We start from the raw sequence: 40965 nt of genomic DNA, 5'->3' as shown, positions 1-40965 counted from the left end.
CGCATCCAGCTCCGCATACGACACCTCGACGCCCCCGGCCACGACCGCCACCGCATCCGGCGTCCGCACCACCTGCGCCTCGAACAACCCCGGCAACGTCCCCGGCACAACCTCAACCGCCGTGTCGTTCCACTCCACCAACACCCGACGCCGCTCACCCACACCGAAGACATCCACAGAACCGACGGGGGAGGTCGGTGCCGCGACGAGGTCGTCGAGGAAGGCGACGAAGCGGTCCTGGTGGGCGGCGAGTTCCTGCTCGGCGTAGAGTGCCGGGTTGCCGTCGAACTCGAGCAGGACGCCGTCGTCGGAGGTGGCGGGGTCGCCGTAGGAGGCCACGTAGAGGTCGTGGACGGGGCCGGTGGACAGCGGGTGGACGGTGGTGTCGTGGTCGCCGAAGCGGATCTTCTGTCCGAAGGACATGGCGTTGACGGTGACCGAGTACACACCTCCGGTGGCGCCGGAGAGGTTCATGTGGTGGCGCAGGTCCTCGCCGCGGTACCGCTGGTGTCCGAGGGAGCCGGCGATCTGGTCGGTGGCCTGCCGCACGAGGTCGGCCAGCGTGGTGTGGCCCGTCACGGAGAAGCGCAGCGGCAGCTCGTTGGCGAGCATCGCGGGCGTGGACAGGGCGAGGGCGGTGGTGCGGGCCGTCAGTGGCAGGCCCACGACGACATCGCCGGAGCCGGTGAGGCGGTGGACGTACGCCGCGATGGCCGCGACGAGCACGGCGGGCCAGCGGCCGGCCTTCGTCAGGCGGGATCCGTGCTCTGCGGGCAGCCGGACGGTGCGGCGCAGGAGGGCGGGCGCTGGGTCGGCGGCACGGCCGGTGAGGGGGGTGGGCTCGGGATGGTCCGCGAAGGCGTCGTGCCAGTAGGCCCGGTCCTGGTCGTGCCGTGGGGAGGTGCGGTACGCCCGGTCCTCGTCGAGGAGTTCGGCGAGCGGGCGGAAGCGGGTCGCCCGTGGTATCCGGCCCGCGGCCAGGGCGGTGTAGATCTGGGCGAGTCGGCCGCAGTACACGGACTGCGCGTACCCGTCGAGGGCGATGTGGTGGTGGCGGAAGTACAGCAGGGACCGCTCTTCACCGGTCCGGAAGAGGGCATGGGTGTAGAGCGGGCCGGAGCGCAGGTCCATCGGGGTGGCGAGGTCGTCGGCCATCCAGGAACGGGCGGCCGCTTCCGGGTCCTGTGCGGCGGAGACGTCCAGGACGGGCACGGGGACGTCGCCGGGCGGCTCGACGGTCTGCCAGACGCCGTCGGCGTCCTCGGTGATGCGGACGCGTATCGCCTCCGTCTCCGCGACCGTGCGGCGTACCGCCTCGGTGAGCAGCGCGGCGTCGACTCGTCCGGAGATCTCGAAGTAGGTCCCGCAGTTGTACAGCGGGCTGTCAGGGACGAGTTGCTGGCCCACCCAGACGCCCGTCTGCGCGGCCGAAAGAGGCAAGCGGACCGACCCGTGCTCAGACATGGAATACCTACCTAGGTTCTCTTCGAACGGACTGTCTTCGTGCTGGCGGACCGTGCCTCCGCGGCCGGTCGATCCACTGCGGAACCGACGGTCAGCCCCGGGCCCGCATTTCCTCGGAGATGGCGGTGACGAGCGCGTCGAGCGTGGGGTTGTCCCACATGGTGGTGGGTTCCAGCGCGATGCCCAGGCGGTCCTCGATCTCGGCGATGACGGCGAAGGCGTAGACGGAGTCGAGGCCGTAGCTGACGAGCGGGGTGTCCGTCCGGATGTCCTGGGGCGGCATTTCCACGTGCTCGGCGACGCGTTCGGTAAGCCATGTGGTCAGTTCCTCGTGAGAGGGCGTGCGTCCGGCGTCGTCGAGGGTGGTGTCCGACATGTTCAGTTCTCCCTGGGGTCGCGGTCGGCGAGCCTTCGTCTCACCAGGCCGAGGCTTGTCGCCGATGCGTGGCGCTCCATCAGCTCGTCGAAGAAGTGCTGTTCGAGGGGGTCGGGCAGCCGGGCAGGGGGACGACCGGGGTGCAGGGGGATCCTTGAGAGGACGCCGGCGAGCCAGGCCGGATCCGTGAGGAAGCGGTCGGCGTGATCCTGGTTGCCGCGCCACAGCCCGACGCAGGCGGCGGCCACCAGCACGTTCACATAGCGGTGGGTCAGGTCGTAGGTGGCGGAGCCCGCGGCGACGCTGAGTTCGCCGGCCGGCAGGCACTCGCAGATGTCGGCGAGTCGTCGTAACTCGTCGGTGAGGTGGCGGCCGATCCGCTGGATGCCGGGGTGGCCGTCGGCGGGTCCGGGGGCCGCCGCGAGGGCGCTCTCCAACGAGGGACTGAGCCGTTCTCTGCCGCCGGCGCTCACCTTCAGCCGGTCGAAGGGGACGCACGGCAGTTCCGCGTCGAGCCGGAAGAGGTCGGCCGGGGGCGCCTCGGTGCCCCGCCAGGAGCGTCGCGCCAGCAGGGGAAGCTGCGGCAGCAGGGACATCTGGCAGGCCGCGCGGGCGGCGTGGCCGAAGCCCGCGAGCTGGCTGTCGCGCAGCAGCTTCTGGAAGATCGCGTGGTCGCCCTCGCGGATGTAGAAGTGAGACCCGAGAAGGGCGGAGAGCCGGTTCATGGCGTCCATCAGGACTTTGGAGACGAAGTACTTGACGGCCGAGGAGTGAATGGCGGTCTCCGTCGGGGCGAGGTGCAGGGCCCGGGTGGCGACCGTGGCGAAGGCGTCGCACAGCAGCAGGTCGGCGTGGGTCGTGGCCAGGGCTGAGCGGACCTCGGGCAGTTCGGTCGCCGGGCGGCCGTACAGCCTGCGCGAGCTGAGGTGACGTACGCAGGTGCGCAGAGCGGTGTCGAGGATGCCGGTGAACATCGCCACCAGCGTGGTGCGTGTGACCTGGAAGGACTTCAGTGCCGTCTCCAGGCCGTGGCCCAGCGGTCCGACCAGGGCGTCGGCGGGCAGCGGGCAGTCGTGGAACTCCATGCCGCCGAGCTGGACGCCGCGCATGCCGACGGTGGCGAACCGGGGCAGGTAGCCCATGCGGTCGGAGGGGATGCGCGTCTTGTCGAGCAGGATCTGGGAGTGACTGCGGCTGCCCGGTCTGCGGTCGGTGCGCGCGAACATGACGACGGCGTCGGCACGTCGGAGGTTGGTGACCACCTCCTTGCGGCCGTTGAGCAGGAAGCCCCCGCCGGGCTGCGGGAGGGCCTCGAACTCCGTACCGACCATGTCGTTGCCGTGGGCCAGCTCGTGGTAGGCGACGGCCACCTTGCGGCCGCTCAGCAGCAGGTCGGCCACCTGCCGGCACTGTTCCTCGCTGCCGGCGGTCCAGATGTTGACCGAGGCGATGAAGGAGCTGACTCCGTGGCCGAGGCCCAGGCACGGGTCGCGGCGGTAGACGGAGCGCATGACCTCGACGAGTTCGTCCAGGCGGGTCAGGCGTCCGCCGTAGCGGGCCGGGACGAACTCGGCCCCCAGACCGTAGCCGTCCAGTGCGCGCTCGCCGTCCGCGAACATCTCGGCGCGTTCGTCCGCGGCCAGGATGTGCGCAAACCCCAGGGGATTGGCGGGGTCACGAGGGTCGCCGAGCCGCTGTTCGAGGGCGTCGGCGCGGTGCGGGAGCACGATGGCCTGTTCGGTCATGGGGTGCTCCTGGCCGGTTCGCCGTGGGGGGTGGACAGGAGGGTCGGCAGTCCGCCGTCCGGGGTGTGTTCGACGAGGCGGTCGTAGATCTCACCGTCCTCGGGGTCGAGGGGCAGGCCGAGGCGGGTGGCGATGGTGCGCAGGCAGGCGTGGAGCCACAGCCCGTTCTGCCACACCGTGGGCTGCGTGCCGTGTGCTCCCCGGGGGGCGGCCAGCCAGAGCCGGAGGCAGGCCGCGGCTGCGTAGCACAGCTCGTACCGTTCGGCGCGGGCGAAGGCGGAGGCGGGGACGCTCCGTGCGGACCGCTGCCGGACGGCGAGTTCCCCGTGCAGGGTGTCGGTCTCCCGCTCGATGCTGTCGGCCAGCGCGGCGATCTGTGGGGGCAGCAGTCCCTCGCCCGCCTGGGCGTGGATGCGGTCGACGGCGTCGGGAAGGCTCTGGACCAGGCTGCATCCGCCCGAGGACAGCAGAGCGAGCCGGTCCGGAGTGAACGGCGGCGGTGGTACGCCGAGGCCGGCGGCGCGGTGGACGCCCTCCTCGTCGTACCGTCCTCGCCGGTAGCCGGCGGCGAGCAGGGGAAACTGGTCGATCAGGGCGTTTCTGTTGACGGCGGTGTTGCCGTCGAAGATGGACACGACGCGGTGGTCACGGTCGAGCTTGGCGAAGACGCCGTCTGCGAACTCCTCCGTGAGATAGCCGCGCAGGCCGAGCAGTTCGGCCACCCGGTCGACGACCCCTTGCACCAGCTCGGGCACGAGCGCCTTGGCGATCGCCGAGGTCACACTCATCTCGCCGGTCAGGGTGTGAGTGCTGCGCACCGCCATGATGCCGGTCGCCTCGGCCACGAGCCGAGTGGCGTGCATCTCGCCCAGGATGCGGCGGATGCGGGGCAGTTCACCGAGCCTGCGACCGTAGAGCGTACGGGTGCGCGCGTAGTCCAGCGCGATCCGCAGCGCGGTGTCCGCTGCGCCGAGGGACAGGGCGACGCAGAGGGTGCGGGTGAGTTGCAGCGCCTTGAGGACGGTTTCGATGCCGTCACCGGGCGCGCCCACGAGGGCCGTGTCGGGGATGAGCGCGCCGTCGAAGCCGATGCCGCTGATGTCGGCGCCCCGGATGCCGTGGGTGGGCACCTTGGGCAGCGATGTCCACGATCCGTCCGCGAGGTGCCGCTTGTCCACCAGGAACAGACCGAAGCCGCGCGGGCCGCCGGCCGGGTCGGTCCGGGCGAGGACGCAGACGGCCCGGCCCCGGGTGGCGTTGTTGATCAGCCACTTCTCGCCGTCGAGGCGCCAGTGTCCCGTGACGGGTGTCGCCGTGAGCTGTCCCGCGAGCAGGTCGCTGCCGTGCCCGCGCTCGGTGAGGCCCCAGGAGACCACCGCTCCGTCGGCGATCAGCCGCCCCAGCCGTTCGGCCTGTTCCGGGTTCCCGGCCACCCATACGGAGGCCGCGCCGAGGAACGTCTTTCCGTGTGCCACGGCCACGGTGAGGTCCCTGCGCGCCACCGTGCGCAGCAACTGGGCGAGTTCGGTGTAGTCGCGCAGCCGTCCACCCCACTCGGGGGGCACGTAGTAGCGGTTCAGGCCGAAATCGTCCAGGAATTTGCATGCCGCGGACGGAAACTCCTCGCGCTGGTCGAGTTCGGCCAGATATGCCGGTCGAAATGATGTGTGCTCGTTTCCGGGGGCACCGAGCTCGAATTCCAGCGCATCGGCTGCGGTCGCATACACGTGACGGTTCTCTTTCCGCCTGACGGCTGATCCTCGCACGGTCGGCATTGGATACGAGCTTTAGGGGTTATTCTCCGGGACGCAACCGGAATTCTCTCTATGCGATCACGGAACATAGTCTGTGCTCAGCGAGGTTTCAACAGGTCAGCGCAGGACGGGCGGTACGGCCGTGCGTGGCGCCACCAGGCGTGTTCAACTGCGTCGTGGCGGCAGTTGAACAGGCGAGGGGTGCACGGGAGAACCTTGACGGTGGCTGAAACGCCATGCCACCGTGAAAACCGCCCAGAGAATCCTGTGAGGCATTGCATGCACAGTGAGCCGACCGAGCCGGTGCCGCATATCAACCTGGTGGATCCCGGACTGTATTCACACGGTGACCCGTTTGTGCAATGGCGTTGGCTGCGCGCCAACGAGCCGGTCCACTGGCACCCGCCGACCGAGCTTCCCGGTTTCTGGTCGCTGACCAGGTACGAGGATGTGCGGGCCGCGTACCGCGACTCGGACACGTTCAGCTCTGCCCAGGGGATCCTGCTGCGGCCGGCCGACCACGGGGCCGACCCCGGAGGCGGGCGCACCCTCGCCCTGACGGATCCGCCCCGGCACCGTCAGTTGCGGGGCCTGGTGGACGAGTGGTTCGCGGTGCGCTCGGTCCGCGCTCTGGAGGCGGAGATGCGGGACATCGCCCAAGGGGTCGTCGACCGGGCCCTGGAGATGGGGAGTTGCGACTTCGTCGCCGACATAGCCGCACGGATCCCGCTGTACGTGATCTGCAGGATGATGGGCGTCCCGGAATCCGAATGGCCGTACCTGTACGACCTGACCAGCAAGGCGTTCGCGGCGGGAGACGCGCTGACCCGGCGGTTCGCGCACCTGGACATCCTCGGCTATTTCGAGAAGCTGCAGGAGGAGAAGGCTGCCGAGCCGGGTGACGATCTGGTGAGCGTGCTCGCCACCGCGTGCATCGACGGAGAGCGGCTCAGCCCGGAGGACGTCATCCTCAACTGCGACAACCTGCTGGTCGGAGGCACCGAGAACACCCGCATCGCGGCCGCCGGGGGGATGCTGGCCCTGCTTCGTCATCCCGACCAGTGGCGGCTGCTGCGGGAGGACCCGGAACTCTTGCCGAGCGCCGTCGAAGAGGTGCTGCGCTGGACGTCCACCGCCACGCACATCATGCGTACTGCGGTACGGCCGACCGAGATCCGCGGCAAGCGGATAGCCGTGGGCGACCGGGTCGTGTTCTGGCTGCCGTCGGCCAATCGCGACGAGACCGTCTTCGACGATCCCGACCGATTCGATGTGCGCCGCCGCCCGAACCGGCATCTGGCCCTCGGCTTCGGGGAGCACTTCTGCCTCGGCAGCATGCTCGCACGGGTCGAACTGCGGCTGCTCTACGGCGAACTGCTCGGCAGATCCGTCGGTATCGAGCTCGACGGGGAGCCCACGCTGCTCGATTCGATCGTCGTCAACGGCCCGGAACGACTGCGGGTGCGGCTCACGCCGCAGGCCGCGCGGTGAGGGGCCGGCCCATGCACACACCAGAGACGACCGCCCCCGCGCGCCGTGACGCCCCGGCCGCGGTGGTCGCCGGTCTCGGGACCTGTCTGCCCGTCACGGAGTGGGACAACGCGGCGCTGACGGCGGCCCTGGACACGAGTGACCGATGGATCCGTACCCGCACCGGCATCGCCGCCCGGCGCCGAGTCGCTGCCGAGCAGTCCATGCGGGACCTCGCCCAGGAGGCCGCCGCCAACGCCATGCGGTCGGCGGGTGTCGAGAGGGTCGGCGGGCTGGTCCTCGCCACCACGACCCCCGACCGTCCCTGCCCGGCGGTCGCCCCGGAGCTCGCGGAACGCCTCGGGCTGGGACATGTGCCGGCCTTCGACATCTCAGCCGTCTGCAGCGGCTTCGTCTACGCCACGGCCACGGCGGCGGCCCTGGTCACCAGCGGCATCGTGGACAGCGTGCTGGTCGTGGCTGCGGAGACCTACTCCCGGATCGTCGACCCGGCGGACCGGGCCACGGCCGTCCTCTTCGGCGACGGGGCAGGGGCCGTGGTGCTGCGCCGGGGCTCAGCTCACGAGGAGGGGGCGCTGCTGGCGTTCGACCTCGGCAGCGACGGCGGCGGCAAGGACCTGATCCACGTGCCCGGTGAGCGTGAACAGCCCACCGGGCGACGGTGGTTCACCATGGCGGGCCGGAAGACGTATCTGCGGGCCATCGAGGAGATGTCGGCCTCGGCGCTGCGGGTGCTGAAGGACTGTGCCTGGCCGCCCGAGTCCGTGGGGGCGTTCGTCCCGCACCAGGCCAACGCCCGCATCATCGAGGCGGTTACCGACCGGCTCGGTGTGGAGCCGGGGACGGCCGTGTGCGAGCTGGCGCACGTCGGCAACACGGCTGCCGCCTCCATTCCGCTCGCGCTGGCCGACGCGCTGGACCGGGGCCGGCTGCGGCCCGGTGCCCGGACCGTCCTCACCGCTTTCGGTGGCGGGCTGACCTGGGGCTCGGCCGCACTGACCTGGCCGCATCTGTCTGCTGTGCGTACGGAGATCTGAAAGAGAACCGAGTCCGAGACCTACCAGGGAAGGGAACCCCGCTGATGTTCGTCGATTACCTCTCCACCATTCTCACCACGGTGCACAAAGTCCCCGGGCCCGTCGATCCGGAGAAGTCGTTCCAGGAACTCGACGTGGACTCGCTGTCCCTGGCCGAGCTCGGCGCCCAGTTGGAGGACGAGTTCGAGGTGACGATCGACGAGGAGGAACTGACCCCCTCGACCACGGTCGCCGAACTCGCCGTGCTGCTGGAGTCCGGAGGGGCGGTGCTCCCAGCATGAACGGACACAGACCCGGGCGCGGCCTGCCGGACGTCGTGATCACTGGTATCGGCATGGTGACACCCGCGGGCGCGGACACCGGCACTTCTTGGAAGACCCTGTGTGCCGGCCGGTCCGCGGGGGCGCCGGATCCGCGCCTGGCGGACCTGCAGGTGGGCTTCAGTTGCGCCGTACCGGGGTTCGATGCGGAGCTGCTGCTGGGGACCGACTCCCGCCGAATGGATCCCTTCACCCAGTTCGCGATCGTGGCGGCCCGGGCCGCCGTCGCCGACGCGGGGCTCGGGGAAGGGTCCTGGGACGTGTCCAGGGTCGGTGTCGTCCTGGGCACCGGCATCGGCGGACAAGGGACGTGGGAGGAGCAGGGCGGACGGCTGCGGGACCGAGGGCCGCGCGCCGTCAACCCGCTGACCGTCCCCCGGGCCATCGGCAATATCGCCGCGGGTTCCGTGGCAATCGACCTGGGCCTGCACGGGCCGTCCCTCACCCTCTCCACCGCCTGCGCCGCGGGCACCACGGCGCTGGGCTTCGCCCTGGACCTGCTGCGGGCGGATCGCTGCGATGTGGTCCTGGCCGGCGGTACCGAAGCCGCCGTGACGCCGTTGGTCGTCACCGCCTTCGACCGGCTGAAGGCGCTGTCGCGGCGGAGCGACGATCCGGTCTCGGCGTCACGGCCGTTCGACGAGCACCGCGACGGCTTCGTCCTGGGCGAGGGGTCCGCCGTCCTCGTCCTGGAGCGAGCGCGGGACGCCGCGGCGCGCGGCAGGCGTGCCTACGCACGGCTGCTGGGCTACGGGGCGGCCTCGGACGCCCATCATCTGACGGCTCCCGACCCCGACGGGCGATGGGCCGAGGTCGCCCTGCGGGCGGCGCTGGAGGACGCCGGAACCTCTCCGGCGGACATCGCGCTCGTCAACGCCCACGCGACGAGCACCCCGCAGGGAGACGCCGTCGAGGCCCGTCTCATCGAGCGGGTCCTCGGTCAGGACACGGCGGTCACCTCCACCAAGGGCGTGACCGGACACATGCTGGGGGCGGCGGGGGCGGTCGAGGCGGCGTGCACGGCGCTGTCGATCGCCGACGGGGTGATTCCGCCGACCGCCAACTTCGAGGCGCCGGGGCCCGACACCGGTGGCATCGACATCGTCCACGGCACGGCCCGGCATGTTCCGGTGCCCGTCGCGGTCAGCAACTCCTTCGGCTTCGGGGGACACAACGCGGCGGTCGTCCTGGGGGGCGTCTGAGTCCGCGCAACGGCACCGCCCGAGGGGGCTCGTCACAGGTCCGGCACCCGCTCGGCGGCTGCGGCGGGGGGCCGCGCGGGCAGTACCGCGGTCACCTCGTAGCCGCCGTCGGCCGTGGCGGCACAGGTCAGGGTCCCGCCCAGTATCGCGGCGCGCTCGCGCATCCCGAGCAGCCCGTGCCCGGTTCCCGGTGACCTGGGCACGGGCCTGGTCGGTGCCGTGTTGGTGATCCGGACGGTGACGTCGGACGGGTTGTACGCGATGTCCACACGAACGCCCGCGCCCGGCGCGTGCCGCATCGCGTTGCTCAGGGCCTCCTGGATGATGCGGAACGCCGACAGTTCCACGCCCTGCGGCAGCGGGCCCCGTTCGCCGGTGGCACGCAGGGTGACCGCGAATCCGGCGGCCCGGACGTTGGCGACCAGTTCGTCCAGCCGGTCCAGGGAGGGCTGCGGGGCGTGCGGGTCGGCTTCGGGCTCGGTGTGCTCCGAGCGCAGCACGCCGAGCACCTGCCGCAGTTCGCTGAGGGCGTCCTTCGCGTTCTGGCGGATGCTCTCCAGGTTCTCGGTGAGCTCCGCCGAGGGGTTCTCGGCCAGGTGCGGGGCGGCCTGGGCCTGAATGCTGATCACCGACATGTGGTGGGCAACCACATCGTGCAGTTCGCGGGCGATCCGGGTGCGCTCCTCCAGGAGCGCCCGCCGCGCCTGCTCCTCGGCGGTGAGTTCCTTCTGCGCGACCAGTTCCTCGCGCGCCACGTTGCGGCTGCGCAGCGCGGAACCGACCAATGTGGCGATCACGAGGATCACGACGGTGAGGACGGCGTAGTTCTCGTAGCCCCACACCAGGACGAAGAGCAGGCCCGTGACGACGTTGATCGCCAGTGCCTCCATGGCGACCCGGGGCCGGGAGCTCAGCGCGACCAGGAACAACACCCATGACTGCAGGACGAGTTCGCTGCTCGACCAGCCCGCGGTCAGGTCGCTGCTGACGGTGCGGGGGGTGAACCAGGACGCCACGAGCGCCGTCTGCAGCAGGGTCGCCATCCACCAGCCCGGGACGGGGCGGTGGAGTGCCAGCAGGGGCACCACGGACTGGCCCACGACGATGAGGATGCCGAGCGCGCCCAGTTGGTGGCCGTAGAAGTACCGGTTCCAGTTGAAGACGAGCAGGGCCACCCCGAACAGCACCGGCACGATGCCTTCGAGCACCGACAGCCAGCGCGGCCGGGGCGCCCGAGGCTGGGCATCGGCCGTCCAGAGGTCCTTGCGCAGGTTGCGCGGCACGCTCCGCAGCACCGCCGCGAGCCTCTCCCCCGTGTCGGGCTCTCTCATGAGCCTTACCTTAGACACGCGGGGCCGGCGTCGACGGCTCGGGACGCCCCTGGTGCACCACTCGGCCCGCGCCGCCGCGGTCCTGCCGGCGTCCGTGCTCGTAGGTGTGGAACGCGGCCCAGCACAGCAGCAGCGCGAGGGCGAACACGGGCAGCCACGCCAGCCTGGCCCAGACCCAGCCGACGCTGTCGGGCACGGTGTGCAGGCCGGGGAGGGGATCGCCGGCGAGCAGTCCGAGGGCCGTGACGGTCATCATCGCCGTCTGGTGCCACAGGAAGATGGTCATCGCGGAGAGGTTCGCCAGCGCCACCACCGCCCAGACGGCGGGCCGCGCGAGCATCCGGCGTATCGGGCCGAGCAGCAGCAGGGCGGCACCGCACTGGGCGAGCCCGAAGGCGACCGCCGCGAGGGTGGGCGGGTCCAGGTTGGAGACCCGCTGGCCGGGCACGCCGACCATCGACGCCGGGTAGCCGCCCCACAGGATCAGCCCAGCCGTGGCGGCGGTGCCGCCGAGCAGCAGGGCCCAGCCCGTCGCACGGCTCTTGAGCCGGCCCCGGGCCCAGGCGGCGCCGAGGCAGTACGGGACCGTCCAGCCGGCGGCGACGCTGGCCGCGTTGATCCAGCCGGGGCCGTGCAGGGCGAACCGGTTCACATCGACGGCCAGTACCATCGCGAGCGGCCACACCGGGTGCACCTTCGCGACCAGCGGAGTCGCGGCTGTCAGGCCCGCGAACACGAGCAGGAACCACAGGGGGGACAGCACCCGCTTGCACAGGGTGTACACGGTCACCCCGTCCACGCCGAAGGCGAGCATCACCAACACCGCCAGCGTCCACACGGCCAGCAGCACGGCGACCGGCCGGAACAGCCGCATCATGCGGACGCCGAGCCACTGCCCGTACGTCGTGCCCCTGGCCCGGGCGGCGGTGTAGCCCTGTGCGCCCACCTGACCGCCCACCAGGAAGAACACGGCGAGCGTCTGGAACACCCAGGAGACTGGCGTGAACTCGGGCATGTGGTGGAGCGGGCTGTCACCGCGCACCACGCCGCTGTCCACGACCAGCGCGGTCACCATCCAGTGGCCGAGGACCACCCCCAGGATGGCCATGGCCCGTAACGCGTCGACGGCCCGGTCCCGGTCCGCAGGTGTGGCGGAATCGATCCGTCTGATCAGTTCACGCATGACGTGTCCCCCGTCGGCTGTGTGCACAGGTCGTCGCCCGCGACGATGCCGGCGATGTTCCTCAGCGAGAGCGACCCCCGCTTCAGGTAGTCGCTGTGGCCCCCGTCGCCGGCCGGAAACACCTTGGCGCCGAACTCCGGCGAGACCGGGTCGGTGCCGAACCCCACGGTGGCGAAGGGCAGTTCGAGCTGGGTGTGCGGTACGTCCGCCACCCAGTCGCCACTGCTGCGGCCGGCCCAGATCGTGGCCTCGGTGTGCAGCATGGCGGCGTTGTCGTAGCCGGTGCCCGGGCTGCCGTACAACACGATGTCCGCCACCTTCAGTCCGGAGGCGGCCCGGGCGCAGATGACGGAGCCGTAGGAGTGGCAGAGGAGGGAGGTGCGGGAGGCGGGCTTCAGCCTGGTCAGCTCGCGCACGAAGGAGCGCAGTCCGGGCACGGCGCCCTCGGCCCGCTTCGGCGTGGTCGCCGCGAGGCTCACGGTGGCCGGGGTCCGGTAGCCCAGCCAGGCCAAGACGGCGGTCCGGCCGCCCAGTTGGTGTTGCAGCGCCAACGCTCCGCTGCGCAGCCGCCAGTAGTTGTCGACGCTGGTGCCTGAGCCGGGGACCAGTACGGCCAGTCGCTCGGCGCGGGCGAGGTCGCCCACGACCTCGACCGTGCGGCCGCCGTCCCGCCCGTCGAAGGAGAGGAACCGGCGGTTCGGGGCGGCCAGGTCCCGCAGTGCCTTGGCCCGTTTCCGGTCACCGTGGTCACCTGCCACCCGCGCGGCGGCCTCCATGTCGGCCCGGGTCGCCGCATACCGCTCGGCCAGCACCGCAGGGGCCGCGGCGTGCGGCAGTCCCCGCACTGTCGGGGCCGGCGCCGGCACATCCGCCGGACGGGCAGCGCCCGAGACCGGGACGGCGACCGAGGCGCTTATGAGCACCGCGAGCAGGGCGCGGCGCAGACGACTCGGACGGGGGCGGGACGCCATGACAGAGTGGGTTCCTTCCATGCCGGAGGCCTGTGGTGCTTCCGGCATGGAAGCTATGAATCACACGCCATCGTCGGCATCCCTCCGCAGAGCGAGCCGTCCGTGTAGCTCTTAAGTACTACGAGTACGGGGCGGGTTGCCAGCATGTGGTTGCCAACTTCCCTTGCACACCGAGGTGTTCGGATCCGACTGGTCTTTCGCATGACAGGCGGGCCGTCTAGGGTCCGATGGTCCGGGCAGCCCAACGGGAGGGAGCCTGCCGTCGTGCGCTCCGTACTGGTGATCGGCACGGGACTGATGGGCACCTCCGCCGCACTGGCTCTCCGGGCACGCGGCGTGAGCGTGCACCTGCGGGACACCGACTCCGCAGCAGTGCGGACCGCGGAGGCGCTCGGGGCTGGCACCGTCGAGGAGCCGTCGGAGGTCGCGGACCTGGCCATTGTGGCCGTGCCGCCGCCGCTGGTCGGCCGAGTTCTCGCGGACGCGCAGGCGGAGGGCGTAGCCCGGCATTTCACCGATGTCGCGAGTGTGAAGGGGGAGCCCCAGCACGACGCCATCGCCCTGGGCTGCGACACCTCGCACTACATCGGAGGTCACCCGATGGCGGGCGCCGCCCGCAGCGGCCCGCTGACCGCCCGCGCCGACCTGTTCGAGGGGCGTGTCTGGGCACTGACGCCCACGGCGGACACGGACACGGAGACCCTCAACACAGCCCTGGAGCTGGTGGCGCTGTGCGGTGCGGTGCCGGTCGTGATGCAGGCCGCCGCCCACGACCAGGCCGTGGCTCTGGTGTCCCACGCGCCGCACGTCGTGGCGAGTCTGGTCGCCATGAGGCTGCAGGGGGCCGGGGAGCGGGCGGTGAGCCTGGCGGGTCCGGGGCTGCGCGACCTCACCCGGATCGCGGAGGCGGACCCGCGCCTGTGGCTGGACATCCTGAGCGCCAACGCGGGAGCGGTGGCCGACCTGCTCGAGGAGGTGGGGGCCGACCTGGAGCGGATGGTCGCGGGGCTGCGGTCCATCGCAACGACGGACGATGCCAAGCGCCGCAGCGGTGCGGAGACCGTGGAGAGCATGCTCCGGGCCGGGCAGCAGGGCCGCAGGCGGATCTCCGGCAAGCACGGGGTCCAACCCGAGCAGTTCGAGACGGTGACCGTCGTGGTGGGGGACCAGCCGGGAGAGCTGGCACGGCTGTTCAGGGACGCCGACCGGGCCGGCGTCAACATCGAGGACCTGCGCATCGAGCACGCAGCGGGTATGCCCTCGGGTCTTCTCCACATCAGCGTGGCCACCGGGACGGCCGCAACTCTCGGTGAGGCCCTACGGGCACAGGGCTGGCGTCAGCGTTGACCGGGCCGCCGGTCCCGATGATGACGGCACCCACGGGAGTTCAGATCTTGGTAAGGGTAGACTTACCTCACCCTAGGTAGGGTGCGCGGACGGAACAACGGACGCGCACACCCCGGGAGCGCGCCTTGCCGCACACGACCGACACCGTCGCCGCGCGCGAGGAGGGCTGGGTCGAGCCGGGATCGCCCGCCGAGTTGCGTGAACTGCTGGGCGAGCCCTGGCCCGTGGTGATCGAGAAGGTGCACGACCGGCTCACCGACCAGGACCGGGGCATCATCGCCCGCTCCCCGTTCTGCCTGCCCGACCGGCCGGGGAACCGGGTCGGGCTCTGCGCCCCCGCCCTGGTGCGTCCGCTCGCCCGCCGGTTCCGGGGCTTCGTGCGCGCCCGGGCGGCGCTGCCCGTGGCCGGGCTCACGGGTGCCGCGCTGATGCTCGGGTCGGACGTGCTGCTGCGGGCCCTCGTCCCGGCGGACCGGGCGGTCGCCGTGCCCACCGGCATCGTCACCAGCCTGGTCGGTGCCGTGTTCCTGGTGGTGACGGCCCTGCGGCTGCGGGACACCGCCGGGGCCGACGCGCCGGACCGGCTGCGCATCCCGAGCCGGACGGCGTTCCTGGTCACGGCGGGCGTCCTGGCCGCCGTGGTCGTGGGTGTCACGCTGGCCGGTGTCTTGCTCGGCGACAGCAAGCTCCTGCTCGGCGATGTCGCGAACTGGGCGCAGGGGCGGGCCGGTCAGGCCGTCTCCTTCGTGCTGGACACCCGGGTGCCGCGGGTGCTCGCGGCCCTGTGCGCGGGCGCGTCACTCGCCCTGGCCGGCACGCTCGTGCAGGCCGTGACCCGCAGCCCGCTGGCGGAGCCCGGGGTGCTGGGTGTCTCCGGCGGCGCCGCGCTGGGCGCCGTCCTGCTGGTGACGACCGTGCCCGCCGTCGGCTCCTGGGGCCTCGCGGGTGCCGCGTTCGGGGGCGCCGCGCTGGCCTCCGCGATCGTCTTCGGGCTCGCGGCCCGGGGCGGCTACCGGCAGAACCGGCTGGTCCTCGTCGGGATCGGCATGGCCGCGGGCTCCACGACCCTGATCAGCCTGCTCATCGTGCTCACCGACCCGTTCAACGCCACGAAGGCGCTGACCTGGCTGTCCGGTTCGACGTACGGGCGGACCATGCCGGACGTCGTGCCCCTGGCGCTCGTGCTGGCGCTGGGCGTGGTCGTCGCGGTCGCGCGGCGCACCGAGCTGGATCTCGTCTCCCTGGACGAGGACACCCCGCGGCTGCTCGGCCTCGGACTGCCCCGGGCCAGGCTCGGCTTCCTGGTGGTGAGCGTCCTGCTCGCCGGGACCGCCGTCGCCTCGGCCGGGACCATCGGCTTCGTGGGTCTCGTGGCGCCGCACGCGGCGCGTGCCCTCGTGGGCCGACGGCATGTGCGGGTGGTGCCGGTCGCCGTCCTGCTCGAGGCCGCGCTCGTCTGTACGGCGGATCTGCTGGGCCGGACCGAACATCGCCCCGGCCCAGTTGGGCGCCGGACTGATGACGGCGGTGATCGGCACGCCGTACTTCCTGCGTCTGCTGGTACGGAACCGAAAGGCGACATAAGCCATCTAAAAGGCCATCAATAGCTAAAATGCCTCACACCTGCCTGTTGTATGGATCCACGCACAACGGGAGTGAGGGAGCATGGCCAAGGACATCACGGACGCGGGCCCGCCACCGTCCGCGAGCCTGAAGCCCAATGCGATCGGGTTCCTCGACGCGCTGGTCATCGGGCTCAACGCGACCTCACCGGCGTACTCGGTGGCGGCGGTCATCGGCCCGGTCGTGGCCCTGGTGGGCATCTACGCCCCCGGGGTGATGATCGCGTCGTTCGTGCCGATGCTGCTGATCGCGTCGGCGTTCTACTACCTCAACAAGGTCGACCAGGACTGCGGCACGACCTTCTCCTGGGTCACCCGGGCCATGGGGCCCTGGGCGGGCTGGCTGGGCGGCTGGGCCATCACGATGACGGGTGTCCTGGTCGTCGGGTCGCTGGCGGATGTCGCCGTGACCTTCTTCCTGCTCGCCGTCGGCCTGGACAGCTGGGCGGACAACGACGTCGTACGCCAGGTGCTGACGGTGCTGCTCATCGTGGTGATGACGGCCCTGTGCGTGATCGGCACCGAGGTGTCGGCCAGGATCCAGAACGTCCTCATCCTGGCGCAGGTCGCCTGTCTGCTGGTCTTCGCCGTAGTGGCGCTCTACCGCGTCTACGCCGGCACCGGCACCCTCGACGCCATCGAACCGAAGTTCAACTGGCTCGACCCCTTCGGAGCAGGCGGGGCGTCCCTGACCGCCGCCCTGCTGCTGGGCGTGTTCATCTACTGGGGGTGGGAGTCGGCGGTCAACCTCACCGAGGAGACCGAGGACTCCGCCACCGCCCCCGGCAAGGCCGCCGTGTGGTCGACGGTGCTGCTGCTGGTGACGTACCTCGCGGTCGCCTTCGCGGTCGTGGGCTACGCCGGAACGGCCTACCTGGCCGAGAACGCGGCGGAGGAGGAGTTCATCTTCGCGCTGCTCGCCGAGGAGGCGATGGGCGGCTGGGACTGGGTCGTGCTGCTGGCGGTCTCGACGTCCGCGCTCGCGTCCACGCAGACGACGATCATCCCGGCGTCGCGCACAGGCCTGTCGATGGCCCGCCGGCACGCGCTGCCCGCGCACTTCGGCCGCATCAACCCGCGGTTCCGCACCCCCGACGTGAGCACCTGGTGGGTCGCCGGCATCGCCATCGTCTGGTATCTCGTCCTCTACCACCTCAGCGAGAACGCCCTGTTCGACTCGCTGACGGCGCTGTCCCTGCTGATCGCGTTCTACTACGCGCTGACGGGTGTCGCCTGTGCGGTCTACTACCGCCGCCAGCTGACCCGCAGTGCCCGCGACTTCTTCCTGATCGGGCTCGGCCCCCTGATCGGTGCCGGGTTGCTGGCCTGGCTGCTGGTGGAATCCGTGGCGGACATGTCCGACCCCGCCAACTCCTACAGCGGCGTCTCGTGGTTGGGGCTCGGTCCCCCGCTGGTCATCGGGATCGGCATCATCGTCACGGGCGTGATCCTCATGGTCGTGTGGCGGCTGATGGCCCCCGTCTTCTGGTCGGAACACCCCAGCGTGGTCGACCCCGACCTCGTCCCCGGCCGGCACGGCAAGGAGTCCTGAGATGTCTGTGGTCCTCGGCTACGACGAATCCCCGGGCGCCCGGCGCGCGCTGCGGGTCGCGATCGAGGTGGCGGCCGCGTACGGCGAACCGCTGGTGATCGTCTACGGCGCCGCCGCTCCGGGCGTCACGGGCGACGAGTACGCGGCCCACCACGCGGCAGTGCGCGAGGCCGGGAACACCGCGCTCGCCCACGCGGTCCATGCCGCCGACGAGGCGGGCGTGCCCAGCGCCGTCGAGGTCATCGACCAGCGGCCCGCGCAGGCGCTGATCGACGCGGCGGCACGCCATGACGGCCGGGTGATCGTGGTGGGCACCTGGGGCGAGAGCCCGGTGCGCGGGGCCCTGCTGGGCTCGACCCCGCACAAACTGCTGCACCTGTCGAACGTCCCCGTTCTGTGCGTGCCGGCCGAGGAGTCCTGAACCCCGGCCCTGGTCAGGAACTGCCCGCGCGCCGTTTCGCGAGCGGGCTGAAGGCGTACAGATCGAGGATGTCGGGCAGGGGGGCGACGCCGGGTCCGCCCTCGCGGACCCAGGAGACGATGTCCTCGGTCGCGGCCGGGTCGTTGACCAGCCCGAGCCACACCGGCCGGGCCCCGGCGGCCCGGCCCGCGGCGGACGGCTGTACGACGATGACGTTGGCCTGGTCGCAGACGTCGAGGCACTCGGAGACCCGCACGGGCGCCGCCTCGCGCAGCCGCTCGGTCTGGGCCGCGTGGTCGACGCCGGGCACCTTGCCGGTGCCGCAGCAGCAGTCCCGGCACACGACGACGCGGCACGGAACCCCTCCGGCCGGGATTGCGGACATGCCGCACCCTTCCTCTCTCCGGGGAGATCCGCCCCGGTGGTTCGTCGAGGAGGCGACCGCGTGAGTCTCCTGGCTCCCGGGCCGATGCCGGTCACAGTGGCGGGACCGCGCCGGATTCACACCGGCTTCCTCGTTCCGCCGTCGCCATGTCGCCGGCCATCATTCCATGCGGCCGGTACGCGGGTTCAGTCCGTCTCGTGGGCGTGCGGCTCGCGTCGACGGCGCCGACGCCTGGTCCCTGCCCGCACGGTTCCTGACCCGCACGGTCGCGGCGGTAGTGCAGGGGTACATCCGCGCACGGGCGCTCCCCAGGTCACGTTCCTTCCCTGAGCGGGTTGGGCAGCGGCAGATAGCGGGCGTCGGCGCCGTCCGCGCCCGTCCAGCGCAGCAGGAGGTTCGTCTTGGCGGGGAGGGTGGGCGAGGTGAGCAGGGCGGGGATCTCGGGCAGGTCGTGGCGGGCGAGTTCACGGCGGGCGGCGGGCCAGGGGTCGAGGCCGGGGTGGCGTTCGGCGAGGGCCCCGGCGATCTCGGTGAGGTGGTTGACGACCAGGCAGTACACCAGCCGCTCCCAGCCGGTCTCGCGGGAGACGTCCGGCAGCAGCTTCACGCCCTCGGCGTCCCGGTACAGCGCCTGCACGGGCATGCCGTCGGCGTCGACGGCGATCAGGGTGTTCTGCAGATGAGCCTCGATGACGACGCCGTGCCGGGCGAAGGCCTCCAGGGCCGGGGGCACCACCTGCGCCAGATAGGCCGCCCACCACGCCCCGGGGTCGGCGGCGCGGTCGAGCGGGCTGCCGTCGAAGCCCTCGGCGAGTCCGGCGGCGAGCAGCGGGGTCGCGCCGGGCACCAGATGTCCGTCGAAGCCGTCGCGGACGAGGACGGCCAGGGCCTCGAAGGCGAAGTCGGCGGTGCGGTAGCCGCGGTCGCCGAGCCAGGCCGGGGGGCCGTCGAGCGCGGAGAAGTCGTCGAAGGCGGCGCACACGGCCGCGTCGGTCCGGCGCAGGGCGAGCAGGTCGTGGCGCCACAGCCGGCGGATGTCGTTGGTGATGCGCACGTCCAGGCTGAACTTCAGGAACAGGTCCTGCTCGGGTGCGTAGAGCGTGCGGATCGCGGCCGTGGGCCAGGTGTCGAAGGCGGTCATGCCGAGCCGGACCAGCCTCCCGTCCGCGAAGGCGGCGTCGAGTTCCGCACTCGCCAGGTCGAGCTGCCAGGGGTGGGCCGGGAGCAGCCGGTAGCCGGGCGGGGCGGTGCCCAGGGCATCGAGGGCCGAGGTGTCGCCCTCCTCGACGACGCAGTCCTCGCGAAGCCCCAGCAGGGCCGGCGGGAAACGGGCGTACGCCTCGGGCGCGTACGGCAGCCAGCCCGCGGCCGGGCCGCCGCCGCGCGCCTTGGGGGCCGGGTGGTGGGTGTGGCCGGTGAGCAGGCACTGCTCGGAGCGCAGGTAGGGGTCGTCGGGCGGGGTCGCGCGGTCGCGGGCCTCCAGCAGGGCGGCCACGGCGTCCCGGCTGTCGATCATCTCGGCGGGCAGTTCGTGGTTGGACAGCCCGGTGTGCCGGCGCAGTTCCTCGGCGACGAGTTTCACCAGCTCGGTGTGGTCGACGCGCTGCCAGCCGTCCGGCCCCTGGACCTCGGGCTCGGCGGGCCGCCGCGTCCCGCGCACCCGCAGCAGACGGTCCCCGCCGGGCAGGCGGTGGATCCGGTGCTCGCCCTCCCGGCCGACCGGCCGGGCCACCTCGCGCAGCAGGCAGTTCAGCAGCGGTACGGCGGCGTACGCGTCGGCGGACGGGGGCATGAGGTCCACGCGATCCACTCGTTTCCCTACGTTCCTTGTGTTCTCTACGTTCCCCACAGCCCTTCCGGGACTTCCGGACTTCCTGGCGGAGATGATCATTATGTCGGTCGTCGTCATCGCGCCGTGACGCCCTATTCGTACCCGAGGAGCCCGCCCGTGCACCGTTCCCCCACCGCCGAGGCCGAGGTCGCCGACGAACTGGCCGTCGTGCGGCCCGGCCTGCTGCCGCGGTACGAGGCCGAACTGCCCGGCGCCCGGGCGGCCGTGCTGTCCCGTCTGTGGCGAGGTCTGACCCATGATCCACTGCCTTGGGTGGCCCGCCGGGAGCGGGGCCGGGACGGGCTGACCCTGTCCCTGTCCGACGGGCGCCGACTGCACGGCCCGCGGCCGGATCCGTACGCGACCGGCGGCTACGTCACCGTCGTGGGGCTCGACGGGGTGGAGTACGACGATCCGGCGCGGCTGGTGACGGACCTCGCCGTCCCGCACTCCGCCTCCTTCGCCGCCGAACTCGGGCACAGCGTCGCCTCGCTGGCGCTGTCGAGAGCGGGGCAGGAGGGGCAAGCGGGGGACGCGTGGCCGGGGAACGACTGGGAGTGGGAGCAGCGGATCGTCGACGGGCATCCCTTCCACCCCACCTGCCGGTCCCGGCCCGGTTTCTCGGTCGCCGAGCAGCTCGCCTACGGGCCCGAGCACCGGCCGGTCGTGGAGCTGGGGCTGGTGCCGGTGCGGGCGGAGGAGTGCATGGTGTCGGGCGCCTGGCCGGGGGATCTACGGGACGGGCCGCGGGTGGTGCTGCCGGTGCACCCCTGGCAGGCGGCACATGTGCTGAAGCGGGCCTGCGAGGAGCGGCGGGCCGGGCATCCGCTGATGTCCCTGCGGACGCTCGCCCTGCCCGGCGGGCCGCACGTCAAGACCTCGCTCAGCGCCCGGCTGACGTCGTCGGTGCGGGACATCTCGCTGCCCTCGGTGGCCGCGTCCGCGCTGCTGTCGGACTTCGCCGAGACGCCCGCCGCCCGCACGGACGGCCTGCTGCACGTGACCCGCACCCTGGGCGCCGCCGCGGCCGGTTCGCCCGACTTCGCGGCCGTGCTGCGGGAGTCGCCGCAGACGTACGCCGGGAGCGGTGAACGGGTCCTGCCGGTGGCGGCGCTCGCCGCCAGCGCGCTCCCCCGCTCCCCCGCCTGGCTGGCCGGCTTCGCGCGCCTGGCCCTCACCGTCGGGCTGCGGCTGCTGGAGCTGGGCGTGGCCCTGGAGGCCCACGGCCAGAACCTCCTCGTGGTCCTCTCGCCGGAGGGCGACCCGCTGCGGCTCGTCTACCGCGACCTGGCCGACATCCGCGTCAGCCCGGCCCGCCTGGCCCGGCACGGCATCACGGTGCCCGACCTGCCCGCCCGGATGGTCACGGACGACGAACGCACGCTCCGCCGCAAGCTGTTCGGCTCGCTGGTGGCGGGCGCGCTGGCCGGGGCGGCGGGGTCGGGGGCGGCGCTCACGGCGGCGTTGGAGACAGCCGTGGAGGACCTCCCGCGCACCCCGGACCTGACGGCACTGCTTACGGAGCCCCTGCCGACCAAGGCGCTGACGCTGATGCGGCTCTCGCCGCAGACGCCCGGGGACCAGTGGGCGGAACTGCCCAATCCCCTTTCATGAAGCTCGTTTTGGAGCACGGCCCCGCCGGTCAATAGGATCCGCCGATGATCACAAGAAAACGGCTGGCGGCGGGCGTGGGTGCCCTGCTCGCCGCATTGACGGCCGGGATCGTCTTCCCGGCCGGAGCGGCAGCCGGCGAACCCACGGGCCAGGCCGCCCCCAAGGTCGACCTCGTCCTCGACGTGAGCGGCTCGATGCGGGCGCGGGACATCGACGGACAGTCGCGGATGGCCGCGGCGAAGCAGGCGTTCAACGAGGTGCTCGACGCGACGCCCGAGGAGGTCGAACTCGGCATCCGCACCCTCGGCGCCGACTACCCCGGCGACGACCGGAAGACGGGCTGCAAGGACACCGCGCAGCTCTACCCGGTCGGCCCGCTGGACCGCACCGAGGCCAAGACGGCCGTCGCCACGCTCACCCCGACGGGCTGGACGCCGATCGGCCCGGCCCTGCTGAAGGCGGCCGACGACCTGGAGGGCGGCGACGGCTCCAAGCGCATCGTGCTGATCAGCGACGGCGAGGACACCTGCGCCCCGCTCGACCCGTGCGAGGTGGCCCGCGAGATAGCGGCGAAGGGCATCGGCCTGACCATCGACACGCTGGGCCTGGTGCCGACCGCCAAGCTGAGCAGGCAGCTGAGCTGCATCGCCGAGGCCACCGGCGGCACGTACACCTCGGTGGAGCATCAGGACGAACTCACCGACAAGGTAAACCAGTTGGTCGACCGGGCGGCCGATCCGGTGGTGACGCCGGTGGCGACCGAGGGCGCCGACCTGTGCACCGCGGCCCCGACGCTGAAGTCCGGCCTCTACTCCGACCGGGAGGAGTTCGGGCAGCAGCGCTGGTACCGGGTGGACGTCCTGCCGGGGCAGGAGCTGCACGCCTCGGTGAGCGTGGCGGCGGACCGGGCCGTGAACCCCGGCTACGGCGTGCTGCTGCGGGCCGTGACGGTCAAGGGCCGGGAGATCGTACGCGGCGAGGCGGCGGGCAACGGCCGTACGGACGTGATCTCGACGGGGCTCAGGTACCCCGAGCCCGAGCGCGACGACACCGACGGCGACGGCGACAAGCCGGCCGCGGAGACCGTGTGCCTGGCGGTCACCCACTCCTTCTCGGCGGCCTCCGGTGTGAAGACCACGCCCGGGCTGCCGCTGGAGCTGACCGTCGACGTCGTGGACGGCCCGAGCCAGGCGGGCGACGTGGCCTCCTTCGGTCTCGGCCGCGGCTGGTGGCTGCTCGGCGCGCTGATCCTCACCGGCTTCCTCGCCGGTCTCGCCTGGGGCTGGCTGTCGCGCTGGCGGTTCGCGGTCTGGAGGACCAACTGATGCGAGTGGTACGTGCGTTGAGCGCCGCGTTGCTGACCGTAGGCCTGGCGGCCGTTCCCGCCGCGGCCGACTCCTCGCCGAGTCCGTCACAGGACGACGCCTCGGCGGCGCCCACTCAGGCGGGCACCTCCTTCCGTACGGCGACGGAGATCGAGCAGGGGCAGCGCGCCACGGCGAGCGGCTCCACGGGCGACTACCTGTACTGGTCGTTCCCCGCCGACACCGGGCAGCGCCCCACGGTCGCGGCGACGGTGAAGCTGCCGGACACCCACGCCGCGCAGACCTGGCAGATCGATGTGTACGACGGTCTGCGCCGCCGCCAGGCGTGTCATTACGGTGCGCAGACGCGCACCGCCGCCGCGGACGCCGCCTCCGTCGAGCTGGCCTGCGTGCTGCGCACGGTCCGCTCCTGGTCGGAGCCGTGGGCGAACGACCCGCTGCCGGGGACGTACTACGTCCGGCTGACGGCGACCGGCGTGGCCGCCGCCGACCTGGGCCTCCCGGTCGACTCCGAAATACGGGTGGACTCCCGGGACATCGGCGGCTCGGCGGCGGTGGACGGCTCGCTGGCCGAGCCGCTGGTGCCGGGGATCGCGACGCGGTCCGGGTCCGGTTCCGGTTCCGGGGACGAGGAGGAGTCCTCGGCGGTCCTGGCCGGGCTCGAACCCGAGGACGGCTGGGCGTCCGGCTGGTGGTCGGACCGGTGGGTGTGGACCGCGGTGGGCGGGGCGCTGGCCGCGCTGGCGGGGGTCGCCGGGTACGCGCTGACGCGCGGCTCGGGGCGGCCGTCACGGGTGCCGCCGACCGCCTGACCCTCCTGGACCTTCCTGGACTCGGAAGGCCCGCTCCGGACTCGGAAGGCCCGCTTCGTGCGGGCCTTCTGTCATGTGTCGCGCAGGGCCTTCGCAAGCGTGCCCTCGCCGCTGACCTCGACCCGCCCCTCCCCGACGGCCTGGGCCAGGCTCAGCTCCCCCCGGCCGATGGCCGTGCACGTGCCGGTGTCCAGGACCAGCCGGGCGTCCGGCTCCCCGGGGGCGGGCCCGTCGCCGTACACGGGCCCGTCCTCGGCACCGGCGTTCAGGTGGAAGTACCCTTCCTCCAGCCGGACTTCGACGAGCCCCTCCCCGTCCAGCTGTCGCAGCAGGGGCAGGGCGAACCAGTGCGCCCGCACCGCGTCCGTCGGCCGCCGCTCCCCCAGGTCCGCCTGCCCCCACTCCCCCAGAGCCTGGAGCACCGGCAGCAACTCCCGCCCCCGGTCGGTGAGTTCGTACACCGAGGCCGCGCCGGGCGGTGGCAGCCGGCGCCGGGTCGCGAGGCCGTCGCGCTCCATGTCCCTGAGCCGCGAGGCGAGTACGTCCGTGCTGACGCCGGGCAGGTCCGCGTGCAGGTCGGTGTAGCGGCGGGGACCGGCGAGGAGCTCCCGGACGATCAGCAGGGTCCAGCGGTCGCCGACCAGGTCGAGCGCGCGGGCGGCGGAACAGTACTGGTCGTAGCTTCGGCGAGGTGGCATGCGACGCAGTCTAGACAAGTTGTTGGACTTTCCAAGCGGCTACTTGGTAAAACCAAGCAACACCAATCGGCCGAGGGGAAGCGCGCGCATGGAGTTCCGGCAGTCGAGCAAGCTCAGCGAGGTCTGTTACGAGATCCGCGGCCCGGTCATCGAGCACGCCAACGCGCTGGAGGAGGCGGGACACAGTGTGCTGCGCCTGAACACCGGCAATCCCGCGCTCTTCGGCTTCGAGGCGCCGGAGGAGATCCTCCAGGACATGATCCGGATGCTGCCCCAGGCGCACGGGTACACCGACTCGCGCGGCGTCCTGTCCGCCCGCCGTGCGGTCGCCCAGCGCTACCAGACTCTGGGCCTGGAGATCGGCGTCGACGACGTCTTCCTCGGCAACGGCGTGTCGGAGCTGGTCTCCATGGCCGTACAGGCGCTGCTCGAAGACGGCGACGAGGTTCTCATCCCCGCCCCGGATTTCCCCCTGTGGACCGCGGTGACGACCCTCGCGGGCGGCAAGGCGGTCCACTACCTCTGCGACGAGCAGGCCGACTGGTACCCCGACCTGGACGACATGGCGTCGAAGATCACTGACCGGACCAAGGCGGTCGTGATCATCAACCCGAACAACCCCACCGGCGCGGTCTACCCGAAGGAGATCGTCGAGGGCATCCTCGACCTCGCCCGGCGGCACGGCCTGATGGTGTTCGCCGACGAGATCTACGACCAGATCCTCTACGACGACGCCGTGCACCACTCCGCCGCCGCGCTCGCCCCCGACCTGGTCGTCCTCACCTTCTGCGGGCTGTCCAAGACCTACCGCGTGGCGGGCTTCCGCTCCGGCTGGCTGGTGGTCACGGGCCCGAGGCAGCACGCCAAGGACTATCTGGAGGGCCTCACCATGCTGGCCTCCATGCGGCTGTGCGCCAACGCGCCCGCCCAGTACGCCATCCAGGCCGCACTCGGCGGGCGCCAGTCCATCGGCGACCTCACCAAGCCGGGCGGGCGGCTGCTGGAACAGCGGGACGTGGCCTGGCAGAAGCTCAACGAGATCCCGGGCGTGACCTGCGTGAAACCCAAGGGCGCGCTGTACGCCTTCCCGCGCATCGACCCCAAGGTGCACAAGATCCACGACGACGAGAAGTTCGTCCTCGACCTGCTGCTGCGGGAGAAGATCCAGGTGGTCCAGGGCACGGGCTTCAACTGGCCGACCCCGGATCACTTCCGGATCCTGACGCTGCCGCATGCCGATGATCTGGAGGCGGCCATCGGGCGGATCGGGCGGTTCCTGGGCGGGTATCGGCAGTAGGTCCGTCAGCCAGGGGACGGCGGTACACAGCCTCATTGTCCGGTCGCTGTCCGGCTCTGTCCGGGCGGCGTCGCGTTACGCATGACGCCGACGGGGAGTTGGAGTCGGGCGACAGAAGGAGGTGTCCGGGCGTGGGCGTGACGGTGCAGGGGTCGCAGACCGGGGGCGGGATGGAGCCGTACGGTGCCGACGACGAGGAGTCGGCAGGGGTACTGCGGACGGTCGGCAGGGTCATCAAGACCTGCCGCGAACGGAAGGGGCTCCGACAGGCCGAGTTGGGGACGGCCATCGGGTACAGCGAGGAGCAGGTGTCCTCGGTGGAGCGGGGGCGGCGGGCGCCGAGTCCGACGTTTCTGGAGGCGGCCGATCAGGTGCTGGACGCCGGAGGGCTGATCGTCGGGCTGCGGAGGGACGTGGAGGAGGCCCGGTACCCGAAGAAGGTGCGGGATCTGGCGAAGTTGGAGGCCGAGGCGGTCGAGCTGTGCGCCTACGCCAACTCCGTCGTCCATGGCCTGCTCCAGACACCGGAGTACGCGGGAGCGTTGTACGGGATGCGGCGTCCGCCCTTCGCCGAGGACGAGGTCGAACGGCTCGTCGCCGCGCGTTTGGCGCGGCAGGAGATCTTCGACCGGCAGCCCAGTCCCGTCTTCAGTTTCGTCCTGGAAGAGGTGACGCTGCGCCGTCCGCTCGGGGGCAGAATGGTGATGCGGAAGCAGCTCGAACGACTGTTGGAGGTTGGTCGGCGGCGAAACGTGGAGATCCAGGTGATGCCCACGGATCGTGAGGACCACGCTGGTCTGGACGGATCACTCCAGTTACTGCGCCTTCAGAAGGGAGACACGGTGGCGCACAACGAGGTGCAGCTCACCAGTCGCCTGATCTCGCATCCCAAGGAGATCCAGGTCTTCGAGGTCCGCTATGGCATCATCCGGGCCCAAGCTCACACGCCCCGCGAGTCGCTGGCCTTTATTGAGAAAGTATTGGGAGAGACATGATGACCAACCCCACGTCGGGCAACAGTTCCGCGCTGGAGTGGTTCAAGAGCAGCTACAGCACCGCTGACGGCCCGGAGTGCGTGGAGGTCGCTTTCGCGCCCCAGAGCATTCACATACGGGACTCGAAGCGGGTGCAGGGCCCGCAACTGGCTTTCGGGGCTCAGCAGTGGGCCGCCTTCGTCTCGTACGCCGCAGATCACTGAGGTACGCCCCACTGACGCCCCGCGTCCGGTTCCGTACCGGCCCGGGGCGTCGACACGTTCAGTTCCCGGCAGCCACCGCCCGTACCACGGCCAGCGCCTCGCGCACCGCCCCCGGGATGTCCGTCACCGGGAAGTGCGCCTGGCGCACCACGCGTTCGCGGTCCACCACCAGCACCGCCCGCTTCACCCGCAGCGCCTGCCCGGCACGGAACACCGGAAGCCGCAGAGCGGCGGCGAGGCGCAGGTCGACGTCCGAGAGCAAGGTGAAGGGAATGCCCTCCTCGGCCGCGAACACCCGCTGTTCGTCCGGGCGTTGCGTACTGACGCCGCGCACTTCGGCGCCCGCCGCGCGGAATTCGTCGTACGCGTCCCGGAACAACCGGTTTTCCAGCGTGCAGCCGACGGCACCCGGAATATCGGCCCACCCGTCCGGCAACGGACTCGGGCGACCGGTCGCGGGGTAGCAGAACAGCACGGTGGCAGCGGCCTCGGCCACCGGGTCCAGCGGCTCACCGTCCCGGTGCCCCGGCAGTTCGAGGATCGGCAGCCGCTCGCCCACCAGGCCCGCCACTCGCAGCGCCTCCGCACTGTCCGCGTCGGCCGTGCCGCTCAGTGAGCCGTCGCCGAGCAGCCAGCGGTCCGCCCAGTCCTGCATCGAGAGCAGCACGGGCAGCAGCCCCCGCCCGCTCTCCGTGAGCCGGTACTCGTACCGCACCGGGCCGCTCTGATACGGAACCCTCTCCAGGACCTCCGCCTCCACCAGGTGCGCGAGGCGCTCGGTCAGCACCTTCCGGGAGATCCCCAACTCCCCCTGAAGCGCGTCGAACCGGTGGTGCCCGCGTGCGGTCTCCCTGACCAGGAGCAGGCTCCACCAGTCCCCGACCACCGCCGCCGCCTGCGCGATCGCACAGGCGGAGTCCCGCTGGGGCACTGACCTGACCATGAGCCTCCTGTCTCGCGGATCCAACATCCGGGCTTCGAAACCATCTTGCGCCATGGGGTCAGTTCCGGATAGGAACTGATTCGAGGTCAGGTAAGTTCCCAAAAGAGACTCACTGAAGGGTGGGCACCGCATGAGCGAGACGCCGACGGTCCCGGAGCGCGATCTCCACCGCACTCACCACGCGACCACGCCTCCGGCCGTCTTCTGGCGCTACTGGGCCGCCGCCACCGTCAGCGACGCGGGCACGGCCGTTACCGCCCTCGCTCTCCCCCTGGTCGCCCTCACAGTCCTCGACGTCACCGCGTTGCAGGCTGCCTTGCTCGCCGCCGCCGGACAGATCTCCTGGCTGCTGCTCAGCCTCCCGGCCGGAGTGATCGCCCAGCGCGTCCCGCTCCGCCGTCTCCAGGTCACCCTCGATCTCGTACGGTTCGCCGCCGTGGGATCCCTGCCGCTCGCCTGGTGGCTCGACCGGCTCACCTACCAGCACCTGTTGCTCGCCGCTCTGGTCACCGGCGCCGCGACCGTGCTGTTCGACATCGGCAACTCGACCTTTCTGCCCGCCATCGTCCCGGACCGGCAGCTCGCCGCCCGCAACAGCCTGATGTCCGGCACGCACGCCGTCACCGAGACCGGGGGGCCTTCCGGGGGCGGCCTCCTCGTGCACGCCGCGGGCCCGGTCGGCGCACTGCTCGTGGACTCGGCCAGCTACCTGCTCTCCGCCGTGCTGCTGCGTACCCTCCCTGAGCGCCGTCCCGCTCCCCCCTCCGGCGACGGCGCCCTCCGGCTGATCCGTGAGGGCTGGACGTATGTGACGCGGCACCCGGTGATGCTGCCCTGCATGCTCTGGGCCACCGCGACGAACTTCGTCTGCGCCGCCCTGGTCGCCCTCACTCCCTTGTACCTGGTCCGGGAGGCCGGACTGACGCCCGGAGAACTCGGCTTGGTGCTCGCCATGGACGGAGTCGGGGCGCTCGCGGGATCCGCCGTGGCGGTCCGGCTCACCCGGCGGTTCGGCACAGCCCGGGGCCTCGTCGGTGCGGCGCTGGCCGGGGGCGGTGCCGCCCTGCTGGTCCCGCTGACCACATCCGCCGCCGACGCGTACTGGTTCGCCCTGGGCCATGCCGGCTTCGCCTGCGGCGTCGCCATCGGGTCGATCACCACCCGCACCCACCGCCAGACCGAGTCGCCGCCCGAGCTTCTCTCCCGTGTCATGGCCACCGTCCGCTTCGTCTCCTGGGGCGCCCAGCCCCTCGGCGCTCTCAGCGCCGGCCTGCTCGCCACGTACGCGGGGACGCACGCGACCCTGTGGACGGTGTGCGCGGCCGCGCTCCTGCCGCCGCTGTATCTGCTCACGGTGCCTGTGGGCCGCCGCCGGGACCTTGTCTGACACGGACACCCCGGGCGAGGAGTGGTCCCGGCGGGGAATGTCAGTGGCGGGTCGTAGCCTTCGAGCAGATGGGGCGAGTGCCCCGAGGCCTGCGCCGGAGAGGAGCGCGCCGTGACCCGACCGCCGACCGCCGCGCAGCGGCGTGTCATCGACGACGCCGACCCGGTGACCGGGCGGCTCAGGGGTACGGAGGCGCAGCTCGCCGCGCTGGTGAAGCGCGGGCTGGCCTTCCGGCACCCCCGGCCGCCGCACGATCACTTTCTGACGCCGGAGGGGCATCGGGTACGGCAGGGCGTGACGGGGACGCCCGAGCCGGCCGGTGAGGCCCCCGCGTCGACGGGGGTGTTCGCGGCGCGCGTCGGGGGTGAGGAGGCGGCGCCGGAAACCGGGCGTCCGGCCCGGCGCCGTGAGGTGCACAGCGCCTGGCAGGGCCTGCTGGAGCTGCGCCGGATGACCAACCCGGACGGGTCCGTGGACCGGCCGTGCGGCTGGGAGCGTACGCATCTGGCGGAGGCGGCCGCGCTGGCCCTGGAGGCGGCCGGGCATCAGCCGTCTGTGCAGGGCTCCGAGGAGGGATACCGGGTGCGGACGACCCCGCAGCCGGAGGCCGTGGCCGTGCACGAGCCCGACGGTGAGGCACTGCGCGCCTGCGCGGCCACTCTGGAGGGGGCAGGCTGGCAGGTGAGCGACCACCGCGAACCGCGCACCGGAACCCGGTATCTCCTGGCTTCCCCGCGCCGAGCGTGATGGACATGCCAAGATCGGTGGATCGTTGTGCGATGCATGAGAGTCCGGTGCGAGAGGGGAATGCCGTGAGCGAGCCGTTTTCCGTCCCAGTGACCGTCCGTGGTTACGAGACCGACGTCCAGGGTCACCTCAACCAGAGCGTGTACCTGAACTACGCGGAACACGCCCGCTGGTCACTGCTGCACGCCGCGGGCGTCAGCCAGTCCGCACTCACGGGAACCGGCGTGGGCCCGGTCGCCCTGGAGACGACCATCCGCTACAAACGTGAGCTCCTCGCGGGCGACGAGGTCGAGGTGACCTGCGCCTTCGACTGGGGCAGCGGCAAGACGTTCCGCATCGAACAGACCGTCCGCAAGACCGACGGCACGGTGGCCGCCGAGATCACGGCGGTCGGCGGCATCCTGGACCTCAAGGAACGCAGGCTGGTCGCCGACCCCGCGAAGGTCTTCAAGGAACTGGCTTCGGACCCGGGGTTGTTCGGGCTCTAGGCGGCCCGGCTCGCCCCCGTGATCTCCTCGCCCGCCTCCATGGGATGGGTGACGTCCTGTGCGTCCTTGTTGCCCAGGTGGTTGAAGACCAGGTTCAGCAGGACGGCCGCCACACAGCCCGTGGAGATGCCCGAGTCCAGGACGATCCGAGCCGTCTCCGGGAAGGCGTGGTAGAACTCCGGCGCCGTGATGGGGATGATGCCGACGGCCAGGGAGACGGCCACGATCAGGACGTTGTTGTCCTTGTCCAGGCCGGCCCTGACCAGGGTCTGGATGCCGCTGGCGGCGACCGAGCCGAACAGGACCACGCCGGCGCCGCCGAGCACCGGGCGCGGTACGACGGCTATCAGGGAGGCGGCCATGGGGCAGAGGCCCATCAGCACCAGGAAGCCGCCGCCGGTGGCGACGACGTAGCGGCTGCGGATCCTGGTCATGGCGACCAGGCCTATGTTCTGCGCGAAGGCGCTGCACATGAAGCCGTTGAAGAGCGGGCTGATCGCCGAGCCGAGGGTGTCGGCGCGCAGGCCGGCCGCGATGGTCTTCTCGTCTGCGGGACGGTCGACTATCTCGCCCAACGCCAGCATGTCGGCGGTCGATTCGGTCATCGAGACCACCATCACCACGCAGAGGGAGATGATCGCGGCCGGCTGGAACTGCGGGGCACCGAAGTGGAACGGGGTCGGGAAGCCGATGACGGCCGCGTCCGCGACCGGGCCGAAGTCCGTGGCGCCGAACGGGATCGCGATCAGCGTGCCGGCGACCAGGCCGAGCAGCACCGCGATCTGCTTGACGAAGCCGGTGGTGAAGCGGCGCAGGAGCAGCACGATCAGCAGGGTGACGGCGGCCAGCCCCAGGTTGGTCGCCGAACCGTAGTCGTGCGCCGCCGGATCGGGTCCCTGTGCCCAGCCGAAGGCGACCGGGAGGAGGGATATGCCTATGAGGGTGATGACCGTCCCGGTGACCACCGGCGGGAAGAAGCGCACCGCCTTACTGAAGAAGGGGGCGGCGATGAACCCCAGGAGTCCGGCGACGATGACCGCGCCGAAGATGATCGGCAGGGCGTCGGACTTGTCCTCGGTGGAGGCGACGATCGCGGTCATGGGGGCGACACCGGCGAAGGTGACGCCGTTGACGAAGGGCAGCCGGGCGCCGATCCTCCAGATGCCCAGGGTCTGCAGGAACGTGGCGAGGCCCGCGGTGAACAGGCAGGCGCCGGTGAGGAAGGTCAGATCGGTGGCGGACAGGCCGATGGCCGCGCCGACGATCAGGGGTGGGGCGACGACTCCGGCGTACATGGCGGCCACATGCTGGAGGCCGGTCGTCGCCATCTTGAGCGCGGGGAGTTTTTCGTCAACGGGGTGGTCGGCCACGGCGGCGTCCCTCCGGTCGGGTACACGGCCGCGTCGATGGCTGCCGTGGGTGTCAAGGAGGTGGTGCGGGTGGTCGTGCGGGACCGGACATGCGGATGACGGGAGGACCGTTCCGGGGCGCACGCATCCGCGCGCCCCGGAGACGGCACCGTGGTCCCCGCTCGGGTCCACGGCCACCGGCCGGGAGCCGTCCCTCCCGGCCGGAGTCATCGGGGTGTTCAGCCCTGCGCGGCGATCCTCGCCAGCCGCTGGGCCTCGTCCCGCGTCGAGCGGGCGATGGCGTCCTCGTCGGCGGTGAGCAGCCGCCCGTCCTCGACGATCTGCCGGCCGTCGACGAAGGAGGCGGTGACCGGGGCGGCCGCGCCGAAGACCAGGGCGGTCACGGGGTCGGCGATGGAGGCGTGGGCGACCGTGTCCAGCTTCCACAGGACCAGGTCGGCGAGCTTGCCCGGCTCGAGGGAGCCGGTCTCCGCCGCCCGGCCCAGGACCTGGGCACCGCCGTAGGTGCCCAGGCGCAGGGCCTGACGGGCGTTCAGGGCGGCTTCCCTGTGCGGGCCGAGACGGTTGATGAGGAGCGCGTTGCGCAGCTCGGTGTGGAGTTCGCCGGACTCGTTCGAGGCGGTGCCGTCGACGCCGAGGCCGACAGGGACGCCGGCCGCGAGCATGTCCGGGACCCGGGCGATACCGGCCGCGAGACGGGCGTTGGAGGAGGGGCAGTGCGCGACGCCCGTCCTGGTCCGGGCGAACGCGGCGATGTCGGAGTCGTTCATGTGGACGCAGTGCGCCATCCACACGTCCTCGCCGAGCCAGCCGGTGGACTCGAAGTAGTCGGTCGGGCCCATGCCGAACAGTTCGTGGCAGAACTTCTCCTCCTCCACGGTCTCCGAGCCGTGGGTGTGGAGCCGTACGCCGAGCCGGCGGGCGAGCTGGGCGCCGTCCCGCAGCAGTTCGGTGGAGACGGAGAAGGGCGAGCAGGGCGCGACGGCGATCTGGGTCATGGCGTCGAAGGAGGAGTCGTGGTGCTGCCGTACGGTCTCCTCGGTCGCGGCCAGCGCGCCGTCCAGGGTCTCGACGGCGAAGTCCGGGGGCAGGCCGCCGTCCTTCTCGCTGCGGTCCATGGAGCCGCGCGCGAGGGTGAAGCGGACGCCCATGTCGCGGGCGGCGCCGATGATCGCGCCGGACAGGTCGCCGGAGCCGTGCGGGAAGACGTAGTGGTGGTCCATGGCGGTGGTGACGCCGCCACGGGCCATCATCGCGAGCGAGCCCTGGGCCGCCGCGCGCACCATCCGCTCGTCGATGCGCGCCCAGACCGGGTAGAGCGCGACCAGCCAGTCGAAGAGGTTGTGGTCCGTGGCCAGACCCCGGGTGATCCACTGGTAGAAGTGGTGGTGGGTGTTGACCAGGCCGGGGGTCACCAGATGACCGGAGGCGTCGATACGGCGCACGACGTTCTCCAGGCCCTCGGGGGCCGTGCCCGCGCCGAGCGACTCGATGCGGTTGCCGGCGAGGACGACGTACCCGGAGGCGTACTCGGTGTCGTGCGCGTCGACGGTCGCGATCGCACAGTTCTCGATGACGATGCGCCGGTCTGCTGCCATGGTTCGTCCTTTGCGCTGTTGTGGAGTGGGCACGGCAGGACCCCGGGAGTTTGAGTGCCGCGGCCGGGAGACGGGTTCCCCGGCCACGGGTGCCGAAAAAGAGGGACGTCAGAGATTGGTGAGGTCCACGGGGATGCGCGGCTCGCAGCCGTCCCGCAGGATCGTCGCCTCGATCAGGCCGTAGGGGCGGTCGGCGGCGAAGTACACCTCATTGTCGTTCTTCAGCCCGAACGGCTCCAGGTCCACCAGGAAGTGGTGCTTGTTCGGCAGGGAGAAGCGGACCTCGTCGATCTCGCCGCGGTTCTCGATGATCCGCGAACCCATCTGGTACAGGGTCTGCTGGAGCGACAGCGAGTACGTCTCGGCGAAGGCCTGGAGCATGTGCTTCTTGGTCTGCTCGTAGGACTTCTCCCAGTGGGGCATGCGCTGGTCGTCGTCGGTCCAGTTGAAGCGCCAGCGGCCGGAGACCTGGGTGGCCAGGATGCGGTCGTGGGCCTCCTTCAGCGTCGTGTACTTGTCCTTGACGTAGCCCCAGAACTCGGAGTTGGTCGAGTTCATCACGACGAGGTCCTTCAGACCGGAGATCACCTCCCACGACGAGCCGTCGTACGTGATCTGCGTGAGCCGCGTCTCCTGGCCCTTGCGGACGAAGGAGTGCTTGACCTCGTCGGCGCCGATGAACCGGGAGTTGGCGTCGGCGGCCTCGATCCGCTCCCAGGCGTACTCCTCGATGCGGATCCGGGCCGTCTTGATCGGCTCCTGCGAGGTGACGAAGTGCCGGGCGAGGTGGATGCCGAACTGCTCGGCGGACTCTATGCCGTGCTCCTTGGCGAACGCGTACACCGTGTTCTTGGTGGTGTCGGTGGGGAGGACGTTGGCGTTGGAGCCGGAGTAGTGGACCTCCTCCATGTCGCCGCTCAGCGACACGGACACGTTCAGGTCCTTGATGTGGTGGGTGGCGCCGTCCCGCGTGATCTTGACGACTCGGTTCTCGGCCTTGCCGTACTGGTTCTGTCCAAGAATCGTGGGCATCTTTAGCTAGCTCCCTCGGTATACGGAGTAGCCGAACGGGTTGAGCAGCAGCGGTACGTGGTAGTGCTCGCCCGGTACGACGGCGAACGTGATCGCCACCTCCGGGAAGAACACACCGGCGCCGCTGTCCCGATTCGCGGGGGCGTCCTGCTGCGCATCGGCTTGCTTCTTCGCAGATTCTTCGAGGTACGGCTCCACCGCGAAGTCGAGCCGTACGTGGGTGGTCCCCTCCGGCAGGGCCGGGAGGTCCTTGCACCGGCCGTCCGCGTCGGTCGCGGAGCCGCCGAGCGCCTGCCAGTCCGCCTTACGCCCCGAGCGGGCGGAGAGCTGGACGGCGACGCCCTCGGCGGGGCGGCCGACGCTGGTGTCCAGGATGTGGGTGGACACGGAGGCGGTGGCGGAGGTGCTCATGCTGCTGTCAGTCCTCTTCGACGAGTCGGGCGAGCCGGATACGGTTGATCTTGCCCAGCTCGGTGCGGACGATCTCCCGCTCCCGCTCCGGCGGGTTGCCGATCCGTTCCCTGACCGCGTCGCGCATCTGCTCGCCGGTCCGGCCGGTGGCGCAGATCAGGAAGACATGGCCGAACCTCTCCTGGTAGGCGAGGTTCAGTTCGAGCATCTCCGCCTTGAGTGCGTCGGAGGCGCCGGACATGCCGCGCTGTTCCCGGGCCGAGGTGGGGTCGCCGGTCTTGGGGCGGCCGATGGGCGGGTGGCCGGCCATCGCCTCCTCCAGGTCCGTGACCGTCAGGTCCGCCATGGCGGCGTCGCTCGCGGCGTACAGATCCTCGGGGGTGGCGTAGGGGCGGGCGGCGAGCAGTCGCCTCCCCCACGCCGTGGAGGCGCACGCCTCGTGGAGCGCGGCGCGGGCCGCGTGCTCCTCGACGGTGTTGAACCGGGCCAGGCCCGGCGGCGTGGAAGGGGAAGTCACGGGAGCCTCCGTGGCCGGTTACGGCCTTCGTGCTGAACGGGCGTGCCGATAGCTAACGCCCTCCCGCGACGACACGTCAACAGTTTGTTGAAAATTCGCGATGAGGATGACGAGGGGACCGGGGCCGGTCAGGCGCCCTTCTCGCGGTTCAGGTAGTTGTAGACGGTGAAGCGGCTGACGCCGAGGGCGCTCGCCACGGTCTCCACCCCGTGCCGTACGGAGAAGGCACCGCGCGCCTCGAGTATCCGTACGACCTCCTGCTTCGCCTTGCGGTCCAGGTCGGCCAGCGGCCCCTTGCGGCGCTCCATCGCGGCGAGGATGTGATCGAGGGAGTCGGCGAGCTGCGGCAGCCGTACGGCGACGGCGTCGCTGCCCTCCCAGGCCAGGACGACGTCGTCGGGGCCGGCCTCGTCCGGCGGGATCATCTCGCCGCCCATGGCGTCGACCAGGGGCTTCACGGCCGCGATGAACGGCTCGTCCCCCGCGCCGCTCATGCCTCGCCCTCCTCGGCCACGTTGACCTGGAGCGAGATCCGGGTGGCCCCGGCCTCCAGGGCCTTGCGGAGCAGGGCGTCCACGGCGGTGAGCACGGCGTCGGCACCGCCCTCCGCGGTGTTGCCGAACGGGCCGACGTCCACGGCGTCCAGCTCGGCGGCCTCCACGACCTCGCGGGCCACCAGCGCGTGCGCGGGTGCCTCGTCCAGGTCGAAGGGCTCGGTCGTGAACTCCACTCTCAGTCGCACTGCGCCCCCACGGCATCGCCCTGACCTGCATATTCTCTCAGTCCTCCGACTGAGAGGGCACTGAGCGCCGGTGCGCCCAGCCGCTCCGACTCGACCTTAACGCGGCCGGAGCGAGGTTGTGCATATGCGCGATGCCGTCGGTCGGGACCGTGAGCCGGGCCCGGCTCACGGTCCTGGCCGTTCCGCGTGGCCGGCCGCCTTGCCGGAGGTCACCGAACAGACGGCAGGCGATCGTCGGCCGCATCCTCCGTACGCAGCCAGATGGTGCGCTGGGGGAACGGGATGTCGATGCCGGCCTCGTCGAGTGCGTCCTTGACCCGGCGGCGCAGTTCGCGGGTGACGGCCCACTGCTGCAGCGGAGTGGTCTTGACGGCGAGGCGCACGATGACACCGTCGGCGTCCAGCGACTGCACGCCCCACACCGCGGGGTCCTCCAGCAGGAGGCCGGCGAAGGCCGGTTCCTGGCGAAGGCTGTGACCGGTCTCCTCCAGCACGCGGTACACGGTGTCGAGGTTGGAGTCGTAGGCCACGGCGACGTCCAGGACGGCACGGGCCCAGTCCTGGCTGTCGTTGCGCACGCGCAGGATCTCGCCGTTGCGGATGTGCCAGAGGCCTCCGTTGAGGTCACGCACATGCGTCAGCCGAAGGCCGACGTGTTCCACTTCTCCGACGGCCTCGCCGAGATCGACCGAGTCACCCACGCCGTACTGATCCTCGACCATGATCAGCAGACCGGACAGGTAGTCGGCGACCAGGCTCTGGGCGCCGAAGCCGATCGCCAGGCCGACGACGCCGGCGCTGGCCATGAGCGGACCCAGGGCGATGCCCACCTGGTCCAGCACCATGGCGACTCCGACCAGCGACAGGATGATCGTCACCGCGCTGCTGAGCACCGAACCGATGGTGCGGGCACGCTGCTCGCGGCGTTGCCGGCCGAGTGACCGGTCGCGGTGCAGGACGACGAGGCCCCGGCCCGGTGCCCTTGACGGTGTGGCATCGCCCTCACCACCGGCAGGTTCGAGCACGTGCCGCACGACCCGGGTGATGGCCCGCTTGGCCGCCCAGCGGACCACTGCCAGGACCGCGACGATGAGCGCGATCCGCAGTGGTATCCCGATGAGCGCCTCGGTGTGGTCCTGCACCCAACCCGACCATGGGGCGGCCAGCTCTGTGCCTGCTGTTGTCAGCACTGGAATGGCTCCGTTCCTCGGTGTGGCAGTTCGCGGGCCCCGCCTACCCACAGTCGCGGCAAGCATGATCGTCGACCCCGCCGGGCGGGACGGACTTTCCGGCAGCCCCTCTTGACAGCCCTCGGGCACCACGGGCAATCTTCCGTTTAGCAGAAACATGATTCCGCAATGCGGAATACCTTCTGGAAGACACGTCGGAAGACAAGGAAGGGAGCGCCGACCCGATGGGATTCGCAGACCAGCGCTTCAACGTCAACCTGTCGATCCTCTTCACGGAGCTCCCCCTCCTGGAGCGCCCCGCTGCCGCCGCCGCGGCCGGCTTCACCGCGGTCGAGCTGTGGTGGCCCTGGACCGACTCGCCCGTCCCGGAGCGTTCCGAGCTCGACGCCCTGAAGCGGGCGATCGAGGAGGCGGGCGTCCGGCTCACCGGGCTGAACTTCTACGCCGGGCAGCTCCCGGGCCCGGACCGCGGCGCCCTCTCGCTCCCTGGCGAGGAGTCGGAGCGGTTCCGCGCCAACATCGACGTGGCCGCCGACTTCGCCGCCTCCCTGGGCTGCACGGCCCTCAACGCCCTGTACGGCAACCGCGTCGAGGGCGTGGACCCGGCCGAGCAGGACGCGCTCGCGCTGGAGAACCTGACGCTGGCGGCCCGGGCCGCGGACCGGATCGGCGCGGTGCTGCTGATCGAGGCGCTGAACCGGCCCGAGTCACCGCTGTACCCGCTGGTCTCCGCACCGGCGGCCGTGGACGTCGTCGACCGGGTCAACGAGGCGACCGGCCTGGGCAACGCGCGGTTCCTGATGGACCTCTACCACCTGTCCATGAACGGCGAGGACCTCCCGTCGGTGATCGAGCGGTTCGCCGCGAAGACCGGTCACGTCCAGATCGCCGACAACCCCGGCCGCGGCGCCCCCGGGACGGGCGCGCTCCCCCTCGAAGACCTCCTCGACCGGCTGCGGAAGGCGGGCTACGACGGCTGGGTCGGCCTCGAGTACAAGCCGGGCGACCGCCCGAGCGCCGAGGCCTTCGACTGGCTGCCCCGCTGACCCTCGCACCGAAAGGCACCCCCATCATGAGCAACCTCCCCAAGGTCGCCTGGATCGGCCTCGGCATCATGGGCTCCCCCATGTCCGAGAACCTGATCAAGGCGGGATATCAGGTCACCGGCTTCACCCTGGAGCAGGACAAGCTGGACCGTCTCGCGGCGGCGGGCGGCACCGCCGCCCCCTCCATCGCCGAGGCCGTGAAGGACGCCGACGTCGTCATCACGATGGTCCCGGCGTCCCCCCAGGTCGAGGCCATCGCCTACGGCCCCGACGGCATCCTGGAGAACGCCAGGTCCGGCGCCCTGCTGATCGACATGTCCTCGATCACGCCGCAGACCTCGGTCGATCTGGCCAAGGCCGCGAAGGACAAGGGCATCCGCGTGCTGGACGCCCCGGTGTCCGGCGGCGAGGCCGGGGCGATCGAGGCCGTGCTGTCCATCATGGTCGGCGGCGAGCAGGGCGACTTCGACACCGCGAAGCCGATCCTCGATGCGCTCGGCAAGACCATCGTGCTGTGCGGCCCGCACGGCTCCGGCCAGACCGTGAAGGCCGCCAACCAGCTGATCGTCGCCGTGAACATCCAGGCGTGCGCCGAGGCCGTGGTCTTCCTGGAGAAGTCCGGCGTGGACCTGAAGGCGGCCCTGGACGTCCTCAACGGCGGCCTCGCCGGCTCGACCGTGCTGACCCGCAAGAAGGACAACTTCCTCGGCCGGGACTTCAAGCCGGGCTTCCGTATCGACCTGCACCACAAGGACATGGGCATCGTCACGGACGCCGCCCGCAATGTCGGCGCGGCCCTGCCCGTCGGCGCCGTGGTCGCCCAACTGGTCGCGAGCCTGCGCGCGCAGGGCGACGGCGGCCTGGACCACTCGGCGCTGCTGCGGGCCGTGGAGCGGCTGTCCGGCGCACAGCTCTGACCCCTCCCGACCCTCGTAGCCCCGGGGGCCCAGACCCCGGGCGGCGCCGCCGCTGACACCTGTCCTGTCGCGCCCAAAGGGGCGGCGCCGCCCGGTCCCCCCTACCCACCACTTCTCGTATCGGAAGGTCACGATGTCGGAGCGCGTGCTCACCACCGAGTCCGGCGCCCCCGTCGCCGACAACCACGCCGCCGACCCCGAGTACGGGCGGCGCGTGGAGGAGGCGGTCCGCGCTCTGCGCGAGGACTGAACTCCCTGACCGCGTCCGACCGCGCGGGGCGACCCGGATGAGGGGTGGTCGCCCCGGGCACGGACGTGGGCAGGGTGTGGACCGCGGCGGCTGCGAGCCAGTGCGGTGGTGAAGGACCGGGAGCGGCTTCTCGACCCGAGGGAAGACCGTTCCGGGCTCCGTCGCACCGCCGCGGTCCCCGCACCTCTCCCCTCCCACCCCTCACAGACCCCGTCCGGCGGCGCGAATGTCCTGTCGCGCCCAGCCTCGCGCCGTCGGACGGCCAGCCCGTTCAGGGTGCGGAACAGGTGCGTCCGCAGGAGCCTGAAGGCATGGCACCTTCCACCCAGCATCCGCATGTCGTGGTCCACTCCCCCGCCCTGGACGGATCCCGCAGGGTCACCCTGGGCGAGGAAGCCCTGGGCGTCGCCACCCACGCCGACGACGTCGCCGAGATCCTGCGGCTGGCCGACCTGTACGTCACCGACGTCGCGGAGAGCGACCTCGTCGAGTGGCAGGGCGGCGGCCCGGACGACTGGCCGGGGCTGTCGGAGCACCACGACGCGTGACCACGCCTACGGCAGCGGTCGTAGGCCCCGTACGGCATCCTCAAATGAACCTCTGAACCCGGCCCCGGGGGCTTCAACCGCCCCCGGGGCCGGGCACATTCTCGTCACACGGGGGCCCGCCGGCACGGGGGCGGCGGACCCCGTCACGGGGGTGGAGCCATGAGCGACGGTACGGCGGTCCGGCTGGAGCCGCACGAGATCGCACTGCTGGGGGACGGCCCGCGGGCCGCCGTCACCGTCGCCGTGGTGGAGCTGTATCTGCGGGGGCTGGTGGAGGCCGACCGGCCGGGGACGGTACGGAAGGGCATCGCGGACGACGTGTCCGCGGAGCGGCCGCCGTCCCCCTTGGCGCAGGCCGTGCACACGTCCTTGCACGGGCCCGTCGGCCTCCGGGCCCTGGTGAAGAGCCCGGAGATCCGGATCGCGGTGGCCCTGATGCGCATCCCTCTCGCGGAGGCGGGCCTGCTGCGCTACCCGCTGCTCGGCCCGACGCGTGCCGCCCGCCGCCAGGTGCGGGAGCTGCGGCAGAGCCATCCGCTGCCCACGAGCCGGCGCGGCCTGACCGACGACGAGAGGCTGCTGGCCGTCGCCCTGCACGGCGAGCCGGCCCTGCACCTGCTGGTGCCGCGCTTCGCCCTGCGGGCGGGGCTGGTCCGCCGGGCCGAGGTGGGCGGCAAGAGCCTCCTCAAGAACTCACCGCGCGGCAGGGGCGGCGGTGGCGGGTACCACTACTGCGGTGGGGGTGGCGGCGGAGGCGGATGCGGAGGCGGCGGAAGCTGACCGGAACGCACAAGGGGCGGCCG

General features: G+C 71.5%; 39 protein-coding genes, 1 pseudogene and 1 riboswitch. Of the genes and pseudogenes, 21 read left to right on the top strand and 19 right to left on the bottom strand.

The window, feature by feature from the left end; genetic code table 11:
* The 4 genes from ACFT4A_RS38995 to ACFT4A_RS38980 form a co-directional block, all read right to left on the bottom strand.
* A partial coding sequence (locus ACFT4A_RS38995) for a condensation domain-containing protein (protein WP_382840441.1) occupies positions 1–1464 on the bottom strand: 1464 nt, incomplete at its 3' end.
* 91 nt (positions 1465–1555) lie between these two features.
* Positions 1556–1840 carry an acyl carrier protein gene (locus ACFT4A_RS38990; protein ID WP_382840438.1) on the bottom strand — a complete coding sequence of 95 codons (285 nt, stop codon included), beginning with the start codon at positions 1838–1840 and terminating at the stop codon, positions 1556–1558.
* Between the two features lie 2 nt (positions 1841–1842).
* The gene (locus tag ACFT4A_RS38985; RefSeq protein ID WP_382840436.1) at positions 1843–3585 is read right to left on the bottom strand and encodes an acyl-CoA dehydrogenase; all 1743 of its coding nucleotides are present in this window, start codon (positions 3583–3585) and stop codon (positions 1843–1845) included.
* Positions 3582–5312: an acyl-CoA dehydrogenase family protein gene (locus ACFT4A_RS38980; protein ID WP_382840434.1), complete on the bottom strand. Its 1731-nt coding sequence runs from the start codon at positions 5310–5312 to the stop codon at positions 3582–3584. Before ACFT4A_RS38980 ends, ACFT4A_RS38985 begins: the two co-directional genes overlap by 4 nt.
* A gap of 384 nt (positions 5313–5696) precedes the next feature.
* Between ACFT4A_RS38980 and ACFT4A_RS38975 the strand changes: the two genes are divergently transcribed.
* From ACFT4A_RS38975 to ACFT4A_RS38960, 4 genes are read left to right on the top strand one after another with little or no spacing between them, the layout of a single operon-like run.
* On the top strand, positions 5697–6830 hold the full coding sequence (locus ACFT4A_RS38975) for a cytochrome P450 (protein WP_382840432.1): 1134 nt from the start codon (positions 5697–5699) through the stop codon (positions 6828–6830).
* Positions 6831–6841: 11 nt separating this feature from the next.
* A complete protein-coding gene (locus ACFT4A_RS38970; RefSeq protein ID WP_382840430.1) occupies positions 6842–7867 on the top strand; it encodes a beta-ketoacyl-ACP synthase 3 in 1026 nt (341 codons plus the stop codon).
* A 44-nt stretch (positions 7868–7911) separates the two neighbouring features.
* Positions 7912–8148, top strand: coding sequence for an acyl carrier protein (locus tag ACFT4A_RS38965; RefSeq protein ID WP_382840428.1), 237 nt, complete (start codon positions 7912–7914; stop codon positions 8146–8148).
* The gene (locus ACFT4A_RS38960) at positions 8145–9389 is read left to right on the top strand and encodes a beta-ketoacyl-[acyl-carrier-protein] synthase family protein (RefSeq protein WP_382840426.1); all 1245 of its coding nucleotides are present in this window, start codon (positions 8145–8147) and stop codon (positions 9387–9389) included. Before ACFT4A_RS38965 ends, ACFT4A_RS38960 begins: the two co-directional genes overlap by 4 nt.
* A 32-nt stretch (positions 9390–9421) precedes the next feature.
* Here ACFT4A_RS38960 and ACFT4A_RS38955 read toward each other — a convergent pair whose 3' ends face one another.
* Genes ACFT4A_RS38955 through ACFT4A_RS38945 form a run of 3 tightly spaced genes read right to left on the bottom strand, consistent with a single transcriptional unit; the run spans position 9422 to position 12874 of the window.
* Positions 9422–10720 carry a sensor histidine kinase gene (locus ACFT4A_RS38955; RefSeq protein WP_382840424.1) on the bottom strand — a complete coding sequence of 433 codons (1299 nt, stop codon included), beginning with the start codon at positions 10718–10720 and terminating at the stop codon, positions 9422–9424.
* A gap of 10 nt (positions 10721–10730) precedes the next feature.
* Complete coding sequence (locus ACFT4A_RS38950) at positions 10731–11903, bottom strand: acyltransferase (protein WP_382840421.1); 1173 nt, start codon at positions 11901–11903, stop codon at positions 10731–10733.
* Positions 11891–12874, bottom strand: a complete 984-nt coding sequence (locus ACFT4A_RS38945) for an alpha/beta hydrolase (protein ID WP_382840418.1) — start codon at positions 12872–12874, stop codon at positions 11891–11893. Before ACFT4A_RS38945 ends, ACFT4A_RS38950 begins: the two co-directional genes overlap by 13 nt.
* 264 nt (positions 12875–13138) lie before the next feature.
* Here ACFT4A_RS38945 and ACFT4A_RS38940 point away from each other — a divergent pair, with 264 nt between their 5' ends.
* The 4 genes and pseudogenes from ACFT4A_RS38940 (at position 13139) to ACFT4A_RS38925 (ending at position 17816) form a co-directional block, all read left to right on the top strand.
* Positions 13139–14221 (top strand): prephenate dehydrogenase, encoded by a 1083-nt coding sequence (locus ACFT4A_RS38940; RefSeq protein ID WP_382840416.1) that lies wholly within the window; start codon positions 13139–13141, stop codon positions 14219–14221.
* A 320-nt stretch (positions 14222–14541) separates the two neighbouring features.
* Positions 14542–15805 (top strand): annotated as a pseudogene (locus ACFT4A_RS38935) (iron ABC transporter permease); the annotation flags it as partial.
* Between the two features lie 81 nt (positions 15806–15886).
* Positions 15887–17395, top strand: coding sequence for an APC family permease (locus ACFT4A_RS38930; RefSeq protein WP_382840413.1), 1509 nt, complete (start codon positions 15887–15889; stop codon positions 17393–17395).
* A 1-nt stretch (position 17396) separates the two neighbouring features.
* Positions 17397–17816, top strand: coding sequence for a universal stress protein (locus ACFT4A_RS38925; protein WP_382840410.1), 420 nt, complete (start codon positions 17397–17399; stop codon positions 17814–17816).
* 13 nt (positions 17817–17829) lie between these two features.
* On the opposite strand, the gene ACFT4A_RS38920 is transcribed toward ACFT4A_RS38925, so the two are convergent.
* Together ACFT4A_RS38920 and ACFT4A_RS38915 are read right to left on the bottom strand one after the other, a co-directional pair.
* A complete protein-coding gene (locus ACFT4A_RS38920; RefSeq protein ID WP_382840407.1) occupies positions 17830–18201 on the bottom strand; it encodes a (2Fe-2S) ferredoxin domain-containing protein in 372 nt (123 codons plus the stop codon).
* Between the two features lie 61 nt (positions 18202–18262).
* Positions 18263–18360: riboswitch (cobalamin riboswitch) on the bottom strand.
* A gap of 154 nt (positions 18361–18514) precedes the next feature.
* Entirely contained in the window at positions 18515–19993 is a 1479-nt protein-coding gene (locus ACFT4A_RS38915; RefSeq protein WP_382840446.1) for an IucA/IucC family protein, read from the bottom strand.
* 156 nt (positions 19994–20149) lie between these two features.
* Here ACFT4A_RS38915 and ACFT4A_RS38910 point away from each other — a divergent pair, with 156 nt between their 5' ends.
* From ACFT4A_RS38910 to ACFT4A_RS38900, 3 genes are read left to right on the top strand one after another with little or no spacing between them, the layout of a single operon-like run.
* The gene (locus tag ACFT4A_RS38910; protein ID WP_382840405.1) at positions 20150–21646 is read left to right on the top strand and encodes an IucA/IucC family protein; all 1497 of its coding nucleotides are present in this window, start codon (positions 20150–20152) and stop codon (positions 21644–21646) included.
* 44 nt (positions 21647–21690) lie between these two features.
* Positions 21691–22971, top strand: coding sequence for a VWA domain-containing protein (locus ACFT4A_RS38905; RefSeq protein ID WP_382840402.1), 1281 nt, complete (start codon positions 21691–21693; stop codon positions 22969–22971).
* Positions 22971–23783, top strand: a complete 813-nt coding sequence (locus tag ACFT4A_RS38900) for a hypothetical protein (RefSeq protein WP_382840400.1) — start codon at positions 22971–22973, stop codon at positions 23781–23783. The genes ACFT4A_RS38905 and ACFT4A_RS38900 overlap by 1 nt, the downstream gene beginning before the upstream one ends.
* Before the next feature lie 71 nt (positions 23784–23854).
* On the opposite strand, the gene ACFT4A_RS38895 is transcribed toward ACFT4A_RS38900, so the two are convergent.
* Positions 23855–24481: a winged helix-turn-helix transcriptional regulator gene (locus tag ACFT4A_RS38895; RefSeq protein ID WP_382840397.1), complete on the bottom strand. Its 627-nt coding sequence runs from the start codon at positions 24479–24481 to the stop codon at positions 23855–23857.
* 88 nt (positions 24482–24569) lie between these two features.
* Between ACFT4A_RS38895 and ACFT4A_RS38890 the strand changes: the two genes are divergently transcribed.
* The 3 genes from ACFT4A_RS38890 (at position 24570) to ACFT4A_RS38880 (ending at position 26976) form a co-directional block, all read left to right on the top strand.
* The gene (locus ACFT4A_RS38890) at positions 24570–25778 is read left to right on the top strand and encodes a pyridoxal phosphate-dependent aminotransferase (protein ID WP_382840394.1); all 1209 of its coding nucleotides are present in this window, start codon (positions 24570–24572) and stop codon (positions 25776–25778) included.
* Between the two features lie 170 nt (positions 25779–25948).
* The gene (locus tag ACFT4A_RS38885; protein ID WP_382840444.1) at positions 25949–26773 is read left to right on the top strand and encodes a helix-turn-helix domain-containing protein; all 825 of its coding nucleotides are present in this window, start codon (positions 25949–25951) and stop codon (positions 26771–26773) included.
* Entirely contained in the window at positions 26773–26976 is a 204-nt protein-coding gene (locus ACFT4A_RS38880) for a DUF397 domain-containing protein (protein ID WP_382840391.1), read from the top strand. Before ACFT4A_RS38885 ends, ACFT4A_RS38880 begins: the two co-directional genes overlap by 1 nt.
* A 58-nt stretch (positions 26977–27034) precedes the next feature.
* Here ACFT4A_RS38880 and ACFT4A_RS38875 read toward each other — a convergent pair whose 3' ends face one another.
* Positions 27035–27919, bottom strand: a complete 885-nt coding sequence (locus ACFT4A_RS38875; protein ID WP_382840388.1) for a winged helix-turn-helix transcriptional regulator — start codon at positions 27917–27919, stop codon at positions 27035–27037.
* A 130-nt stretch (positions 27920–28049) separates the two neighbouring features.
* Here ACFT4A_RS38875 and ACFT4A_RS38870 point away from each other — a divergent pair, with 130 nt between their 5' ends.
* From ACFT4A_RS38870 to ACFT4A_RS38860, 3 genes are all read left to right on the top strand, one after another.
* The gene (locus ACFT4A_RS38870; RefSeq protein ID WP_382840385.1) at positions 28050–29306 is read left to right on the top strand and encodes an MFS transporter; all 1257 of its coding nucleotides are present in this window, start codon (positions 28050–28052) and stop codon (positions 29304–29306) included.
* A 111-nt stretch (positions 29307–29417) separates the two neighbouring features.
* On the top strand, positions 29418–30053 hold the full coding sequence (locus ACFT4A_RS38865) for a hypothetical protein (protein ID WP_382840382.1): 636 nt from the start codon (positions 29418–29420) through the stop codon (positions 30051–30053).
* Positions 30054–30118: 65 nt separating this feature from the next.
* Positions 30119–30541: an acyl-CoA thioesterase gene (locus tag ACFT4A_RS38860; protein WP_382840379.1), complete on the top strand. Its 423-nt coding sequence runs from the start codon at positions 30119–30121 to the stop codon at positions 30539–30541.
* Here the strand turns inward: ACFT4A_RS38860 and ACFT4A_RS38855 are convergent.
* The 8 genes from ACFT4A_RS38855 to ACFT4A_RS38820 form a co-directional block, all read right to left on the bottom strand.
* Positions 30538–31911, bottom strand: coding sequence for a nucleobase:cation symporter-2 family protein (locus tag ACFT4A_RS38855; protein WP_382840377.1), 1374 nt, complete (start codon positions 31909–31911; stop codon positions 30538–30540). The two genes, ACFT4A_RS38860 and ACFT4A_RS38855, sit on opposite strands and share 4 nt — an antisense overlap.
* A gap of 218 nt (positions 31912–32129) precedes the next feature.
* Entirely contained in the window at positions 32130–33509 is a 1380-nt protein-coding gene (locus ACFT4A_RS38850; RefSeq protein WP_382840374.1) for an 8-oxoguanine deaminase, read from the bottom strand.
* A 108-nt stretch (positions 33510–33617) separates the two neighbouring features.
* Positions 33618–34541 carry a factor-independent urate hydroxylase gene (gene pucL, locus ACFT4A_RS38845; RefSeq protein WP_382840371.1) on the bottom strand — a complete coding sequence of 308 codons (924 nt, stop codon included), beginning with the start codon at positions 34539–34541 and terminating at the stop codon, positions 33618–33620.
* A gap of 6 nt (positions 34542–34547) precedes the next feature.
* The gene (gene uraH, locus ACFT4A_RS38840; protein ID WP_382840368.1) at positions 34548–34952 is read right to left on the bottom strand and encodes a hydroxyisourate hydrolase; all 405 of its coding nucleotides are present in this window, start codon (positions 34950–34952) and stop codon (positions 34548–34550) included.
* Between the two features lie 7 nt (positions 34953–34959).
* Positions 34960–35469 (bottom strand): 2-oxo-4-hydroxy-4-carboxy-5-ureidoimidazoline decarboxylase, encoded by a 510-nt coding sequence (gene uraD / locus ACFT4A_RS38835; RefSeq protein ID WP_382840365.1) that lies wholly within the window; start codon positions 35467–35469, stop codon positions 34960–34962.
* 128 nt (positions 35470–35597) lie between these two features.
* Positions 35598–35963, bottom strand: a complete 366-nt coding sequence (locus ACFT4A_RS38830; RefSeq protein WP_189721355.1) for a helix-turn-helix domain-containing protein — start codon at positions 35961–35963, stop codon at positions 35598–35600.
* Positions 35960–36211 (bottom strand): hypothetical protein, encoded by a 252-nt coding sequence (locus ACFT4A_RS38825; RefSeq protein WP_184588829.1) that lies wholly within the window; start codon positions 36209–36211, stop codon positions 35960–35962. Before ACFT4A_RS38825 ends, ACFT4A_RS38830 begins: the two co-directional genes overlap by 4 nt.
* Before the next feature lie 209 nt (positions 36212–36420).
* Positions 36421–37353 carry a mechanosensitive ion channel family protein gene (locus tag ACFT4A_RS38820; protein ID WP_382840362.1) on the bottom strand — a complete coding sequence of 311 codons (933 nt, stop codon included), beginning with the start codon at positions 37351–37353 and terminating at the stop codon, positions 36421–36423.
* A 272-nt stretch (positions 37354–37625) separates the two neighbouring features.
* On the opposite strand from ACFT4A_RS38820, the gene ACFT4A_RS38815 reads away from it, so the two are divergent.
* The 4 genes from ACFT4A_RS38815 to ACFT4A_RS38800 all read left to right on the top strand — a co-directional run bounded on the left by ACFT4A_RS38815 (position 37626) and on the right by ACFT4A_RS38800 (position 40942).
* Complete coding sequence (locus ACFT4A_RS38815; protein WP_382840360.1) at positions 37626–38447, top strand: TIM barrel protein; 822 nt, start codon at positions 37626–37628, stop codon at positions 38445–38447.
* Between the two features lie 26 nt (positions 38448–38473).
* On the top strand, positions 38474–39364 hold the full coding sequence (locus ACFT4A_RS38810) for a 2-hydroxy-3-oxopropionate reductase (protein ID WP_382840357.1): 891 nt from the start codon (positions 38474–38476) through the stop codon (positions 39362–39364).
* 561 nt (positions 39365–39925) lie between these two features.
* Positions 39926–40162 carry a hypothetical protein gene (locus ACFT4A_RS38805; protein ID WP_382840355.1) on the top strand — a complete coding sequence of 79 codons (237 nt, stop codon included), beginning with the start codon at positions 39926–39928 and terminating at the stop codon, positions 40160–40162.
* A gap of 159 nt (positions 40163–40321) precedes the next feature.
* Positions 40322–40942 carry a TIGR04222 domain-containing membrane protein gene (locus ACFT4A_RS38800; protein ID WP_382840352.1) on the top strand — a complete coding sequence of 207 codons (621 nt, stop codon included), beginning with the start codon at positions 40322–40324 and terminating at the stop codon, positions 40940–40942.
* The last annotated feature ends 23 nt before the right edge of the window (positions 40943–40965 follow it).

The sequence above is a fragment of the Streptomyces sp. NPDC057099 genome, assembly GCF_042671245.1.
In the GTDB taxonomy this organism is placed as follows: Bacteria; Actinomycetota; Actinomycetes; order Streptomycetales; family Streptomycetaceae; genus Streptomyces; species Streptomyces purpurascens.
The sequence above is the reverse complement of the archived record's forward strand: the minus strand, read 5'-3'. Positions and strand labels throughout refer to the sequence as shown.

Bases quoted from the DNA above. Each gene is read 5' to 3' on its own strand.
- ACFT4A_RS38990 (WP_382840438.1), bottom strand. From the start codon at position 1,840: ATGTCGGACACCACCCTCGACGACGCCGGACGCACGCCCTCTCACGAG.
- ACFT4A_RS38985 (WP_382840436.1), bottom strand. From the start codon at position 3,585: ATGACCGAACAGGCCATCGTGCTCCCGCACCGCGCCGACGCCCTCGAA.
- ACFT4A_RS38970 (WP_382840430.1), top strand. From the start codon at position 6,842: ATGCACACACCAGAGACGACCGCCCCCGCGCGCCGTGACGCCCCGGCC.
- ACFT4A_RS38965 (WP_382840428.1), top strand. From the start codon at position 7,912: ATGTTCGTCGATTACCTCTCCACCATTCTCACCACGGTGCACAAAGTC.
- ACFT4A_RS38960 (WP_382840426.1), top strand. From the start codon at position 8,145: ATGAACGGACACAGACCCGGGCGCGGCCTGCCGGACGTCGTGATCACT.
- ACFT4A_RS38955 (WP_382840424.1), bottom strand. From the start codon at position 10,720: ATGAGAGAGCCCGACACGGGGGAGAGGCTCGCGGCGGTGCTGCGGAGC.
- ACFT4A_RS38950 (WP_382840421.1), bottom strand. From the start codon at position 11,903: ATGCGTGAACTGATCAGACGGATCGATTCCGCCACACCTGCGGACCGG.
- ACFT4A_RS38945 (WP_382840418.1), bottom strand. From the start codon at position 12,874: ATGGCGTCCCGCCCCCGTCCGAGTCGTCTGCGCCGCGCCCTGCTCGCG.
- ACFT4A_RS38930 (WP_382840413.1), top strand. From the start codon at position 15,887: ATGGCCAAGGACATCACGGACGCGGGCCCGCCACCGTCCGCGAGCCTG.
- ACFT4A_RS38925 (WP_382840410.1), top strand. From the start codon at position 17,397: ATGTCTGTGGTCCTCGGCTACGACGAATCCCCGGGCGCCCGGCGCGCG.
- ACFT4A_RS38920 (WP_382840407.1), bottom strand. From the start codon at position 18,201: ATGTCCGCAATCCCGGCCGGAGGGGTTCCGTGCCGCGTCGTCGTGTGC.
- ACFT4A_RS38915 (WP_382840446.1), bottom strand. From the start codon at position 19,993: ATGCCCCCGTCCGCCGACGCGTACGCCGCCGTACCGCTGCTGAACTGC.
- ACFT4A_RS38905 (WP_382840402.1), top strand. From the start codon at position 21,691: ATGATCACAAGAAAACGGCTGGCGGCGGGCGTGGGTGCCCTGCTCGCC.
- ACFT4A_RS38900 (WP_382840400.1), top strand. From the start codon at position 22,971: ATGCGAGTGGTACGTGCGTTGAGCGCCGCGTTGCTGACCGTAGGCCTG.
- ACFT4A_RS38895 (WP_382840397.1), bottom strand. From the start codon at position 24,481: ATGCCACCTCGCCGAAGCTACGACCAGTACTGTTCCGCCGCCCGCGCG.
- ACFT4A_RS38890 (WP_382840394.1), top strand. From the start codon at position 24,570: ATGGAGTTCCGGCAGTCGAGCAAGCTCAGCGAGGTCTGTTACGAGATC.
- ACFT4A_RS38885 (WP_382840444.1), top strand. From the start codon at position 25,949: ATGGAGCCGTACGGTGCCGACGACGAGGAGTCGGCAGGGGTACTGCGG.
- ACFT4A_RS38880 (WP_382840391.1), top strand. From the start codon at position 26,773: ATGACCAACCCCACGTCGGGCAACAGTTCCGCGCTGGAGTGGTTCAAG.
- ACFT4A_RS38875 (WP_382840388.1), bottom strand. From the start codon at position 27,919: ATGGTCAGGTCAGTGCCCCAGCGGGACTCCGCCTGTGCGATCGCGCAG.
- ACFT4A_RS38870 (WP_382840385.1), top strand. From the start codon at position 28,050: ATGAGCGAGACGCCGACGGTCCCGGAGCGCGATCTCCACCGCACTCAC.
- ACFT4A_RS38850 (WP_382840374.1), bottom strand. From the start codon at position 33,509: ATGGCAGCAGACCGGCGCATCGTCATCGAGAACTGTGCGATCGCGACC.
- pucL (WP_382840371.1), bottom strand. From the start codon at position 34,541: ATGCCCACGATTCTTGGACAGAACCAGTACGGCAAGGCCGAGAACCGA.
- uraH (WP_382840368.1), bottom strand. From the start codon at position 34,952: ATGAGCACCTCCGCCACCGCCTCCGTGTCCACCCACATCCTGGACACC.
- ACFT4A_RS38830 (WP_189721355.1), bottom strand. From the start codon at position 35,963: ATGAGCGGCGCGGGGGACGAGCCGTTCATCGCGGCCGTGAAGCCCCTG.
- ACFT4A_RS38815 (WP_382840360.1), top strand. From the start codon at position 37,626: ATGGGATTCGCAGACCAGCGCTTCAACGTCAACCTGTCGATCCTCTTC.
- ACFT4A_RS38810 (WP_382840357.1), top strand. From the start codon at position 38,474: ATGAGCAACCTCCCCAAGGTCGCCTGGATCGGCCTCGGCATCATGGGC.
- ACFT4A_RS38805 (WP_382840355.1), top strand. From the start codon at position 39,926: ATGGCACCTTCCACCCAGCATCCGCATGTCGTGGTCCACTCCCCCGCC.
- ACFT4A_RS38800 (WP_382840352.1), top strand. From the start codon at position 40,322: ATGAGCGACGGTACGGCGGTCCGGCTGGAGCCGCACGAGATCGCACTG.